Raw genomic sequence first — 56,156 nt, 5'->3', positions numbered from 1 at the left:
GCGCCCGTGCTGCTCACCGTCGCCTTCGCGGTGCTGGTGTCGGGAATGATCCGCACCTCCACGCCGGTCTACGCGACGAACCGGATCAACGCCGTGACCGCCGATCAGGTGCTCCTCCCGGACCGGGCTCCCGGCCTCTCCGACCAGGCGGTCGAGGCGGCCTCCGGCGCGGCCGTACTGCCGAGCACGGTCTTCGTCGACGGCGAGAGCGCCACGGAGCCGATCCGCCCGCTGACCGTGCTCGGCATCGATCCGGCGCCGTTCACCGCCGCGAACCGGATGCTCACCGTGCTCGCCGGCTCCCTCGCCGACCTGCACGGCACGGACACGGCGGTGGTCAAGGCCTCGCTGGCCGGTACGAAATCGCTGCCCGACCGGCCCTACCCGGTGGTCTTCGCCGACGGGGAACGGGTGCCGCTGCGGGTCGTCGCCGTGGTGAGCGACGACTCGTTCCCCGGCGATCTGCTCCTGCCCCGGGCCGCGGTCCGGGGGCACGATCAGTCCGCGCTGACCGAGGCGGTGTACCTGAGCTCCCCGATCGCCCCGCCGGCCGGGGCCCGGGTGGTCGACGTCGCCACCTGGGCCGCCGAGGTGGATCGGGCCGAGGACCGGCTGGTCTGGCTGGCCACCCTGCTGCTGATCGCGGTGACGGCCGGCTACGGCGGGATCGCCGTGGTCAACACGTTGCTGATGGCGGCCGCCGGCCGGGCGCGGGACCTGCGGCTCATCCGGCTGGCCGGGGCGACGCGGCGGCAGGTCGTACGGCTGGTGGCCGCCGAGTCGGCGCTGGTGGTGGCGGTCGGCGCGGCGCTCGGCGGGGCGGTCGCGCTGGTCGGGCTGCTGAGCATCCGGGCCGGCCTCGTCGCGCAGGTCGGCGCCCCGGTCGATCTCGTCGTCCCGTGGTCGGTGGTCGGCGGCGTCGTCGGCCTCTGCCTCCTGCTCGCGCTGGCGTCGAGCGGAGTGCCGGCCTGGCGGCTGCTGCGTCGAGGATCCACAGCGGACGCCGAGTGACGGTTTCCGCGCCGGATGCCGCGCCGCGGGCGGGATCCCGCCCGCGGCGCGGACGGGCTACGGTGCCGGGATGCGATTCGCGCGCCCGGCCGGGCTGCTCCTCGCCGCCGTCGCCGCCGCGCTGTGGGCGGTCAACATGACAGTCCTGCAGCCCCTGACCGAGCCGATCGGGCCGTGGCCGGAGGCGCTCCCCGGCAACAACGCCTACTGGGCCCGCGACCTGCGGTTCGCCACCATCGTCGCGGTCGTCCTCGGGCTGCTGCTCGCCGGACGCGGCGACAGCTGGTGGGCGCGACCGGCAGTGGTGCTGGGCGGCGTGTGGATCGCGGTGGACGTGGCCGTCGACCGGGCCGACCCGACCGGCACCGGGCCGACGGTGCTGCTCGCCGCCGCCGGCTGCGCGGTGGTCGCCGCGTTCGCCTGCTCCGCCGCGTTCGCCGAACGCCGCAGGCGCGACGCGGCCCAGCCCGGCGGGCACCGGCGGACGCTGACCGGCGCGGCCTGCGTGGCCGCGGCGGTGACCCTGGTGGCCGCCGGCATCGAATCGCCGACCGATCGGGAGCCCGAGCTGCACCCCGCCACGTTCGGCACCGCCACGCTGCTGCTCGTGCTGGCCGTGAGCTGCGCCCTGGCGGCGGCGCCGGCGCCGAGTCGGGCCCGGGGCTGGCTGGCCGTGGCGGTGGGGGCCGCGAGCGTGCTCGGTGTGCTCTTCGTCCGCGCCACCTCACCGGGCGGTGGGCTGCTGCCGTACTCCCTGCTCGGCGGGGTCCTGCTCACCGGGGTGACGCTGCTTGCCTGGGACTGGCCGGGTGGCCGCCCGGCCTGGTCACGGCACGGCCTGGCCGCGCTCGCCGCGCTGATCGTCCAGCCCGTACTGCTGCTCTGCGCGGTCCTCGTGATGATGATGCTCCCCATCGCCCCGCCGCTGACGGAGCTGGCCGGCAACCTCGCCATCAACGCCGCGGACTCCGACCTCCTGCTCTCGTTCGCCGGGGTGCTCTCCGGCCTCGGGATGTCGCTCCTGCTCGCTCGGCCGCCGCTGCTGGGGAAGCACCCCGCCCCGGTCGCGGTCGGATCGCCCGGCAGCTGACAGTCGCAGGCCGCCGCCCGGTCCCGGCGGCCGTCGGGACCGGGCGGCGGACACCTCACCGGCGGTCGCGCTCCGGCTCGGTCGGCGCGGGCTGGCCGGCGGTGGGCAGGACGGCCCGCCCGGTCGACCGCCAGTACTGCCGGTGCTCCTCATCCCGCACCACCACCCCGAGCCGGCCCAGCTCCCGGCGCAGCTCCCGGGCGTCGTCGCGGCGATTCCCCTCGACGGCGCGTTCCCGGGCCCGCAGCAGCGCGTCCGCGCCGGCCGGCAGGCCGGGCAGCTCGGGCACCCACAGTCGGTACGCGGCCCGGTGCGGATCCTCCTCCGCCCACGGCCAGCCGTGCGCGCGGAACGCCGTCCGCAGCCGGTCCCGGTTCAGCTCCGAACGCTCCCGGAGCAGCTCGCCGTCGTCGCCGTCGAGGAGCACCAGGTCGCTGCCGTCGACGAGGACGACCCTGACCTGGTGTCGGAGCGCCTCCTGGTGCTTGCCGTCCCGGCGCAGGGTCGTTCGCTCACGGTCGACGGTCACGGTGAGTCGTTCGGCGGTGCCGGCCCCGGCCAGCAGCAGGCCGGCCACCGCCCCGATCGCCGCCGCCCCGATGCCCACCTGCGGCTGCGGCAGCCGGGACACCGCCTCGAAGAGACCTTTCCACGGCACCCAGGGCAGGTCGGCGATCCACCCCGCCGCGGCCGCGAGCAGCCAGCCGGCCCCGGCGCCGAGCGCCGGAAAGCCGACCCACATCAGCACCAGCTCGCCGGCCCCACCGCCGACTCTGCTGCGGGAGTCGCCGGACATGGTCAGGCCACCTCGCGACGCAGCGTCCGGACCAGGCCGACGGCGAGCGGTACGACCACCCAGAGCAGCAGCGACACCCCCAGCCGAGCCCACTGGTCGGCGGTCACGGAGTCGCTCAGCAGCGGCTCCATGGTGCGGCTGGTGTCCAGCCAGCCGGCCGGTTCGCCCAGCGCCGGCACCAGCCCACCGATGATCGACCACACGGTGGGCAGCAGCAGGTAGGTGACGATGGCGAGCGGGGTGTTGAGCAGCAGCAGCCCGAACCCGACACCCATCAGCACGTTGACGAGTTGGAAGACCACCGAGTGGAGCAGCAGCGCCCCGCCGAACTCCCACCGGCCGGATCCGCCGGTCGCCCCGGCGATCAGCGTGCCGGCCGCGGCGACCGCCAGGCTGGTGACCAGGGACGCCAGGGTGGCCACCACCACCGCGGCCAGCTTCGCGGCGACCACCCGCTCCCGGCGGGGCACCAGGGCGTACGTGACGAGCGCCGTGCGCTGTGACCACTCGGACGTGATCGAGAGGATGCCCAGCACGGGCAGGAGCACGCCCACCGGCAGCAGCGACGGCACGAAGAAGTTCACGAACGTCTGGTCGGCGTCGGTGGCGTAGCCGAGCTGAAGGGTGACGATGACGGCGGTGGTCAGCCCGATGATGATCAGCAGCCAGAGCCCGGCCCGGGTGTCGGCGAGCTTACGCAGCTCCACCGCGGTGAGCCGCAGCAGCGACGGTCGCCGTACGCCGGTACGCGGCACGGGCTCGACGTGGCTCGCGTGGGGTGCGGTCGTGGTGGTCACTTCCCGGCCTCCTTGGTCGATTCGGCAGTGAGGGTGAGGAAGAGCTGCTCCAGCCCGCCGCCGGCCGGGCGCAGCTCGGTCAGCACGACCCCGGCGTCCGCCGCGGCCTGCCCCACGGCCTCGGTCTCGGTGGGCACCAGCAGCCCGTCGGGCGCGTCCCGCGTGGTGAGGCCGGCGGCGGCGAGGGCGCGGCGCAGCGCCTCGACGTCGCGGGCGCGCACCAGCGTGCCGTTTCCGGCGAGCAGCTCCGTCTTGTCTCCCTGGGCCACGATCCGGCCGCCCCCGATCACCACCAGCCGGTCCGCGACCGCCTCCACCTCGCGCAGCAGGTGCGAGGAGAGCAGCACGGTGCCGCCCCGGTCCGCGAAGTCACGCAGCAGGCCACGCATCCAGAAGATGCCCTCCGGGTCGAGCCCGTTGGCCGGCTCGTCGAGGATCAGCACCCGCGGGTCGCCGAGCAGCGCCAGCGCCAGGCCGAGCCGCTGCCGCATGCCGAGCGAGTACGCCCGGACCCGCCGCTTCGCCGCCGCCCCGTCGAGCCCGACCAGCTCCAGCTTCGCGGCGACCTCCCGCCGGTCCAGGCCCATGGTCTGTGCGGCGACGCCCAGGGCCTCCCGGCCGGTCCGCCCGGCGTGCTGGGCCGAGGCGTCCAGCAGTACCCCGATCTCCCGTCCCGGGTTCTCCAGCTCCCGGTACGGGCGCCCGCCCACCGTCGCGCGACCGGCGGTCGGCAGGGTCAGCCCACAGATCATCCGCAGGGTGGTGGACTTGCCCGCCCCGTTCGGTCCGAGGAATCCGGTCACCGTGCCCGGTTCACAGCGGAACGACACGTCGTCGACGGCCTGGTGCCGGCCGTACCGCTTGCTCAGGTTCTCCACACCGATCATGCGCCGAGCCTGCGCGAGCCACCCGGCCGCCCGCAGCGGCCGGCGGTCGCCGATCGCCGCGACCTTGGTCTATCCGAGGGTCTCGACTTTGGTAGCTGGCTGGCCGGTCCCGAAGCTGCCTAGCATTGACGGGTGACCAGCGCCGTCGTGCCGGACCACCCCTGGCTGCTGCCGGGGGCGCTCGCCGTGCCGACCGAGCGGGGCCGGTCCCGCCCCCGGCGCACCACCCGGGACTGGATCGTCGACGGTCTCTGCTTCCTGGTCTCCCTGTTCTGGGTCCTGGTCGTGACGTTCGACGCGGCCGCGCCGAACCCCGAGATGACCGCCCCGCCGCCGTACGACTGGATGATCGCCGCGGACGGGCTGGTCGGCCTGGTCTGCTGCGCGCTGCTCTGGTTCCGCCGACGCTGGCCGGTCGGGCTGGCCGTCGCCACCCTGCCCTTCACCGCCTTCTCGATGGCCGGGGCGATCCCACTGCTGATCATCTTCTTCACCGTGATCGTGCACCGGCGCACGGCGGTGGCGCTGGCCCTGACCGGCGCCGGCATCGGTACCAACTTCCTCCTCGCCTACCTGCGGCCCGAGCCGGGCATGCCGTACTGGGCCTCGATGGCGTGGGGCGTGGTGCTCAGCGGGATGGTGCTGGCCTGGGGGATGTTCGTACGAGCCCGCCGGCAGCTGGTGGTGTCGCTGCGCGAGCGCGCCGAGCGGGCCGAGGCGGAGCAGCAGTTGCGGGTGGCGCAGGCCCGCCAGGCGGAGCGCACCCAGATCGCCCGGGAGATGCACGACGTGCTGGCGCACCGGATCTCCCTGCTCAGCCTGCACGCCGGGGCGCTGGAGTTCCGCCCGGACGCGCCGCCCGACGAGGTGGCGCGGGCCGCCGCCGTGATCCGGGGCAGCGCGCACGCCGCGTTGCAGGATCTGCGCGAGGTGATCGGGGTGCTGCGCGCGGAGACCGCAGTCGAGGCGGATCCGGAGCGTCCGCAACCCACCCTGGCGGACCTGCCCGCGCTGATCGAGGAGTCCCGGGCGGCCGGCGTACGGGTCAACGCCAGCCACGGGGTCGCGGAGGCGCACACCGTTCCGGCCGCTGTCGGGCGCAGCGCGTACCGGATCACGCAGGAGGGGCTGACCAATGCGCGCAAGCACGCTCCCGGCGCTGTGGTGACCGTCGGCGTGGCCGGCGGGCCGGGCGCGGGGCTCAGCGTCGACATCCGCAACCGGTGGCCGGTCGGTGGGGCGACCGACGCGGGGATTCCCGGCACGGGCACCGGGTTGGTCGGCATCGCCGAGCGGGTCACCCTGGCCGGCGGCCGCCTCGAGTACGGGCGGGACGAGACCGGCGACTTCCGTCTGGCGGCGTGGCTGCCGTGGCCGGCGTGACCGGACCGGGTCGGCCCGCGATGGACCCCGCTGGCCCGATCGGGTCGGACGCAGGCGCCGAGGTGCCGGGTGGCCCGGTGCGAGTGCTGATCGTCGACGACGATCCGCTGGTCCGCGCCGGGTTGTCGATGATCCTCGGCGGTGTGCCGGACCTACGGGTGGTGGGGGAGGCCGCCGACGGGGGTGAGGTGCCCGCCGCGGTCGCCGCCGGCCGGCCCGACGTGGTGCTCATGGACATCCGGATGCCCCGGCTGGACGGGCTGGCCGCGACCGAGGCGCTGCGCGCGCTGCCGGATCCGCCGGAGGTGCTGGTGCTCACCACCTTCCACGCCGACGAGCAGGTGCTCCGGGCACTGCGCGCCGGGGCGGCCGGTTTCCTGCTGAAGGACACCCCGCCCGCGGAGATCGTGCAGGCGGTGCGTCGGGTGGCGGCGGGGGAGGCGACTCTCTCCCCGGCGATCACCCGCGCGTTGATCGCGCACGTCACCGGCGCCGCGCCCGCGCCGGTCGGGGCCGACCCGCGTCGCGAGCGCGCGCTGCGGCTGCTCGCCGCGCTCAGCGAGCGGGAGCGGGAGGTCGCCGTCGCGCTCGGCCGGGGGCGGACCAACGCGGAGATCGCCGGTGAGCTCTACATGAGTGTGGCGACCGTCAAGGCGTACGTCTCCCGGCTGCTGACCCGCCTCGAACTGAACAACCGGGTGCAGGTGGCCCTGCTCGTGCACGACGCCGGCCTGGTCTGACCAGGGATCGCCGCAACTCATCCGGAACGACCCGGATGAGTTCACACTCATTCGTGAGTGTTCCATCTTTGAGTGTTCCGTCTTTGAGTGTTCCCTCTTTGAGGGTTCCGGCGGTGGTGGTCTGGACACCTGCTCGCCGCCTACTCGGATTGAACTTCTGCTCGGCGCTGGCCGTACCACTGGCCGAGGATGCGGGTGCGGCGGTCCGCCGCGCCCCTGCCGAGCTGCGGGAGGCCTGCCGTGCGTGTTGGTGAGCAGTCGACGGACCCCATCGATCTGGTGCTGGGAGAGGTGCCGGTACCGGCACCACTGACCCCGGAGGACATCCGGCTCGCGGTGCGGGCGGTGGTGGTGCACGGCGCGGAGGAGTGGCCGGCCGGACCGAAGTGCCGCAACGACGGGTCGGCCTACCCGTGCCGCCTGCACCGCTGGGGCCGCCGGGTGCTGCTCGCGCACGGCCTCAACGACCGCCAGGTCGACGCGGTGATCCGGCACGGCAACCCGTTCGTCCGGGTGCCCTTCCCGTTCACCGCCACCGGCCCGGCCCGGGACGAACGGTCCGCCCCCCGTCCGGCGCGGACCGCCTCCGCCGCCGCGCCGAACTGGCCCCGAGCGAGCTGAGCAGCACTCCAGCCTGCCCCCGGGGCGGGCCGAGCGGCGCTGCCCAACCGTCCCCGGGCTGCGCCACCTCCCGGGTGGCAAGACGCCGGCCCGGCGCGGGGTCCCCCCATCCCCCGCACCGGGCCGGCGTCGCTCCGGCGTGACTCAGCCGATCCCGCAGTCCGGCGCGGACCAGCTCGTGCTGTTGCTGGCGCCGTCGTCGTTGTTCTCGCGGCGCGAGTCGACGTGTACGTGGTCGTCGTGGTCCGGGTAGCCGGGCCCGAAGATCCCGCTGAAGCCTCTGTTGCGGGCGTCCCGGGCGACCTCGCAGAGCGACGAGGTGCGCGACACCACGTCGGCGGAGGTGCCGTAGAGGTGCTGGCTGTCCGACGCGCCGCCGACCTGGTTGTTGCAGGCATGGCTGCGGAATCCGCTGGTCACGTAGAGCGGCTCGTCCCCCAGGCTGCGCCGCATCGCCTCCAGCTTCCACATCGTGTGCAGGGCGTTCTCGCGGGTCTCGCTCGCCGACAGCGGGCCCCCGCTCCACCCGCCCCGGCCGCAGCCGTCGTCCAACTCGCTGTAGCTGAAGTGGCGGGGTGTGCAGTCGTTGTCCTGGAGTTCGTAGAGCTTGGCGTACGTCTCGGGGCCGGCGATGCCGTCCACTCGCAGCCCGTACGCCTGCTGGAACCGCCGGACCGCAGCGTGGGTCTTGGGTCCGAAGATGCCGTCGAGCTCGACGATGTCCCGGTTGCCGGCCCAGCCGGCCACCCGGATCTGCAACTCGCGGACGTCGGAGCCGGACCGCCCCTGGTAGAGGTTGCGGTTCCACGTGTAGCAGCCGTCGGCATGGGCCGCTGGCGCGGCGACCACCGCGGCGATCGCAGCACCTGGCAGCGCCAGGGCGATAGCGACGGCAGCCCGCTTCAGGGTGTTTACGCGCACAGAAGTCCTCCCGATAGGAGCGTGAATGGGGTGGGCTTCGGGACATTGACCGGAGCGTCCCGCGATTTCCACCCTGGCAGCTATCCGGCCGGTTGGGGGCGATTAACGAGAATCGTCCTCATGATTTGCGGTTGCTGAGCAGTCGCTGTAAATGTCATGGATCCACGAATCAGCCATTTACGGCGTGAGATGCCGAGTGAAGCGGAAACGCGGCGAACCTCACGGAACGCCCCAGCGAGGGTGATGTTCTCCGGGGTTGGGTGAGCGGTAACGTCAGGCCCCGGGGGGCGACGCGCGGGGGAGGTGGACGTGGCGCGGGGAGGCATCTTCTGCGTCGAAGGTCAGTGGCACCGGGACCTCAACGAACGAGGATCGGTGCTGCCCACACTCGAACTGCTCGAGCGGCTGGGCAAGATCAGATTCATCCACAAGGACGCGGCGACCCGCGACGAGCTCTTCTACTTCCTCGACCGGTGGCTGCTCAAGCAGTACGCCGACCACCGGGTGGGATTCTTCGCCATGCACGGAGAACCGAGCCGGCTGCGCCTGACCGACTGGAACTCCGTCGAACTGGCCGACGTCGCCGAACTGATGGCCGGGCGCTGCGAGGGGCGGCGGCTCTACTTCGGCAGCTGCTCGGTGCTGCGCGCCTCGGACGCTGCGCTGCGCGAATTCCTCGAGATCACCGGAGCCGCCCTGATCTGCGGTTTCACTCGCGACGTCGACTGGGTCGAATCGGCGGCCTTCGAAACGGTACTGCTCGACGTGCTGGCCAACGGCCAACGGCACAACGCCGCGGAGCTGCGGATGGGTTCGGCGCACTGGGCGCCCCTCGCCTCGTACCTGGGATTCCGGGTGATCTACGCCAACGGGCGCGCCTGGCGGCCCCCGGTACGGCCCCGCGTGCCGGCGCAGCAGGTCGCGGAGCGCACCGCCGCCCGCCCGCACTAGGGTCTGCCCGGACGCGCCCCGGGGCGGGCCTGGTAGAAACGACCCGTGGCACGCAGCATCGCGACGAACACCAAGGTCGACCGCGACGGCCTGATCGAGTTCCTCCGCCCCCGGCACCGCGTGGTGCTGATGACGACCCGGGCGGACGGGCGACCCCAGTCCTCACCGGTCACCGCGGGCGTCGACACCGCCGGCCGGCTGGTGGTCTCCACCTACCCGGAACGGGTCAAGGCGGCCAACGTACGCCGCGACCCGCGGGTCTCGGCCTGCGTGCTCTCCGACGACTGGAACGGGCCCTGGGTGCAGCTCGACGGCACGGCCGAGGTGCTGGACCTGCCGGAGGCGCTCGAACCGCTGGTGGAGTACTTCCGCTGCATCTCCGGCGAACACCCCGACTGGGACGAGTACCGCGCCGCCATGGTGCAGCAGGGCAAGTCCCTGATCCGGGTGACCATCGAGCGCTGGAGCCCCATCGCCACCGGCGGGTTCCCCGCCCGCCTCGCCGACTGACGCTCGCCGCCCCCGGCGCCCGTCGAGCTCAGTACGCGACGCTGAAGCGGGCGTTCACGTGCCGTGGGTCCTCGATCTCGTCGACGATCGCCACCGCGAGGTCCTCGTAGGTGAGCACCGAGCGGCCCTGATCGTCGGTGACCGGCTCGTCGGTGCCCGTGCGGTAGTGCCCGGTCCGCTCCCCGGGGTGGAACTCCAGCGGCGGCGGTGAGACGTACGTCCAGGTCACCCCGTCGGCCTGGGCGCGGTAGTAGGCGAGGGCGTCGGCCTGGCCCTGCGCCGAGTCGCGGTACTCCTCGGGGAAGTCCGGCTCGTCCAGGTACGACGTCCCCCTCGGGGTGAGCAGCGTCGACCCGCCGCCGAGGTGGATGATCCGCGGCGCGTCCGGCATCCCCCGCAGCGTGCTGACCAGCGCCCGCGCCGCGTCGAGCCACAGCTCCCGCTCGCCCCCGCCGATCGCGACCACCAGGACGTCCGCCTCCGGGGCCAGCTCCCGTACGCTGCGCTCGCTGGTGGCGTCCCCGGTGACCACCTGCACGCCCGCGGGCAGGTAGGAGGTGGCCTCCGGACGGCGCACCGCAGCGGTGACCCGGTGCCCGCGTGAGACCGCCTCGGCGCTGACCCGGGAGCCGGCGGTGCCACCCGCGCCGAACACCACGATGCTGCTCATGACCGCCTCCCGCCGGACGTGACCTCCGGCCCTCAAGGCTATTGACCGGCTCGCCCGCCGGTGGCGTTACCGCGAGAACCCCCGGCGGGGTTACCGCGAGAACCCGAAGCCTGTCACTCCACGAGCGCGGAGTAGACCAGCTGGCGCAGCTGCGACCGGATCGGGTACGTGCTGGAGGGCAGCAGCTGGGTGAAGAAGAGCGCCGTGATCTCCTCGGCCGGATCGACCCAGAACGCGGTGCTCGCCACACCACCCCAGTAGTACTCGCCGACGCTGCTCGGCACCCGGCTCGGGATCGGGTCGTCGACCACCGCGAAGCCGAGCCCGAAACCGACCCCGTCGAGCAGGCTTTCGGCGAAGCCGCCGGTGGAGAGGGTGCCCAGGTCCTGACCGTCGGGCAGGTGGTTGCGGGTCATGAAGCGCACCGTGCGCGGGCCGAGCAGGCGTACGCCGTCCAGCTCGCCGCCGCGCACCAGCATCTGGGTGAACCGGTGGTAGTCCGCGGCGGAGCAGATCAGGCCACCGCCGCCGGAGTGCAGGATCGGCTTCCGGTACGCGAGCGCGCCGATCTGGTCGTAGCGCATGGCGTGTCCGGTGCTCGGGTCCGGCGCGTAGAGCGCGGCGAGGCGGTCGGCCTCGTCACTCTCGACGTACCAGCGGGCGTCGGTCATCCCGAGCGGCCGGAGGATCCGGTCGGTGAAGAACGCGTCGAGGCTCTGCCCGGAGACCACCTCGACCAGCCGGCCGAGCACGTCGGTGGCGACCGAGTAGCCCCAGGCCGTGCCGGGCTGGAAGAGCAGCGGAAGCCGGCCGAAGGCCGCGCAGGCGCCGGCCAGGTCGACGCCCGACGGTGGGTAGAGGTCGTAACCGGCGGCCCGGTAGAGGCCGTCGACCACCGAGGTCTGCATGAAGCCGTAGGTCAAACCGGCGGTGTGGGTGAGCAGGTGCCACACCCGGATCGGCTCCACCGCCGGCACCGTGTACGGCTTGAGCGTCGAACCCTTCGAGTAGACCCGAGGGTCGGCGAATTCGGGCAGCCAACGGCTGATCTCGTCGGTCAGCTCGAAACGCCCCTCCTCCCAGAGGATCATCGCGGCGACCGAGGTGATCGGCTTGGTCATCGAGTAGATCCGCCACAGGGTGTCCGCCTCGACCGGGAGCCCCGCCTCGCGGTCGCGCTGCCCGTACGTGGCCGAGTGGACCACCTCGCCGCGCCGGGTCACGATCGCCTGCCAGCCGGCGAGCCGGCCGTCGTCGACGTACCTGCCGAAGTGCTCGTCGATGCGCGCCAGGCGCGCCGGGTCGAAGCCGATCTGGTCCGGGTCGATGCTCCGCGCCACACTCACCTCGCCGAACCTACTCGGCGGTACTCCGGCCGGGAAGAGGCTCCGACCACACATGTCGGTGCCCGTGGGTAGCCTGGCCCGATGCCCGAGGTGACCGAGGACGAGACCTTCCGCAACGAGGACTGGTACGCCGAGGAGCTGGCGGACCGGCGCTTCGTCCGCTGCTCGTTCTTCGACGTCGACCTCACCGAGGCGGTCAGCCGGGGCGCGGTCTTCGACGGCTGCACCTTCGGCAACGTGAAGTTCAACGCCTCCCGGCACACCGACTCGGCCTTCACCCGGTGCGCCTTCCGGCGGTGCAACCTCTTCGAGGTCGAGTTCATCGGCTGCAAGCTGGTCGGCAGCACCTTCACCGAGTGTGACCTGCGGCCGTTGACGATCGCCGGGGGCGACTGGTCGTTCGTCGCGCTGCCCGGGGCTGACCTGCGCGGCGTGCGGATCACCGACGTACGGATGCGGGAGGTCGACCTCACCAAGGCCGACCTGACCGGCGCCACGGTCACCGGCGTCGACCTCTCCGCCGCGCAGCTGCACGGCTCGCGGCTCGCGGGCGCCGACCTGCGGGGCAGCGATCTGACCGCGCTCGACCCGACAGCCGTGGAGCGCGCGGGGGCGATCGTCGACGTCGGGCAGGCGGTGATGATCGCCCAGGCGCTCGGCTTCGAGGTCCGCTGACCGAGGCCGCCGGCGCCCGCTCCGGCGAAAGTCCCTCGGCGGATCCGCCGAGGGCGGTCCGAGATTCCGATCCGGATCGATCTCCGCTACCTTCCTTCCCGTACCAGCCGGGCGCGCGACCGTCCGGTGTGGAAGAGACGAACCGTCCGGAGCGCCCGCGTGGGTGGTGCGCGCCGGGTCGATGACGGCTGGCGGGACCGGGAGGGTCGGGGTGGCCGAGGAGGACGTGCCGCAGGCGGACGCGAGTTCGTCGGGTCGGGGGGCTGCCCACCGTGCGGCCCGCCCGCGCCGGCACCGCTCGACCGTCGGCTCCGAAGGCCGCGAGGTGCTGCGGCGGTGGCTCACCTCGATCCGCCGGCCCGGCCGGACGCCCGCCGGACCCGCCGCACGCCCCGGCCGCCGGTGGACGATCGCCGGGCTCGCCCTGCTGGCCTGCCTCGCGGCACTGGTCGGGTACGTCGGCAACCGCTCGGATCCGGAGCCGGCGCCACCGGGCGGGGTCACCGCGGAGGCGGTCCGACCGAGCGGCTTCCCCGCGGCGGAGGCGAACCGGACGGACACCGGCCCGGCCGTTCCGGGGCTGCGCCCCCGCCAGCGACCGACGGGCTCGCCCAGCCCGTCCGCCACCAGCCTCGCCGCGCCCGGGCCTCCGGTGCTCACGGTCAGCCAGGGCGAGATCCCGGCCGAGGTCGACCTGACCGCCGCCGGGCCGCGCGACTGGGTGCACTGGGGGCTGCGGGGCGGCGGGTCGACGGTCCGCAAGCAGAACGGCTCCGGCGAGATCGTCGATGCCGGTGGCGCCGGTACCCGTGGCGGCTGGGACGGTAACCAGGAGCTCTTCGGTTGGCGGGACGGGGGCTCGGTGCGCACGGTCGGCGCCACCGCGAACGGGGTCTACACCTGCGGCATCGGCAACGGCTTCAAGCTGGCCGTCGCGGGTAGCGGCGAGCTGCGCACCGTACGGCTCTACGCAGGGCTCTGGATGGCCCGTGGCCGGCTGGAGGCCCGGCTCTCCGTGGGTGGCCCCACGACGACCCTGCGGATGGAGGATCCGCACACCAGCCGCAGCGCGGAGTTCACCCTTCGCTTCCGCGCGCCGAAGGGGGCCCAGCTCCTGATCTCGTGGACCACCGAGGCGACCTTCTCGTACGACTGCGGCAACGTCGGCCTCCAGGCGGTCGCGCTGCGCTGAGCGGCGCGTACGTGGCCGACCGCCGGTGGTCGCCTCCGCAGCCAATCGCCTCCTTGGCCGGTCGCGAGCCGGAGGCCCGCGCCGGCGGTAGCGTGGGCCTCGGCCGTGAAAGATGCGAAGGGAGTCGCCCATGACCGCGAGCGAGGGCGTGCTGGACAGCCCCACGAGTTGGGTGGCCAGCCACATCCGTCAGTACCTGGAGACCGACGGGGCGGAGGGGCACGAGTGGCGGCCGGGGGTGTTCACGCTGCTGCTGACGACCCGGGGCCGACACAGCGGCAAGCTGCGCCGCACCGCGCTCATCTACGGGCGCGACGGCGAGAACTATCTGATCGTCGCCTCGCAGGGCGGCGCTCCGCAGCACCCGGCCTGGTACTTCAACCTGCTCTCCGAACCGCAGGTCGAGGTGCAGGTCGGCGCCGAGCGGTTCACCGCTCGGGCGCGGACCGCCACCGCCGAGGAGAGGCCCCGCGTGTGGGCGACGATGTCGAAGATCTGGCCCGCGTACGACGAGTACCAGACCAAGACCGAGCGGGAGATCCCGGTGGTGGTGCTGGAGCGCGTCTGATCCGCCGGACCTCCACCCGGGATGCGGGACAGTTTGTCCGTCGCCCTCGGTCGATGGCGTCGTAACTTTCTGCTGTCCCCGTCCGACCATCCTGTGTGGAGGATGCGCAGATGAGTACGAGCACCGCCCACCGTGTCCGTCCGACCGCCCCGGCCGGTGTCGCCGAGCCGCCCGACGAGACGCTCCGGGAGATTCCGCTGCCCCCGTACGTGACGGGCGAGGACGCGCAGTTCGCGGTCCGGGCGGTGGTGGTGCACGCACCTCGGCACTGGTCCGGCGGAACCATCTGCCGCAACGACGCGAATCCCCACCCCTGCCGCCTGCACCGGTGGGGCACCCGGGTGCTGGAGCTGCGCGGGCTGCGCGACGCCGACATCGCCGCGCTCATCGAGCGTGGCGACCCGACCGCGTCGCTCCCGCCCCGCCCGAGCGCCTGACGTGCCGGGCCCGCACCCGGGCCCGGCACGTCAGGCCGGCGGTCAACGGCTGCCGGAGTGCCGGCGGCCGGGGAGACCGGACGCCGGTCAGCAGGCGATCGGCTTGACCCAGGAACACTCCCAGCCCTCGGGCAACTGCGGCGCCTCGGGCGTCGCGGGCGGTGCGACCCGCGTCGGGCTCACCGTCTTCTCGCTGGGCCTGGCGAGCTTCTCGCTGTGCCCGGCGAGCGCGACCGCGATCTGGTCCTCCAGTCCCTTCACGGAGGAGGCCAGGTAGTTGTTCAGCAGGATCGAGAAGACCAGCACCCGGCCGTCCGCGTCGGTGACGTAGCCGGAGAGGCCGGACGCGCCCGTGAGGCTGCCCGTCTTGGCGTGCACGTTCCCCGCCGCCGCAGTGCCCTGCATGCGGCTGCGCAGGGTGCCGCCGACGAACCGTTCCGGCTCCCCGGCGATGGGCAGTGCCGCGTACCAGGCGTCGAACCAGGGTTCGGTGCGGACGGCGGCGAGCAGGTCGACGAACTCGTCGGCCGGGATCATGTTGCGCCGGGACAGGCCGGAGCCGTCCCGTTGCCGCAGCGCGCCGGTGTCCACGCCGGTGCCGGCCACCCAGCCGTCGATCGCGGCGATCCCCGCCGGCCAGCTGCCCGAGCCGGAGACGACCCGACCGATCTCCTTGGTGAGCACCTCGGCGTGCCCGTTGTTGGAGAGCTTGAGGAACGGCACCATCAGCTCGGCGAGCGTCATCGAGTCGTGGCGCGCCACGGTGGTCGCCCCGGCCGGCGTGGGCCGACCGGGCACCGTCGGGCCGAGCACCCGTACGCCGTGCCGCCGCAGCGCCTCGCGGAAGACGTCGGCCGCGTAGCCGGTCGGCTCCCAGACCGTCACCCAGTCGCTGGCCGGCTCGGCGCCCGCCGCGATCTGGCCGGTGACCACGATCGTGTTGCTGCCGTGCTCGCGCTCGAACGAGATCGACGTCTCGCCGTCGGCCACCGTCTTCGTCCGGTTGTCGAAGCGGAGGTAGCCCGTCTGCGGGGTGGTGGTGAGCACCGCGGCCGCGCCGGCCCGCTTGCCGGGTGCGGCGTGGACGATCACGGTGCCCGCGTCGTAGTCGGTGTCCGGTGCGACGGTCAGCGCGGAGACCTGCGCGGCGTAGTACCAGGGTTCGTCGTCCCAGGTCCAGTCCGGCCCGAGCCGGGTGTGGTCGAAGCGGGTGTCGTCGGCGATCAGGTCGCCGGTCACCACGCGTACGCCGGCCGCCGCGACCTGCGCCGCGAGCGCGTCGTAGTCGGCGGCGAGCAGGGTGGGGTCGCCGCCACCGCGCAGGTAGAGGTTGCCGGTGAGCACCGAGCCCCGGTGCTTGCCGCTGGTGCGTACCTCGGTGTTGAACCGGTGCTCGGGTCCGAGCAGCGCCAGCGCGGCCGTGGAGGTGAGCAGTTTGGTGTTGGAGGCGGGCACCAGTCGGCGGTCGCCGTTGCGGTTGTAGAGGGTCTCGCCGGTCTCCGCGTCCGCCACGACCACCGACGCCTGGGCTCCGTTCAGCCGGGGGTCGGCGAGGATCGTGTCGAGGGTCGCGTTGAGGCGGGTCAGGGCGGGGGCGGGGGCTTCGGCGGTGGCGCCGGGGGCGCCGGCGGTCGCGGCGGCGGCGACCAGCGCGACCAGGGCGAGCGTCCGGGGGAAGAGACGACGTTGCATGCGTCGATGCTGCCATGGAGATAATCGCCGGGAAAGTTCCAGCAGCGAAGGTTTTTGCCGAACGGGTTCAGTCGGCGAGCCGGGCGGCGGAGACCGTGGTCGCGTCCGCCTCCGGTGTCAGTACGGCCACGGCCCGGTCGACCAGGCCGTCGTCGACCAGCACCAGACGCTCGCAGCGGGGGTCGCCGGTGCGTTCCGGCAACCGGCCGGCCAGCGCGCGGACCTTGTCGGCGGAGGCGTCGTCGAGCACGAAGCTCTGCTCCCGCCACCGCCCGTCGACCGCGAAGAACGCCTTGCTGTCGCGCTCCAGGTCGCCGTTGAGCACCACCGTCGGGTCGTCGCCGCCGAGCTCGCTGGAGGACTCGTTCAACCCCCAGACCTGGTACGACGCGGTGCCCTCGCCCGGCGGGTCAGCCACCCCGACGCCCTCGCACCCGGTCAGCAGCAGCGCCAGCGCCACTCCCGGAATCAGCAACCGCCAGCCCTGCCGTCGCGCCATCACGCCTCCCCAGCCGCCACCCGGTACCGCCGGATCAGACTCCCCGGCGGGCCGGACGGTTCCGCGGCCGGCGTCAGGCCGGTTGGGTTCCGGGGCCCGGCTGTTCGGTGCCCCCGAGTGCGGACGGTGGTGCGTACGGCTGGGTGAGCAGTGGCGCCACGAGCGCCGCCAGCACTCCACCGAGCAGTGGGAAGACGATGAACACCCACAACTGGCGCAGGGCGATCCCGCCCTCGAAGACGGCCGGGCCGAACGACCGGGCGGGGTTGACCGAGGTGCCGTCCAGCGCGACGCCGACCAGGTGTGCCACGGCGAGCGCCAGCCCGATGGCGACCCCGGCGACGGCGGTCTGCTCGGCGCGGCTCGTCACCACGAGCACCACCAGCACGAACAGGAAGGTCAGCACCGTCTCCAGCAGCGCCGCGCCGAAGCGGTTGATGTGCGCGCCGTAGCCGTTGGTGCCCAGCGCGCCGGTCTGGTCGGCGACGTCACCCCAGCGGGTGAGCACCCACAGCAGGAAGGCGGCGACGGTGGCGCCCGCGAACTGGGCGATCCAGTAGGCGACCGCGCCGAGGGGTGAGATCCTGCCGGACAGCAGCATCCCGAGGGTGACGGCCGGGTTCACGTGGCTGCCCGAGAGCGGTCCGATCGTGTAGACGAGGACCAGCATGACGAATCCGAAGGCGAGCGCGACAACCACGACGCCACCCTGGATCCGGGCGGCCACCGCGCTGCCCACGCCGACGAAGACCAGCAGCAGGGTGCCCAGGAACTCCGCAGCGCCGCGCTGCATGTCCGTCATGTCGGCATTTTATGGGCCCAGGCTCTCCGTCATCGTGAGGTTCCTGGGCGAGTCCGGCCCGCAAATGTGAGCGAAACGACGGCGTCGCGGGGCAGAGCGGACCGCCGCTCCCCGTTGCACGGTACGTGGACGCGCGCTCGGTCGACGTGATGGTGATCGGTGCCGGTCAGGCCGGCCTCTCCGCCGGGTACCACCTGCACCGGACCGGCTTCACCCCCGGAACCGGCTTCGTGATCCTGGACGCCGACGACGGCCCGGGTGGGGCATGGCGACACCGGTGGCCGACGTTGACGGTGGACCGGGTGCACGGCTTCCACGACCTGCCCGCCATGCCGTTCCCCGCCGCCGCACCGCAGCGACGGGCCTCCGAGGTGGTCAGCGGCTACTTCTCCGCCTACGAGCAGGAGTTCGACCTGCCGGTGGTGCGTCCGGTCCGGGTCGAGGCGGTCACTTCCCTGCCCGACGGACGGCTCGAGGTGCGTACGGATCGTGGCCGCTGGACCGCGCGGGCCCTGATCAACGCCACGGGCACCTGGAGTAGACCGTTCTGGCCGCACTACCCGGGTCGCGCCGAGTTCCGGGGCCGGCAGTTGCACACCGCCGACTACCGGGGGCCGGAGGAGTTCACCGATCAGCGGGTGGTGGTGGTCGGCGCGGGCACCTCGGCGGTCCAACTCCTCGGCGAGATCTCGCCGGTCGCGGCGAACACGACGTGGGTCACCCGCCGCCCACCGGACTTCCGCGACATCGACTTCACCCCCGAGCACGGCCGAGCCGCGGTCGCCCTGGTCGATGCCCGGGTGCGGGCCGGTCGGCCGCCGAGCAGCGTGGTCGGGGTGACCGGGCTCCCCGTGACCCCCGAGGTCCGCCGGCTACGCGCGCAGGGCGTACTCGACCGGCTACCCATGTTCGAGCGGATCACGCCCGACGGGGTCGCCTGGTCCGACGGCCGATTCGTCGGCGCCGACATGATCCTCTGGTGCACCGGCTTCCGGGCCGCTCTGGACCATCTCGCCCCCCTGCACCTGCGGGCGGCGGGCGGTGGAATCGAGATGGACGGCACCCGGGTGATCGCCGACGAGCGGATTCACCTGATCGGGTACGGCCCCTCGGCGAGCACCGTCGGGGCCAACCGGGCGGGCCGCGCCGCCGTCACCGAAATCCGTGCGCTGCTCGCCCGCGCCGCCGTTCTCGACTGATCCGGGTCTATTTGACGGATCGCCCGACGGCGTGCAACGTAGGGGGTGACGGGGCTTTCACCTGCCCCGACGCGGTAGCGGCGATGGGAACGCCGCATGTGCTGGCGGCGACGAATCGTCGCGCGATCACCTCCCACGTGCCCCGGACGCGGGCCAATCACCGGTCTGCGCCGTTTCGACCGCGATCCGAGAGAATCCACGAGGAGTTCCACCATGCTCACCATGACCGACAACGCCGTCCTGGTCATCCGTGATCTCGCGAACCAGCAGGACGTCGGGGAGGACGGCGGGGTGCGCATCGCCGCCGACGCCACGGCGGGCTCGCTCACCGTCGAGCTGGTCGCCGGGCCGACGCAGGGCGACCACGTGGTCGACAACGAGGGGGCGCGGATCTTCCTCGACTCCGACGCCGCCTCGATCCTCGGCGACGCCTCGGTCGACGCGACCGTCGACGACCAGGGCATCGTTCAGTTCGGCTTCACCGAGAAGCCGTAACCCGCACGTCGCACCCCGCGGGCCTCGCGGCCGCGCGGGGTGTCGTCTGCGCTCCCACCTGGCCGGTCCCGCATGTCGTGGCACCCGTACGGTGTCACGACGTGGGGGAACCCGCCCGGCGGAACCGGGTCGGGTCAGTCGTCGTCGTCGCCGTCGTCATCGTCGTCGTCCTGCTCCTGCTCCGCCCGGAGCACCGCGCCGTTCTCGCGGTCGACGTCGATGTCGTGCTCGACACCGCCCGACACGATCTCGACGCTCCACACCGGTCGGCCGTGCTCCTGCTCGGCCTCGATCTCCTCGATCCGACCGCCGCCCGCCTTCGCCAGCGCGATCTCCCCGGCCCGTTGCGGACCGATGCGGTCACCGCCCGACGTGCCGGTGCTGCCCGACGGGGCGCTGCTGCTGGAGGGAGCGCCGCTCGGCGTACCGGCGGTGCTGCCCGGCGTACCGGCGGTGTTGCTCGGCGTGGCGCTGTCGTCCGGCGTGCCGCTGGTGGCGCTCTCGTCGGGCGCGGTCGGTGCGGCGGTGACCGCGGCCAGCGTGGTGCCCCGGTCGCGCCGCTCGTCGGCCACGGCGGCGCCGATCGCCACGCCGGCCACCGCGAGTACGGCCGCCCCACCGGCCGACGCCAGGAGCATTGAACTGCGCTTCATCGTCTCCACCTCTCTCGCTTCCTGCCATCGAGAATGGGCCCGAGGCGGATAGGGCGGCGCTGTCGGAGGACTAAGGCCGGGTTAAGCCCGCCGGAGGTCGAGGTCGAGCGAGCCTCGGTGCAAGCGCATGCTCGTCGAGCCGCGCGACCGCCGCCGAATCTGGCGCTTGTGGGCTCGCCGTCGGCCGTTCAGGCGCCCCGAACGGTGGCGGCCGGGAGCGCCGGTGGGCCGAGCCGGAGCAGCACCTCGGCACCGCCGCCCGCCGCCGTACGCAGCTCCAACCGTCCGCCCGCGGCCTGCGCCGCGCGGCGGGCGATGTCCAGACCGAGTCCCGTCGAACCGGCGGCGCTCGCGCCCCGGCGAGCCGCGTCGGCCGGCAGGCCCGGGCCCTCGTCGGCCACCGTCAGCACCGCCTGGCCGCCCGCATCGGCCAGCCGCACCGCGAAGGGTGTGCCGTCCGGGGTGTGCGCGAAGACGTTGCCGAGCAGCGCGTCCACCGCGGCCGCCAGCTCGTCGGCCGGCACGCCGACCGGCAGCGGACCGGAGGCGAGGTCCAGCGTCACCGGCCGGCCGGTGTCCTCGGCGAGCACCGACCAGAACGCCACCCGCTCGGCGACGATCGCCGCCGCGTCCGAGCCGGTCGGACCGGCCGCCGGGGTACGCCGCCAACGAGCCTGCCGGATCAGGCCGGTCACGGCCCGTTCGAGGCCGTCCACCGCGGCCGTGATCCGGGACGCGTCGTCCGGGTCGCGCAGGGACTCCGCCTCCAGCCGAAGCGCGGTCAGCGGCGTACGCAGCCGGTGGGACAGGTCGGCGACCTGCTCGCGTTCCTGCAACAGCAGCACCTGGATCCGTCCGGCCAGGTGGTTGAGCGCGCCGGCGACCTCCCGCAACTCCGGTGGCCCGGACGGGGTGACCCGGGCGTCGAGCTCGGCGTTGGCGAGGCGGTGCGAGACCGCCGACAGGTCCCCGATCGGCCGCACGAGGGTGCGGGCCAGCCGATCCGCCACCACCAGCCCGATGAGCACCAGAAGCAGCCCCAGCAGGGCGAGCACGAGCCAGGCGAAGGTCACTCCGTCGGTCAGCTCGCCGCGCGGCACCGCGACCCGGATCACCCCCGTGCCGTCCGTCCGGCCCTGCACGGCGATCACGATCTCGCGGCCGGACGCGGACTCCCCGGTCAGGCTCTGGCCGCGGGCGGCCAGCGCGACCGCCGGCGTACGCGGCACGGGCGTGCCGAGCACGCTGCCGTCGGGCAGGTAGACGCTCACCGGCCGGCCGGAATCGGCGGCCAGCTGCTCGACGGTCAGTCGGATGGTGGCCGTGTCGGCGGTGCCCACCACCGGAACCAGGCTCTGCGCGTCGGCGGTGGCCCGTACGGTCGCCCGGTCCTCGGCGACGGTACGCACCAGCAGCGCGAGCGGCACCAGGAAGGCGACCAGGATGAGCACGCTCACCGCGGCGACCATGAGCACCAGTCGGCGCCTCATCCGGTCGCCCGCGGCGATTCCAGCCGCACCCCGACCCCCCGCACGGTGTGCAGGTAGCGCGGCTCCTGAGCACTCTCGCCCAGCTTGCGGCGCAGCCACGACAGGTGCACGTCGACGGTCTTGTCGGCGCCCCCGTACGGGATCTGCCACACCTCGCTGAGCAGCTCACGTTTGGTGACCACCTGCCCGGGCCGGGCGGCGAGGTGGTGCAGCAGGTCGAACTCGCGTGGGGTCAGCTCGACCTGGGCCCCGTCCAGGGTGACCTGTCGGGACCGGGGATCGACCCGCAGTCCACCGACGACGAGCGTCGGGTCCGGGGTGCCGCCACCGGGCGCCCGGCGCAGCACCGCCCGGGCGCGGGCATCCAACTGCGCGGCGGTGAAGGGCTTCACCACGTAGTCGTCGGCGCCGGCGTCCAACACCCGGACGATCTCCGTCTCGTCGTCCCGGGCGGTGGCCACGATCACCGGGACCGCGCTGACCGCGCGCAGCATCCGCAGCAGCTCACGACCGTCCAGATCGGGCAGCCCGAGGTCGAGCACGACGAGGTCGGGCCGGTCCTCGAGCGCGTCCCGCAACCCGGCCATCGCCGTCGAGGCGGCGGCCACCGCGTGCCCGCGTTCCCGCAACGCCCGGATCAGCGGGGTGCGGATGCCGAGGTCGTCCTCGATGAGCAGCAGGCGGGCCACGCTGGCAGGCTAACCGGTGCCACCGAGTTCGGCCGGATCGTTAACCGTCTCTTAGCGTCGTGCCATGCCGCGGCCAACCTCCGGTCGGGCAGACTCGCAGCATGCGCCGCCGTTGGCTCCTCATCGTCGTCGGGTGGTTGGCCACCGCTGCCCTCGCCACCCTGATCGGCCTCGGCGCGATCCGGCTTGTCGGCGAGAGCCTGACCGGAACCCCGGGCGGCGTGCGGGGCGAGGACGAGATCGCCCGGGCGCTCTCCGCGGACCCGCCTCCGCTCACGCCGTCCGGCGCCCCCTCCGCCTCGTCGCCGTCCGGCGTCCCCGCGTCGCCGTCGAGCAGCTCGTCGGCGCGGCGCAGCTTCGCCACCGCGGGCGGCACCGCAGTGGCCGAGTGCACCCCGGAGGGGGTCCGGCTGGTCTCCTGGGCGCCGGCGCAGGGCTTCCGGGTGCGGGACGTCGACCGGGGCCCGGACGACGACGTCGAGGTCAAATTCGAGGGGACCGGCGGAGAGTACGAGCTGAAGCTGCGCTGCCTCGGCCGGGAGCCGGTCGCCGTCGAGGACGACTAGGGCGTGTGTCGAAGTCCTCGGTCGAGCCGAGGCGGAGTCCAGGCGGCGGTCCGGCAAGGCGGGGATTCGTTCGGATACCGGTGTTGTATCCGGACGAAGCGCCGACGCCGCCGGTCGTCGTCTGGGCCCGCCGCAGGCCGGCCAGGGACTTTGACACATGCCCTAAGCCCGTCGACCGGTACGCCACGCGAGACCGGGCGGGGACGAGCGCACGGCGCCGCCCGACCGAAAGTCGGAACGTCGCCGCGCTCTGGCCGTCTCCCACCGTCGCAGCCGTTCGGCGGTACGCCAGCGGGGACCTGGCTCAACCGACTGATCGCCGGTCTGAAACCTCAATCCCCGGCCGGTACGGCTCCAAACCTCGGCGAAGTGGGAAATTCCACCATCCGCCAGTCCCGGCGTGGCGCGGCCACGGAACGGGTATGGCGCTCGCCATGGAGCATTTCACGATCGCGACGGTCGCCGAGAAGAGTCCCGACTTCCGGCGGGTGCTGTGGACCGGACAGAACACGCAACTGGTCATCATGACGATCCCGCCGGGCGGTGAGATCGGCGAAGAGGTGCACGAGGGCATCGACCAGATCCTCACCTTCGTCAGCGGCACCGGTGAGGCGCGGGTGGCCGGTGAGAAGCGGGAGGTCGTACAGGGCGACCTGGTGGTCGTACCGGCGGGCACGAAGCACAACTTCGTCAACACCGGACCCAACCCGCTCGTGCTGTACACCGTCTACGGCCCGCCGGAGCACGCCGACCAGGCGGTGCACCACACCAAGGAGGAGGCGGACGCCGCGGAGGCCGCGGGCGACGACGAGCCACCGAACTGAAGGAGGCGGGACCGGCTCGTTGGATCCCGGTCGATCGGGGTACCCGGGGCGGGTGGAGCAGCCGGCGATCTCCGACTACGGATTCCTCTCCGACTGCCGCTCCGGCGCGCTGGTGAGCCGGGACGGCTCGATCGACTGGTGGTGCCCGGACCGCTTCGACGGCTCCGCCATCTTCGCCCGGGTGCTCGGGCCGCAGGCCGGCCACTTCCGGCTGGCGCCCGTCGGCGCGGGCGGGCCCGGGCACCGGGTCGAGCGGTCGTACCACCGCGACACCCTGGTCCTGCGCACCGTGCACCACACCCCCGACGGGAGCGTCGCGGTCACCGACGCGCTCGCCGCCGAGATCGGGGCGCGGGCGCACCAGCTCGGAATGGACTCCCCGGGTGTGCTGATCCGGGTGGTCGAAGGGCTGCGCGGCCGGGTCCGGATGGCGCTGGACTACGTGCCCCGCCCCGCACACGGCCTGCTCACGCCCTACCTGCACGAACAGCCGGACGGCAGCGTCCTCGCCACCGCCGGCCCGGTGGTGCTGGTGCTGGGCTGCAACGGGCCGCCGCTGAAGGCCGGACGGGACCGGGTGTACCAGGAGTTCGAGGTCTCCGGCGGGCAGGTCGTCGGCTTCGACCTCGCGTACGGCGAGGCCTACGGCAAGCCGCCGGTCCGGCTCGACCCGCTGACCACGCTCGCCGAGACCATCCAGGCGTGGGAGGCGTACCGGGAGACGCACAAGTACCCCGGCCGGTTCCCGGAACTGGTCCGCCCCAGCGCCACCGTGCTGACCGGCCTGACGTACGCGCGCAGCGGCGCCATCGCGGCGGCGGCGACGACCTCGCTCCCCGAGCAGCTCGGCGGTGAACGTAACTACGACTACCGCTACTCCTGGCTGCGCGACTTCTCGATGACCCTGCGCGCGCTCTGGGTGGCGGCCTGCCCGCACGAGGCGTCCCGCCTCTTCGCCTGGGTCACCCGCTCGATCGGACGCATCGGCGACAGGCCGGTGCCGGTGGTCTTCGGGCTGGAGGGGGAGCGGGACCTCACCGAGCACGAATGCCCACACCTGGCGGGCTACGCCGGCACCGGGCCGGTCCGCATCGGTAACGACGCCTGGTGCCAGCGGCAGCTCGACGTGCCGGGCGAGATCATGACCTCGGTCTGGCGGCTGCGCGACTACCTCGGGAACACGTTCGACGAGGAGCTGCGCGAGATGGTGCTGGGGTTGACCGAACAGGTGGCGTCGACCTGGCAGTTGCCGGACCGGGGGATGTGGGAGACGCGCGACGAGGAACGCCACTACCTGTCGTCGAAGGTGAACTGCTGGGTCGCCCTGGACCGGGCGGTCAAGCTGGCCGACCGGCTCGGCGAGCGGGCCGATCCGCGACGCTGGGCCGCGATCCGCGACGAGATCCGCGAAACCGTGCTGCGCGAAGGCTGGAACGACCGGATCGGCGCGTTCACCGGCGCGTTCGGCTCCACCGAGCTGGACGCCTCGGCGCTCTTCCTGCCGGTGGTGCACTTCCTGCCGGCCGGCGAACCGCGGATGCGCGCGACCATCGCCGTCATCGAGCGCGACCTGAGCACGGAGGACGGCCTGATCCGGCGCTGGAACACCGACCCGGCCGGCTTCCTGCTCTGCTCGTTCTGGCTGGTCGAGTGCCTGGTGATGACCGGTGAGCAGCAGCGGGCCGAGGCGCTCTTCCAGCGGATGGCCGGGTACGCCAACGACGTCGGGCTGTTCAGCGAGCAGATCGACCTGACGACGGGGGCGCAGCTCGGCAACACCCCGCAGGCGTTGTCGCACATCGGGCTGATCAACGCGGCGTGGCGGTTGACCGACCCACGAGCGTTCTGACCGTTCCCGCCGCGTTGGCCCGCCTCAGGAGAGCACCGGCACGTCGGACACGTCCACCGTCTCCGGGTACTTCAGGCCCGCCCCGGTGTTGAGCACCACCACCCGCTCGCCGGCCCGGATCCAGCCGCCGGCCCGCAGCTGCCGGGCGGCGGTCAGGCAGGCCGCCCCCTCCGGACAGAGCAGCAGCCCCTCCTGCGCGGCGAAGGCCCGCAGGTCGGTCAGGATCTCCTCGTCGGGAACCGCCACCGCGGTGCCGGCGCTGTCCCGCAGCGCGGTCAGGATCAGTTCGTCGCCGAGCGGCGCCGGCACGGTGATGCCGAAGGCGATGGTGTGCGCGTCCGCCCACGGCTGGGCGCGCTCCTCACCGGCCGCGAAGGCCCGCACGATCGGCGCGCAGCCCGTGGACTGCACCGCCACCAGCCGGGGCAACCGGTCGGAGATCCAGCCCAACTCGCGCATCTCGTGCAACGCCTTGTGAATGCCGATCAGCCCGACGCCACCGCCGGTCGGGTAGATGATCACGTCGGGTACCTGCCAGCCGAGCTGCTCGACGATCTCGTACCCCATGGTCTTCTTGCCCTCGAGCCGATACGGCTCGCGCAGCGTGCCCGCGTCGAAGATCGCGCCGTCGGAGTCGCCGACGAGCTGCGCCACCCGGCGGCCGGCGTCGCTGATCAGCCCGTCGATCAGGCTCAGGTCGGCGCCGGCGGCCACGCACTCGCGTCGACAGATGGTCGGGGCGTCGAGCGGCATCACGATGGTCGCGCCCATCCCCGCCCGGGCCGCGTAGGTGGCCCAGGCTGCGCCGGCGTTGCCGTTGGTGGGCATGGCGATCCGCTGCACGCCCAGCTCACGGGCCCGGCTGATGCCCACCGCCGCGCCGCGGGCCTTGAACGAGCCGGTGGGGATGAGGCCCTCATCCTTGATCAGGAGGTCGTCGACGCCGATCTCGGCGCCGTAGCCGGGAGCACGCAGCAGCGGCGTCCAGCCCTCACCGAGGCTGGTCACGTGGCGCAGGTCGGCGACCGGCAGCAGTTCGCGGTAACGCCACAGGTCCGCCGGGCGCAGCGGGAACTGTTCGGGGGTGACCGCCGCGGCCACGGCGGCGAGGTCGTAGCGGGCCAGCAGCGGCGAGCCACAGACGCAGAGGTTCTGCGGCCGGTCCGCCGGATGCTCCTTGCCGCAGCGCGGGCACTCCAGGTGGGTCAGGTACACGTCGCTCCTCGCCGTCAGCTCGCGTCGATGCTCAACCAGCGTCGGCTGCGTCGCCCCGGCTCGTAACCCGAGTCGAGGCGCTTCGCCACCACCCCCGGGAGCCCCTGCTCTCGGCTGGTTCGCAGGGCCTCGGCGCCGGTACCGGGGAACCACGGCGGAGTCTGCCAGTGCGCGCCCGCGAGCGCCAGACCGTCGAGCAGTTCGCGGCGCTGGGCGTACGGCAGGTCGACGCAGGTCGTGCCCTCCAGCCAGAGCAGGTCGATCAGGAGGTACTGCGCTCCGGCGGGCACCCGGGCGCCGGAGGTCGGCGCGGCGGGACGCACCCGGCCGCCGCCGTCGATGCGGACCAGCAGCCCATCGAGCACCGCCTCGGTCGGCGCCATCGCCTCGGCGAGGTCACGCAGCCACGAGTAGCCCCCGGTGATCTCCTCGTCGGTCCCGGAGAGCAGCCGCAGCCGCCCGCCCGACACGTAGGCCGTCGCGCGGGTCCCGTCCCACCGCAGCTCGTACCCCCAGTCGGCCTGGTCGCGGGGGAGGCGGGCGGCGGGGGTGGGACGCATCGGACGGACCAGCTCGGGCATGCTCGTCCAACCCTCCGGCGGCGGATCCATCCGCCGGACCATCCAGTCCCGGCCACCCTTGCCGCCGGTGGCGAAGAGGGCGTACCGCCCGGACGTCCGCTCCCCGTCGAGCACCACGATGACCTCGTCGTCGCGCCACTTCTCCCGCCGGTAGGTCCCGCGGTCGTGGATGGTCATCGTCCCGCCGCCGTACTCGCCGGCCGGGATCTCCCCGTGGAAGTCGAGGTACTCCATGGGGTGGTCCTCGGTGTGCACGGCGAGGTGGTTGCGGCCGGTGTCCCGGGGCAGGCCGCGCGGCACCGCCCAGGAGGCGAGCACGCCTTCGTGCTCCAGCCGCAGATCCCAGTGCAGGCTGCGCGCATGGTGCTGCTGGATGACGAACCGGCCGGTATCGTCGTCGCCGCGCCGCCGGTGGCGCCGCTTCTTCTCCGGCACCGGCTCGGGGGTGCGAGCCGCATCCCTCCGACGTCGGTACTCGTCAAGCCGGTCCGCCACATCCGCATTCTCCGGCAATCCGGGCGTCCCCGCTGGGCGGCTCGGTGCCGGGTTTCGCTCGCATGCCGGGGGTCAGTACGGGTAGAACGGTCGTCATGGACCATGACGATCAGCCCACCGTCCTCCTGCCGGGTGAGGTGCGGATGCCCCTGCTCGGCTTCGGCACCTGGCGGGCCACCGGGAAGGCCGGCTACGACGCCGTACTGGCCGCGCTCGACGCCGGCTACCGGCACCTCGACACCGCCACGGTGTACGGCAACGAGAAGGAGGTCGGCCGGGCGGTGCGGGAGAGCGACCTGCGCCGGGAGGACCTCTTCATCACCACGAAGCTGCCGCCGGATCGGGTGGGCCGGGAGCGGGAGACGCTGGAGGCGAGCCTGCGGGCGCTCGACACCGAGTACCTCGACCTGTGGCTGATCCACTGGACGCCGTCCGCGCCCGCGGACAGCATCCCGCTCTGGCGGGAGCTGCTCGCCGCGCGGGACGAGAACCTGGTCCGGGCGGTCGGGGTGAGCAACTACAGCACGCCGCAGATCGACGAGCTGATCCAGGCGACCGAGGAGAACCCGGCGGTCAACCAGATCCGGTGGAGCCCGTTCCTGTACGACCGGCAGCGGCACGCCGAGCACCGGGACCGTGGCGTCGTGCTCGAGGGGTACAGCCCGCTCGACACCAGCGACCTCTCGCATCCGGTGCTGGCCCGGATCGCGGCGGCGCACGACGTGTCGCCGGCTCAGGTGGTGCTCCGGTGGCACATCGACCACGAGATCGTGGTGATCCCGAAGAGCGTCACGCCGGAGCGGATCCAGGCCAACGCCGACGTCTTCCGCTTCTCGCTCACCGCGGAGGAGATGCGCGACCTCGACGCGCTCGGCTCGGCCTGACCGTTTGGCAACTTCCTTCAGCCGGACGGCTGGCATTGAAGGGTATCGACATCGACGTACGTGGGGCGGTAGCGTGCCGCCATCACGTACGTCGATACGTCGTGACCCTCTCCGCCTGCCGGACCTGCTGAAGGAGCCTCATGGTCACGTCCCGATCCCTCCGTCTTCGCCGCCGGAGCCTGCTCGGCGTCCCAGCCCTGATGGTCGCCGCGATCGCCACCGTCGTCGCCCGGCCGGGCGCGGCGGCGGCCGCGCCGCCCGCCGCACCGAAGCCCGAGTGCCTCGCCGACCTGCTCGGCGGTGCCTGATGGCCACCATTCCCTGGCTCGTGGACGTGCTCCGGGGCGCCGGCGTCCAGGTCGTCGTCGAAGGGGACTGGCTCAACCGGATGCGCCCCGGCAGCTTCGACCCGATCGGCGTGCTCTGGCACCACACCGCTGCCACCTCCAGCGCCACCAACCCGCATCCGGCGTTGAACATCTGCATCAACGGCCGACCCGACCTGGCAGGCCCGCTCTGCCAGGCCCTCGTCGACTACCACGGCGTCTTCCACGTCATCTCCGCCGGCCGCTGCAACCACGCCGGCGCCAGCCGAGGCAGCGGACCGATCCCGGCCGGCGACGGCAACACGCTGATGATCGGGTGGGAGATCGACTACAACGGCGTCGACCAGGAGATGACCGCGGCGCAGTACAACGCCTCGATCGCCGCGACCGCCGCCGTGCTCACCCGCCTGGGCAGGGACGCCAGCCACGCCCGCGGTCACCGCGAGACCAGCACCACCGGCAAGATCGATCCTTCGTTCATCGACCTGAACGTGATGCGCAGCGACGTCGCCGCGAAGATGGCCGGCGGCACCGCCTGGAGCTCCATCGTGGACAACTCGACCGCCGGGCGCTTCACCGCCAGCGCGAACTGGGGGATCTCCTCGTACTCCGGGCAGCGCTACGGCGCCGACTACCGCTACGCCGACCCGGTCGCCGCGAGCGACCCGGCCTGGTACCGGTTCAACGTCCCGGCCGCCGGCAACTACCGGGTCGACGCCTGGTGGCCGGCGAACTCCGGCTACAACAGCGCCGCGCCGTACATCGTCGCCACCACCACCGGGAACCGTACGGTCACCGTCGACCAGCGGGTCACCGGCGGCCAGTGGCGCACCCTCGGGACCTTCGCGCTGCCCGCCGGGGACGCCAACCGGGTGGCGGTGAGCCGCTGGACCACGGGCACCGGCCTGGTCATCGCCGACGCCGTGCGACTCACCCGGGTCTGACCTGACCTGACCGGCCGGTCCGCAGCCTGAACACCGGGGGCGCGGGCCGGCCGCCGCCGAGAACCGGCCGAGGTGTCGCCCTGCCCGCTTCGTCCTCTCTGCTTTACCCTAGGGATACCACGATCCTTGTCTAGAAATAGCGGAGGCGGGAGCCTTGGCGCGTTATTTCCTGCGCGGCTTTCGTCGGGTGCCATCTCGCCTTGGCTGGCCAGTCCCGTTGTCCGTCAAGGCGGTGTCGGCCGACCGCCTGCAGCAGCTCATTGATTTGGCTTCTTCTTCAGGGTTCAGCAGGAAAGGGGCTGGGATGCGGGTTTCACGCGAACTCCGATACATCCTCGTTCCCTATCATCCCGAGCCATCGCCGCAGCAATCATGGATGTGTGTGGTGGTCGGCTTCTCGAGAGCTGGCAGCCTTCGGGATGGACAGCGACCCACTGTGGAATACGCGACACTCGATGTAAGGGTGGAGGATTTTGCTGCCTTGCGACGAGTCAGCAGAAGCACGCGTGACGAGGTGCTTCATTGGATTGCGTTCGACGCTGCCCGCAGTCGTCGATCAGAGGCGACTGGGCAACCGTCCGAGTGAGTAGATGAAGGGCGTAGGCCTCGTGCTCACGCCCCTTCATTGGTTGGCCTCGTGGTCAGCAGAGGCGAGCCTCATGGATGGCCCAGCGGAACAGGCCGACGAGATTGAACGGGAAGTTGGCGCCCGACCGCGGTGGGGTGTCGGGGGCAGCAGAGGAGCTTGGCGAGGAATCTCCATCCCTTGACGGTGGCGACGGCACGTTCGCCGAAGGCCCGGATCGTGGCCCAGTGACGGTTGACGGCCAGTCGGTCCCTCGTTCATGAGCTGAGTCGGGCTGTTAGAGGTGCTCATGGCGACCGCCGCGCGCCGACTGTACGGTCGCGCGGTCCACGAACTCCAATGGCTGAGTCGGCGGTTGGTGAGCGTGGGATGCAAGACGTGCGCGTCGACGTAGCCCGGGGCTCAACCGAGCTGGGCTTCGTCACGCCCGATTAGGGTCGGCCTCTGCCGGCCACTGCCGTAGTACCTCGGTCTGTGCCGGTGCTGCCGGCCATACCTGTAGTCGGACTCGCTCGGTGGTGGCCTCGTCCTCGTCCGAGTACTCGCCCGCGTCCTTCGCGGCCTGAAGGTTGCTCTTCGAGACCCGTACCCGGACCGATCCTGGAGCCAGGTCGAATCTTGGGGCGTCGGGCGCGTAGTCGGAGCAGCCCACGACCACCAGACGGCCTGATGGCACATCCAGGCTGCCTTCCACGACGTGGTCGTACCGCCCCAGGTCGATCTGCGGCGGGTGCTCCAGCACCTCGACATCCACCAGCACGTCCGCGCTGCTCATCGTGACGACAACTGCGGCATCCCCGACGGCGGAGAACTGAGTGTGCTCGACCGTGTCGGTCCAGGCCTCCTCGATGTTCGCCGCTGATGCCTCGTCGAAGAGATGAAGCTGGCGGTAGTCGGCATAAAGCCTCAGCGTCCCGGTCATTGCGAAAGGGTGTCAGGTTCGGCTCGTGCCGCCGTTGAGCCTCCTGTTCCGCGTTCCTTGCCGTTAGTGGGTTGAACGGCCACCGACCCGACGGGGTCTCCCCCCAGCCGGATCGCGCGGCTGAGAGGCCAGACGGGCGGGCGGGCGGTCCTCCGGGTTGCTCGACAGCAGCGGAGAAGGGTGCCTGCGGGACCGATCAGCCCTGGTGTGCGCTGGTTGCAGCGAGTAGTGTCCTGTATCCGACGCGTGCCGAATCCCCTCCCGGAGGCGTACCGCACCATGCGTGGCTCCCCCCTGCGCATCCTCATCGTCGGCGCGGGCATCGCCGGCCTCGCCGTGGCCCGGGCGCTGCGGATGGCGGGCTTCCGCCCCGACGTCACCGACAAGCTGCCGCCGGGGGAGTCCCACGAGACCGGTCTCTACCTTCCCGGTAATGCCGCCCGCGCGCTGCACCGGCTCGACCTGCACGACCCGGTGCGGCCGCTCGGTCACGTCGTCCACCGGCAGCGCTTCCTGGACGCCGCCGGCGAGCCGCTCTGCGAGGTCGACCTGGACTCGCTCTGGGCCGGGGTCGGCGAGTGCCGGGCGCTGCCCCGGGCCGAACTGCACCGGGTGCTGCTCACCGGCGCCGGGGGAGCGGTGCGGCACGGCGCCGAGGTGCGCAGCCTCGACCTGCTGCCCGCCGGGGTCGGCGTGACCTTCGTCGACGGCACCAGCGCCGAGTACGACCTCGTCATCGGCGCCGACGGGCCGCGCTCCTCGGTGCGTACGCTGGCGGCGCTCGGCGGCCCGCCCCGCCCCGCCGGCCAGGTGGTCTACCGCACGGTGCTGCGGGACGCCCCACCCGTCACCGAGTGGACCGCGCTGCTCGGTCAACGCTCCGGTTTCCTGATGGTGCCGATCGGTGCCGGGCGGCTGCACTGCTACGCCGACGAGGCCGGCACCGAGAAGCCGGCCGACCCGGTGGCCCGGTTACGGGAGGTCTTCGGCTCCTACGGCAGTCCGGTGCCGGAGGTGCTCGACGCGGTGCAGTGGGTGCATGTGGGCGTCACCGACGAGGTGGAGCTCGGGCGCTGGCACCGGGGGCGGGTACTGCTGGTCGGCGACGCCGCGCACGCCACCGCGCCGACGCTCTCCCAGGGCGCCGCGATGGCGCTGGAGGACGCCGTCGTGCTCGCCGAGTCGCTGACCGCCGCCGGCAGCGTCGAGGCGGCCCTGACGGCGTACGAGAGTCGTCGTCGCCCGCGTACCCGGTGGGTGAGCGACCGCACCCGCGACCGCAACCGGACCCGGGACGTCTCGCCGGCGCTGCGCGATCCCCTGCTACGCGGCCGGGGCGGCCGGATCTTCGGTGAGCACTACCGATTGCTGCTGGGTCCGCTCTGAGCCGGCCGGCGCGGCCGATGATCGTAGCTGGCCACCCCACGCGGCGCTGCCACCTGCCGGGGACTATCCTCCTTGCGGATGACGGCTCGCCAGTTCAGCGCGTGCCGAGCGGGACAACCGAGAACCGGAGGCCACTCGTGACCACCGTCGCACCCAAGCCGGTCGTGACCCGGCCCTGGCCGGTCCGAGAACCGGTCAAGGGGTCGGCCATCGCGCGGCTGTTGCGGACCACGGACGCGAAGCAGATCGGGATCATGTACATGGTCACCGCGTTCGCGTTCTTCATGATCGGTGGCCTGATGGCCCTGATCATGCGGGCCGAGCTGGCCCGTCCCGGGCTGCAGTTCCTGTCGCCGGAGCAGTACAACCAGCTCTTCACCATGCACGGCACGATCATGCTGTTGTTCTTCGCGACGCCGATCGTGTTCGCCTTCGCCAACTACATCGTGCCGATCCAGATCGGTGCGCCCGACGTCTCCTTCCCGCGGCTGAACAGCTTCGCCTACTGGCTGTACCTGTTCGGCGGCACGATGGCGACCGCCGGCTTCATCACCCCGGGTGGTGCCGCCGACTTCGGCTGGTTCGCGTACGCCCCGCTGAGCAGCGTCGAGCACTCCCCGGGCGTCGGCGCCAACATGTGGATCATGGGTCTGGCCATCTCCGGTCTGGGCACCATCCTCGGCGCGGTCAACATGATCACCACGGTGCTGACCCTGCGGGCGCCCGGCATGACCATGTTCCGGATGCCGATCTTCACGTGGAACATCCTGGTCACCAGCCTCCTGGTGATCCTGGTCTTCCCGCTGCTCGCCGCCGCGCTCTTCGCGCTCGCCGCGGACCGGCTGCTCGGCGCCCACGTGTACGACCCCGCAACCGGCGGGCCGATGCTGTGGCAACACCTCTTCTGGTTCTTCGGCCACCCCGAGGTGTACATCGTCGCGCTGCCGTTCTTCGGCATCATCAGCGAGATCATCCCGGTCTTCTCCCGTAAGCCGATCTTCGGCTACAAGGGCCTGGTGGCCGCGACCCTCGCGATCGCCGCGCTGTCGATGAGCGTGTGGGCGCACCACATGTTCGCCACCGGTCAGGTGCTGCTGCCGTTCTTCAGCTTCCTGAGCTTCCTGATCGCGGTGCCCACCGGTATGAAGTTCTTCAACTGGATCGGCACCATGTGGCGCGGCCAGGTGAGCTTCGAGACGCCGATGCTCTGGGCGGTCGGCTTCCTGGTGACGTTCCTCTTCGGCGGTCTCACCGGTGTGCTGCTGGCCAGCCCGCCGCTGGACTTCCACGTCTCCGACTCGTACTTCGTGGTGGCGCACTTCCACTACGTGCTCTTCGGCACCATCGTGTTCGCGGTCTTCGCCGGCATCTACTTCTGGTTCCCGAAGATGTTCGGCCGGATGCTCGACGAGCGGCTCGGCAAGGTGCACTTCTGGCTCACCATGATCGGCTTCCACACCACGTTCCTGGTGCAGCACTGGCTGGGCGCCGAGGGCTTCCCCCGCCGGTACGCCGACTACCAGCCCGACGACGGCTTCACGACGCTGAACACGGTCTCCACGATCGGCGCCTTCATCACCGGCATCTCGACGCTTCCGTTCATCTACAACTGCTGGAAGTCGTACCGGACCGGTCCAGTCGTCGAGGTCAACGACCCGTGGGGTCACGGCAACTCGCTGGAGTGGGCGACCAGCTCCCCGCCGCCGCTGCGGAACTTCGACAAGATGCCGCGGATCCGCTCCGAGCGGCCCGCGTTCGACATGAAGTTCCCCGAGCTGGCCGCCGGTGGCCAGAGCCTGGCCGGGCCGCCGGAGGGCGGTGCCAAGCCGCTGACCAGCGAGTCGGACGGCGGGGCCCGCTACACCGAGGACACCGCCAGCAACATCGACCGGGCCTGACCGCTCGGATCCCCGGCACCCGCGACGGGCGCCGCTCCCCGGACCACCCGGGAGCGGCGCCCGTCGCCTTTCCGGTGTGTTTGGGCAGCCTCTCAACTGCCGGGCGGACGTGATCAACTCGACTTCACGGAAGTCGGGGCATCCCGGGTGCCGGGACAGGCCGACTTCCGTGAAGGCGAGTGGGTCACCTCGGTGGGCTGCTCATCGCGCGGGTTGAGCACCCGGAGAGTCGATCCGGCGACCCGGTGAGGCCGGGTCCGGCCTCGCGCGTTCGGTTCCGGCCGCATCAGGCCTACTGAGGCCCGTCCCGCCTTGGCCTGTTCCGGTCCGCCTTGCCTTGGTCCCCGCTCGGCCCGGCTCGGCCCGGCCCAACCCGGCCCAACCCGGCCGACCCGGGCCGGGCCCGGCCCAACCCGGCCCAACCCGGCCGACCCGGGCCGGGCCCGACCCAACCCGGCCCAACCCGGCCCGACCCGGGCCGGGCCCGACCCGATCCGTACCTGACCCGCCTCGGCCCGGTCCCGGCTCGGCCCGACCCGACCCGGCCCGTACCTGACCCGCCTCGGCCCGACCCGACCCGACCCGACCCGGCCCGACCCGATCCGGGCCCCACCCGACCCGCCTCAGCCCAACCCGAGCCGGCTCGGGTCACTTCGCGCAGGTTCGTCCCCCATGGTCCGGCCGAGGCCGGGTTCTCGGCCGGTCGCGGCAGCCCTCGACGGCCGGGCGGACGTGATCCACTCGATTTCATGGAAGTCGGGGCATCCCGGCACCGGGACAGCCCGACTTCCTTGAGCGCGAGTGGATCATCGGACGGATCGGGTCAACCCAGGCCGGTGGGGCCGGCCGCAAGGTGGGCGAGGGTCTCAGTGGTTGGCGGCGGCGTACGCCGGTTCGGCCTGGGCAGCGGCGGCGGCTCGGCGGTGCCGCAGCTGGATCGGGAGCACCGCGAGCGCCACGAGCGCGCCGATCACGCCGGTGACGGCGAAGCCCCACCACGGCGCCCGAGCGTCGATGACCGCGCCGGCGAGCGGGGCGCCGACGGCGAGTCCGATGGTGACCGCCGAGCCGTGCACGCCCATCGCCTCGCCGCGGACCTCGGCGGGTGCGAGTTTGCTGACCGCGTCGGCGGTCGCCGCGAGGGTGGGGGCGCAGAGCGCTCCGGCCGGGATCATCGCGAGGCAGAGCAGCCACCAGTGTGATCCACCCAGCCCGACCGGGATGGTGCAGAGGCTGAGCCCGGCCAGGAGGGCCAGCGGCGAGACCGCGCGGTGCGTCGCCCCGTAGGCGAAGCCGCCGACGAGGGACGCGACCGCCCACATGGCGAGGACGGCACCGGTCCAGCCGGCCTCCCCGCTCTCCCGCAGCACGGCCACCACGGCCACGTCGGTGCCGCCGAGCACCAGGGTGGCGGCGAGGCTGATCGCCAGCACGGCGAGCAGTCGGGGGGTGACCCACTCGCGTCGGCGTACCTGCCGCCGGGGCGTGTCGGGCTCCTGGCGGCCGTCGGCGGTCGGCGGGTTGAGCAGCCAGAACGCCACCCCGGCGGCGACGATGCCGGCTCCGACGAGGTAGAGGGTGTGTCGCGCCGAGATCGTCGTGGCCAGGGCCACCGCCAGCGCCGGTCCGATCATGAACGACAGCTCCACCGACATCGAGTCGAGGGCGTACGCGGGGCGGCGGCGGTCCTCGGGCACCAGCGCGGCGACGGACTGCCGGACCACCGAGAAGATCGGCAGGGCGAGTGAGCCGGCGATGAAGGCGGCCGGCAGCAGCAGGAGGTAGGGCAGCGAGGGCGCGGTGGACCAGAAGATCGCCTCGACGATCCCGGTCAGTACGAGCACCGGCCGCAGCCCCCGGCGGTCGATCAGCCGGCCGAGCAGCGGACCACCGATCGCCGCACCGACGGTGACCGCGGCGCCGACCAGCCCGGCCGCGCCGTAGCCCCGGCCCAGGTCCTGCACGACGTAGAAGGTCAGCGTCACCCCGGTCGCGGTGAGCGGAATGCGGGCCAGCACCGCCACGAGCAGCAACGACCGGAGACCGGGCAGGGCGAGCGCCTCCCGGTAAGGTTTCAAATTCACGACGGTCCGTACCTCCGGCGTCATCCTCGCCGGAGATACGGCGGTCGCCAACCGATTACCGGGTCATGCGGTCCTGATCACAGGTTCGCCGCGGAGGGTGACCCCGGCGCCGTCCAGGGCCCGCAGCGCCACGTCGGTGGTCGCCGGGGCGACGGCCGCGGTGAGGTCCAGCAGCACGGTGGTGGCGAAGCCCTCCCGCGCGGCGTCGAGCGCGGTGGCCCGTACGCAGTGGTCGGTGGCGATGCCGACCAGCTCCACCGAGTCCACGTCGTGCCGGCGCAGCCAGTCGGCCAGGCACTCGCCGTCGGCGGCGTGCCCCTCGAAGCCGGAGTACGCGGCCGCGTGCTCGCCCTTGTGGAAGATCTCCTCGATCCGCCCGGTCTCCAGCGCCGGGTGGAACTCCGAGCCGGGGGTGCCGACCACGCAGTGCCGGGGCCAGGTGTCCACGAAGTCCGGGGGATTGCCGAAGTGCGCCCCCGGGTCGACGTGGTAGTCCTTCGTCGCCACCACGTGGGCCCAGCGGCCCGGCTCGGCGGCGAGCAGCCGGGTGATGCCGGCCGCCACGTCCGCGCCGCCGTTGACGGCGAGCGAGCCGCCTTCGCAGAAGTCGTTCTGCACGTCCACGATGATCAGAGCGTTGCTCACCGGTGCCCCCTCCTGACGACTGCGGCCCTCCACCGGACCATGTCTACTCCGCGGGTACGACGGTGACCGGAATGGCCGGGTCGCCGCCGGAGAGCTTGAGCCCCTCCCAGGGGATGGAGATCAGGCACTCGCGCAGGTGCTCACGGGACTCCGGCAGGGTGGGCAGTTCGACCGGCTCGCCGGCGACCACGTACCGGCGCTGCAGCAGCCGGTCGTTGGCCTGCCGCTCCGGTACCCCCTGCGGGACGATCACCTCTTCGGTGGCCGTACCTGTCGGCTTGTGCCGCCGTACCGCCGTCTTCCGGCCGCCGATGGTGGCCTTCTGCTCCGAGCGTTTCACCACCGGCCGCCCCTCGACCTCGACCAGCTTGTAGACGAGCCCGACGGTCGGCGCCCCGGATCCGGTGACGACGGCGGTGCCGGCACCGTACATGTCGACCGGCTCGGCGGCGAGCGCGGCGATCGCGTACTCGTCCAGGTCACCCGAGACGATGATCTTCGTCTCCGTGGCGCCGAGCGAGTCGAGCAGCTCCCGGGACTGCTGGGCGATCACCGCGAGGTCGCCGGAGTCGATCCGGATCGCCCGCAGGTCCGGCCCGGCCACCGCGATGGCGTTGCGGATGCCCTGGCTGATGTCGTAAGTGTCGACGAGCAGCGTGGTGTTCTTGCCCAGCTTGGCGACCTGAGAGGCGAACGCCGCCCGCTCGTCGTCGTGCAGCAGCGTGAAGGCGTGCGCCGCGGTGCCCGCGGTCGGGATGCCGTAGCGGCGGCCCGCCTCCAGGTTGGAGGTGAAGCTGAAGCCGGCCAGGTAGGCGGCGCGGGCGGCGGCCACCGCGGCGGCCTCGTGCGCCCGACGGCCGCCCATCTCGATGAGGGTGCGGCCCCGGGCGGCGGTCACCATCCGGGCGGCGGCGGCCGCGACCGCGCTGTCGTGGTTGAGTACGGAGAGCACGAGCGTCTCCAGCACCACGCACTCGGCGAACCCGCCGGAGACGGTGAGGACCGGGGAGTTCGGGAAGAAGAGCTCGCCCTCGGCGTACCCGTCGATGTCGCCGGTGAAGCGGTAGTCCCGCAGCCAGGCGGCGGCCTGCTCGTCGACCACCCCGGTGCGCAGCAGGAACTCCACCTCGGCCTCGTCGAAGCGGAACTCGCGGATCAGCTCGATCAGCCGTCCGGTGCCGGCGACCACCCCGTAGCGGCGCCCGGCCGGCAGGCGGCGGCTGAACACCTCGAAGACGCAGCGGCGGTCGGCGGTGCCGTCGCGCAGCGCCGCGCTGACCATGGTCAGCTCGTAGTGGTCGGTCAGCAGTGCGGTGCGAAGGGTGCTCACCGGCTCAGCCTAAGAGTTCAGTCGGCGTCGCCGCCCTCGTGCCCCGGGATCGCCCGCAGCGCCGCGTCCAGCTCGGTCCGGCTGGTCACGCCGAGCTTCGCGTAGATGCGCTGAAGGTGGTTCTCCACGGTGCGGGCGGAGAGGTAGAGCCGCTCGGCGATGGCCTTGCTGGTGGCCGACTGCGCGGCGAGGCGGGCCACCTCCCACTCCCGGTCGGTAAGCGTCGGTGTGCCGGCACGCAGTGCCGGGGTGTGGATCAGGTCACAACGGTGCAGCAGCGCGGCGAGGCGTTCCCGGGCCTCGCCGGCGGCGGCGGGCCGCTCCCGGCGCAGCCGGTGCAGGACGGCGGCGGTCGCCTCGGCGGCGAAGACGTTCAGGTCGCGCGCCGCGAACTCCTCGGCGACGGCCAGCAGCTCGGCGGGGGAGCCGGCGACCGCGGCGCGGGCGTGCCGGGCCAGCAGCGGCGGCAGGTCTCCGTCGACGCGTTCGGAGAGCTCGGTGAGGCGCTGCGCGACGGTGCGGCGGCCGCCGTCGGAGCAGGTCGGCCCGACCAGGCCGGCCGCGTGGTCCAGCCGGACCAGGTCGTAGAGGACGTGCACCTCGTGGCCGGCGAAGCCGTCCGCGCGCAGCCGGTCGGCCAGGTCGGTCAGCTGTTTCACCGCCCCGGGCAGGTCGCCCGCCGCGGCCAGCGTCGCTCCGCGCGCCTGCTCCAACCACGGGTAGAGCACCGCCATTCCGGGCGCCTGGGTGCGGTCCGCCTCGGCCATCGCCTCGGCGGCCTGCGTCGCGTCGCCACGCAGGGCGGCCGCCTGGGCCCGTTCGGCCTGCGCCAGCCCCGCGTAGACCCGGCTGGTGGCCAGCACCGCGCAGGCGCCGAGGCTGGTCCGCAGCGCCGCGTCGCTCTGACCGCGCAGCCGGGCCGCGTACGCCTGGAGGATGGCGAGGTAGCCGGTGCCGAGTCGGAAGTCTCCGGCCCCGGCGAGGTCGGCGAACTCGTCGGCCACGATCGCGTCGATGCCGGCCAGGTCGCCGGCGAGGGTGAGGCGGGTGCCGCGGGCCAGCTCCAGGGCGAGTTGCAGGTACGGCATGTCGGCACGCCAGCGGGCCGCCTCGGAGTGCACCTGGGCGATGGCCGTGCCGCTGCGCTTCAGCTGACCCTGCGCGGCCTGCAGGTAGGCGATGGTGGAGCGGGCCAGCTCGCGGGCGGCGACGCTGGCGGCGGGGCGGTCCAGCACGCCCTGGCTGAGTCGCAGGGCGGTGTCGGTGTCGAGCCGGTGCAGGCGCATGATCGCCTCGAAGGCGCGTATCCGGGCCTGGTCCGCCGAGTCGGTGAGGTTCATCGCCCGCGACGCGATCTCCTCCACCGTGGACTCCCGGCTGAGCCCCCAGTAGGTGACCATCCCGCGGACGGTGAGCCAGCGGGCGAACCGCTGGCTGTCGCCCGGGTCGGGGGAGACGGCGTCGAGCACCTCGATCGCCTCCTCGGGCCGGTCGGCGAACATCAGGATCGTGGCGAGCAGCTCGGCCGCGTCGAACCCGCCGCCGGTGTCGAGGGCCGCGCGGGCCAGCCGCGTCGCCAGCGGTACGTCGTACCGGCTGAACGCCTGCCCGGCCGCCTCGAGCAGCAGCTCCGCGTTCTGCGCGGTGCCGGAGTCGAGCCGCCAGACCGCCACCCGGAGCAGGTCGTCGCGGCGTCGCTTGCCGACCCGCTCGAGAAGTTCGGCGAGGCTGGCCTGCAGTCGCCGGGTACGGCTGACCGGGCAGCGCCGGCGCATCACCTCGCCGTAGAGGGGGTGTGCCAGCCGGACGTTGGTGCGCCGGTCGTGCTGGATGACCGTGATCAGTCCCCGCTCCTCGGCGATCTCCACGTCCTGCCGTTCGACCGCCTGGTCGAGCAGGTGCAGGCCGAGCGGTTCGCCGAACGCGACGAGCTCCACCACCGCCCGGACGCCGGGAGTGAGCTGGCCGATCCGGGTGTCGATCAGGTCGGTGAGGTTCGGCGCCAGCTCCAGGCGGCCGGTCCACTTCCAGATCCCGTAGGTGCGGGTCAGCTCCTCGCTGCCGTTGGCGGCGTGCACCAGTTCGCGCAGGAGCAGCGGGTTGCCGGAGGAGAGGCGCCCCAGCCGGGCGGCGGAGCCGGCGTCGACCGGGCCGCCCAGGATCGCGGCGAGCAGCCCGGCGGTCTCCGCCGGCGCCATCGGGCTCAGCTCGGCCTTGTCGACCAGGTCGTCCGTCCAGAGTGCCCGGATCGGCAGGGGGATCTCCTCGCCGTCGCGCAGCGTGCCGATCACCGTGGCGTTCTCGGCGCGGGCGACGAGGTGCACCAGCGCGGCCGACGGCTGGTCGAGCAGGTGGGCGTCGTCGATGGCGAGCACGATGCGACGCCCGGCCGCCTGCTGCTGGAGCACGTCCAGGGCCCAGCGCAGGATGCCGGCCGGGGAGAGGCCCTGCGGCTGTTCGGCGGGCAGCACCTGCACCAGCCCACCGAAGGGCAGGCTGGCGGTGGTGGCGCTGGCCGCGATCGACCAGATGGCGTAGCGGTCGTTGGGCAGGGCCGCCACGCCTTCCCGGAGCAGCCGGCTCTTCCCGATGCCCGCGCTGCCGCTGTAGAAGAGCCCCCGCCCCTCCGTGCCGGTCACTGCCGACAGCAGACGGTCGAGCTCATCCGTTCGGCCGACGAAACTCCACCGACTCATCCCGGCAGCATATCCATCGAAATCGGTCCGCAGGCACAGCGTCACGCAGCGAAGTTGAGTAATCTCGTGATTACTGCTGAGTATTCGAACTGTTCCGCGAGGACCCCGGGTCGCTCGTAGTCTTCCGGCATCCGGTTCGGTTCACCGGAGTTTCCACGCTGGCCGGCTGTCGCCGGTCCGCCCGCCATGGGAGGTCGCCCTGATGAAGCCGGGTCCTCTCCCCTCGGTCGACGTGCCCGGCGACCTCTCCGGACCGGGCGACATGCCCCGCTGCGCACCGCTGCCCACCCGGGTCGGGGTCACCAAGCCCGATCCGGAGGAGCCGCTCGGTGTGCTCGCGGTGGGCCCGGGCGGCGCCGGCCGCCGCGCCGTGCTCGCCGATCTGCTCGAACTCGACCCCACGCTGCTCGGCGTGCCCGACGGCAGTTGGCTGGTGCTGCGCCACGGCACCACCGCCACCCGGGTGGCCTACGTGCCGGGCTACCGCCAGCCGCACGCCTACGGCGCGGACCGTACGGCCGCCGGCCCGGCGTTGGCACGTCCGCCGCGCCGCGTCGAGCTGCACCTGTCCGACCCGCTGCTGCGCCACTTCAGCCTGGTCGACACGGCCGACACCGGCACGCTCGGCGTCGCCGGAGTGCCGGTGCTGCTGGACGCGGTCGGCCGAGCCGGCGCCCTGCTCTTCGTGGTCGCCGCCGATCAGGCGTTCACCGCCACGGAACTCACCCTGCTCGCCGAGACGGCCCGCGCCGACGTGCCGGTCTTCTTCGTGGTCACCCCGGGCTCGACCGGCTGGTCCGGGTCCGAGAGCACGGCGCCGACGGAGGACGCGGGGGCGTCCGTCCCGCCGCCGGGGGCCGGGCTCCCCTCGCCCGGCCCCGCGGTCGATCCCGTCGCCGTGACGGTGGAAGCCCACCGTGCCGCCCTGCTCTCCGCTGTCCCCGGCCTCGTCGAGGCGCGCTGGTTCGCGCTGCACGGCGACGCCGCGGCCGACCTGCGCCGGGCCCTGGTCGGCTGGGCGGTCGACGAGGGGCTACGGCGGGCCAGCTCCGATCCGCCCATGCTGCCCGGCGAGCACGTGCGGGTGAACGTGGTGGCCGACCCGGGTGACTGGCCCGAGCAGCTGGAGCGGCAGACCCGCACCTGCGCCCAGCGGATCCGGCAGCACCTGGCGCTCGAACTGGCCAACATCCACCTGCGGGTCGTCCAGGAGATCGTCTTCGGTGTCGGCTGCGCCGGTCTGCCGCAGCTGCTCGACCGCGAGATGGAGGCGCTGTCGCTGCTCGCCACCGCGCAGTGCGACCGGGCGGTGCGCGGCATCCTCGACGACGCCCTCGGGCGGGTCTTCGGGGCGTCGCTGCCCGACGGCGTACGCCAGCGGGTCGTCAAGGCGGTCCGCTTCGGTCTCACCGAGGACCGGCTGGCCCGGGAGCTCGACCGGGTTCTGCTGGTGACCAGCACCGCCGGGGTGGCCGGTCTGGCCGGCGACGGGGCGATCCACGCCCTCGCCGGTTATCCCGGTGCCCCTCGGACCGAAATCCTCCCACCGGTGGCCGTCGCCCTCTCCGGCGGCTGCTGGCAGCACTGGCGCAGCCCCGGCAACAACGACGTCAACGAGGCCCGGGCCTGGGCGCAGCGGGCGCTGCGCGAGGTCGAGCTGGAGTTGGCCCGGGACGTCTCTCGACGCTTCGAGGTCGTCCGACTCGCTCTGGGTGCGGTGCTTTCCGATGCGGTCGACCACGGCATCCTGCTCGCCTGACGGCGACCCCGGCACCCGACCCGCCGGGCCCGCCCGCCCACCCCTCGGGCGCGGCACCGGCGGGTCGGGGCTGCCCGTGGAGGGCGATCCGGGCCGGTCCGGCGTTCCGGTTCCTCGCTTCCCGGAATCCGGTGGCACGATGGGGGGCATGGCGGCTCCGCAGGTTGCACCGGTCGAGACGCCGGCCACCGAAGAGGTGCCGGTCTCCGACCGGCCATGGGTGACGATCGTGTGGGACGATCCGGTCAATCTCATGACGTACGTGACCTGGGTCTTTCAGAAGCTCTTCGGCTACAGCCGGGAGAAGGCCGAGGAGTTGATGCTCGACGTGCACCACAAGGGTCGCGCCGTCGTCTCCTCCGGCGCCCGGGAACGGATGGAGCATGACGCGTCGCAGCTGCACGCGTACGGGCTCTGGGCGACGGTGGACCGCTCGTGAGCGCGCTGAGTGGGCCGGTGTCGCAAGCGCCACGATCGCGAACGGAGATGGCGCTGTGAGCATGTTCCGCCGCCAGAGCGGCCGCTACGTCGCCACGTTCGCCACCGACGAGGTGCGCGTGCTGCGCAAGGTCGCCTCCGAGGTGGTCGGCCTGCTCACCGACGGCTTCGACCACACCGACCCGGTGGTGGGCCGGCTCTTCCCCGACGCGTACCCGGACGACCGCCGCAGCACCGCCGAGTTCCGCCGTTACACCGAGGGCGACCTCAAGACCGGCAAGATCGACCAGGCGGGCGCCATCCTCGCCGCGCTGCCCGGTGAGACCGGCGGCGAGGTGCGGTTGGACGGCGAGGCGGCCGAGGCCTGGCTACGCGCGTTGAACGACGCGCGGCTCGCGATGGGCGTCCGGCTGGAGATCAAGGACGGCACCGACCTCGGCGAGGAGCTGGACGACGCGGTCGCCGAGGACCCCACCTCCAGCCGCGTGTTCCAACTGTCGGTCTACGCATACCTCGGCTATCTCCAGGAATCCCTGCTCAACGCCTTGATCGACGAGGCGTGACCGCGGCCACCCTCGCGGCTCACATCCGGCAGGCGTTACGCTGGTTCGCGTGCTGAGCATCGACCGGTCGATCATCGACGCGATCGTGGCCCACGCGCGCCGGGACCACCCCGACGAGGCGTGCGGCGTGGTCGCCGGCCCCGCCGGCAGCGACACCCCGACCCGGCACATCCCGCTGGAGAATGCCGCCCGCTCCACGACCTTCTATCTGATCGACTCGATGGAGCATCTGCGGGTGTGGCGCGAGATGGACGACCGCGACGAGGAGGCGGTCGTCATCTACCACTCGCACACGGCGACCGAGGCCTACCCGTCCCGTACGGACATCACCCTCGCCGGGGAGCCGGGAGCGCACTACCTGCTGGTCTCGACCCGCGAGCCCGACACCGAGGAGATCCGCTCCTTCCGGATCGTGGACGGTGTGGTGACCGAGGAACCGGTGCGGATCGTGGACGCCGCGGTGGACCCGCACGCCGTGCAGTCCTACAAGTTCGGGCAGAGCCCGACGGCGGTCGACTACGAGTGTTCCGGCGCCTGAACCCGACGCCCTAGCACCCGTTCACGTCCCGTCACCGAGGCACACCCGAGAAGGAGCACGACATCATGGCCATCGAGGTTCGCATCCCCACCATCCTGCGCAGCTACACCGGCGGCGCGAAGGTCGTCGAAGGTTCCGGCGACAACCTGGGCGAGCTGCTCGCCGACCTGGACTCCCGGCACGGCGGCCTGAAGGGCCGTCTGGTCACCGAGGCCGGCGCACTGCACCGCTTCGTCAACGTCTACGTCAACGACGAGGACGTCCGCTTCCTCGGCGCGCTGGACGCCAAGCTCAACGACGGTGACAGCGTCACCATCCTGCCGGCGGTCGCCGGCGGCGCGTTCGGCTTCGCGGCGGCCGCGGCGATCGGCACCCACAAGCTGGCGGCGGCCGCCGCGGAGTCCGGGCAGCCCGCCCCCGACGCCGCTCGCTGAGGCGAGCGCCATGGCACGGTACGAGAGCCTGCTCGACGCGTGCGGTGGCACGCCCCTGGTGGGGCTGCCCCGGCTGTCACCGACGGCGCCCGAGGGGGCGCCGCCGGTGCGGCTCTGGGCGAAGCTGGAGGACCGGAACCCGACGGGGAGTGTCAAGGACCGGGCCGCCCTGTTCATGGTCCGCGCGGCCGAGGAGGCCGGTCAGCTCCGACCGGGCGACACCATCCTCGAACCGACCAGCGGCAACACCGGGATCTCGCTGGCCATGGCCGCGAAGCTGCGCGGCTACCGGCTGGTCTGCGTGATGCCGGAGAACGTCTCGACCGAGCGGATCCAGCTCCTCCGGATGTACGGCGCGGAGATCATCTTCTCGCCGGCGGCCGGCGGGTCGAACCAGGCGGTCGCCACCGCGAAGCAGATCGCCGCCGAGCACCCCGACTGGGTGATGCTCTACCAGTACGGCAACGAGGCGAACGCCCGCGCGCACTACGAGACGACCGGGCCGGAGCTGCTGCACGACCTGCCGACCATCACCCACTTCGTGGCCGGCCTGGGCACCACGGGCACCCTCATGGGCACCGGACGCTACCTGCGGGAGAAGGTCGACGGCGTGCAGATCGTCGCCGCCGAGCCCCGTTACGGGGAGCTGGTCTACGGCCTGCGCAACATCGACGAGGGGTACGTCCCGGAGCTCTACGACGCGACGGTGCTGTCCCGGCGGTTCTCCGTGGGCACCCGGGACGCGGTCCTGCGTACCCGGCAGCTCGTCGAGGTGGAGGGGATCTTCGCGGGCTTCTCCACCGGCGCGATCCTGCACGCCGCGCTCGCGGTCGCGCACGAGGCGGTGCGCGCGGGTCGCCGCGCCGACGTGGCCTTCGTGGTCGCCGACGGCGGCTGGAAGTACCTCTCCACCGGGGCGTACGGCGGCACGTTGGCCGACGCCGAAGCGGCCCTGGAAGGGCAGCTCTGGGCCTGACCCGACGGGTGCCGCGCCCTCACGTAGCGCGACGGCCGGTGTCGCGAAGCTGTCCGAATTCGGTCACGCGATGCCGGCCGTTCCGGCGGTGGGTGTCACCTTGACGACAACTTTCAACGGATGATTCTTGCGCCCCCGCGTGCAAGCGTAGGCTGCGCTGCGTGGCGTACGCGTCGGTCGAGATCATGAGCCGAGCGATGACCGGCGTAGCGACTACGGAACGTGACAGCGAGACGACTCGATGCGACTGACCGTCCTGGGCTGCGCGGGAAGTTTCCCCGGACCGGAGTCCCCCTGCTCCGCCTACCTGGTCGAAGCCGACGGCTTCCGGCTGCTCATCGACTTCGGCTCCGGGTCGCTCTCCACCCTCCAGCGCTATGCGGGCCTGCACGCCCCGGACGCGATCCTCCTCACCCACCTGCACTGCGACCACGTCCTCGACGCGGTGACGTATGTCGTGGTCCGGCGGTACGCGCCCGACGGCCCGTACCCGCCCCTGCCGGTCTACGCGCCCTCCGGCGCCCCCGACCGGCTGATGGCCGCGTACGGCGACGACACCGGCATGGACGACGTCTACCAGTTCTACGGCCTGCAGCCCGGCACCTTCCCGATCGGCCCGTTCACCGTCACCGTCGACCGGGTCAACCACCCCGTCGAGACGTACGGGGTGCGGCTGGAACACGACGGCCGGGTGCTCTGCTACTCCTCCGACACGGCCCCCTGCGAGGCGCTGCTGCGCCTGGCCCAGGACGCCGACGTGTTCCTCTGCGAAGCGAGCTACCTCGACGGCGTGGAGAACCCTCCGGACCTGCACCTGACCGGCCGGGAGGCCGGCGAGGCAGCCACCAAGGCGGGCGCCGGGCGGCTGCTCCTCACCCACCTGGTGGCCGCCTGGGGCAGCGAGGCGCACACCGTCGAGTCGGCCGCCGCCGCGTACGCCGGCCCGCTCGAGGTGGTACGCCCCGGCGCGAGCTACGACATCTGACCCGCCGGACGGCGACCGCTCTTGCCGTACTGTTCGCCGGGCCGTCAGCGTCCGGTCGCCTCACGCACCCGTGACACCCGCACGGTGTGCACATGCGGATCGCCATCGTGACCGAGTCGTTCCCCCCGGACGTGAACGGCGTCGCCCACTCCGTCGTCCGGACGGCGGAACACCTGGTCGCCCGTGGCCACGAACCGTTGGTCATCGCGCCCGCCCCGCCCGGCGCCACGCGCCACGACACCACCGACTTCCCCTACCCGGTGGTGCGGATCCCCAGCGTGCCGATGCCGCGGTACCAGGGCTTCCGGCTGGGCGTGCCCACCACTCCCCGGCTGACCGGGGTGCTGCTGGATCACCGGCCCGACGTGGTCCACCTGGCCAGCCCGTTCGTACTCGGTGCCCGGGCCGCCACGCTGGCCGTTCGGCACGACCTGCCGACGGTGGCCGTCTACCAGACCGACGTCGCGTCGTATGCCCGCGCGTACCGGCTCAGCTGGGGGGAGACGGCCGCCTGGCGGCGACTTCGCGAGATCCACAACTCGGTCGGTCGCACCCTGGCCCCCTCCACGCGGGCCGCCGCGGACCTCATCGCGAACGGCGTGCAACGGATCTGGCTGTGGCGCCGTGGCGTGGACGCGGAGCGGTTCCAGCCGTCCAAGCGGTCCGCGGAGCTGCGCGCCCGCCTCGCCCCGAACGGTGAGCTGCTGGTCGGGTACGTCGGCCGGCTCGCCCCGGAGAAGCGGGTCGACCTGCTGGCGGCGACCGCCAAGCTCCCCGGCGTGCGGGTGGTGGTGGCCGGCGACGGCCCGGTCCGCCGGCAGCTGGTCCGGGCCCTGCCGGAGGTCGACTTCCTCGGCGTGCAGCAGGGCGAGGACCTGGCCCGGCTCTACGCCAGCCTGGACATCTTCGTGCACACCGGCCCGCACGAGACGTTCGGGCAGACCGTGCAGGAGGCGCTGGCCAGCGGGGTGCCCGTGGTGGCCCCCGCCGCCGGGGGTCCCGTGGACCTCGTGGAGTCCGGCGTCACCGGGCTGCTGGTGCCCCCCAACGACGCGGGCGCACTCGCCGCGGCGGTCGCCGTGCTCGGCGCGGACCCGGCACGCCGGGCCGCGTACGGGGAGGCCGCCCGGCGCGCAGTCCGTCGGCGGAGCTGGGCGACGGTGGGTGACGAGCTGATCGGGCACTACGAGGCGGTACGCGCCGGCTCGACGTCCGCCGCGCAGCTGCCCGCCGCCTCATGACCGCTGCTGCCACCGGCCCGCTGCGGATCGTCCGGCTGGCCAATTTCGTCACCGCCCGCTCCGGCGGGCTACGAACCGCGCTGTACCACCTCGGGGAGGGCTACCGCGCCGCCGGACACGAGCCGGTGCTGGTGGTGCCCGGCCGGCGCGACGCCGACGAGCAGCACCCCTGGGGACGGGTGATCACGCTGGCCGGCCCGCAGCTGCCGGGCACCGGAGGCTACCGGCTGCTCGTCGGGCGGCACCGGCTCACCCGGCTGCTCGCCGCGCTGGCACCGGACCGGCTGGAGGTCTCCGACCGGTTCACGCTGCGCTGGACCGGCCGCTGGGCGCGGGCGAACGGTGTGCCGGCCGTGATGGTCTCGCACGAGTCGCTGACCGGCCTGCTCGGACAGTGGGGGGTGGTGCCGGGCCGGCTGCGCCGCGGCGTCGCCGACCGGCTCAACCGGCGCAGCGCCGAGACGTACGACCGGATCGTCTGCACCACCCGGTGGGCGGCGGAGGAGTTCACCCGGATCGGCGTACCCAACCTGGACCTGGCCCCGCTCGGCGTGGACCTGGAGACCTTCCACCCCGACCGCTTCGACCCCGCCGTACGCGGGCGGTACGCCGAACGCGACGAGGTGCTGCTCGTGCACTGTGCCCGGTTGTCCCCGGAGAAACGGCCACAGTTGGCCGTCGACGCGGTCGCCGTGCTGCGTCGGGCGGGCGTACCGGCGGTGCTGGTGATGGCCGGGGACGGCCCGATGCGGGCCGCGCTGCGCCGCCGCGCGGCCGGACTGCCGGTGCACTTCACCGGTTTCCTGCCCGACCGGGCCGCCGTCGCCGCCCTGCTGGCCAGCGCCGACGTGGTGCTCGCTCCGGGACCGGTGGAGACCTTCGGCCTGGCCGGGCTGGAGGCGCTGGCCAGCGGCACGCCGGTGGTGGTCAACGCCGCGAGCGCGCTGCCGGAGGTCGTCGGCTCCGCCGGGCAGGCCGCGTACGGCCGACCGGAGGCCATCGCCGAGGCGGTGACCCGGCTGCTCGCCCGCCCCGACGTGCAGCGGCGTCGGGCGGCCCGGTCACGCGCCGAGGAGTACAGCTGGCCGGCGGCGGTGGCCGGCTTCCTGCGGGTGCAGGACGCCGAGCCGGTCGCCCGGTCCGTACCGGTCTGACCCTCGATCCGAGGTCTGCCCGGACGAGGCCGGGACGGGCCGACGCGGCCCCGGCCGGTGGCCCGCGCCGCAGGTGAGCGGGTCGGGGAGACCGCGGCGCGGACGGATCGGGGAACCGCATAGGGTGCAGGCATGGCGCGACCCGACGGGCGACGGCCCGACCAACTCCGACCGGTGACGCTGACCCGGGGGTGGAGCACTCATCCGGAGGGCTCCGTGCTCGTCGAGTTCGGCGCGACCCGGGTGCTCTGCACGGCGAGCGTGACCGAGGGGGTGCCCCGCTGGCGCAAGGGATCCGGCCTCGGCTGGGTCACCGCCGAGTACGCGATGCTGCCCCGGGCCACCAACACCCGATCCGACCGGGAGAGCGTGCGGGGGAAGGTCGGCGGGCGTACCCACGAGATCTCCCGGCTGATCGGCCGGAGCCTGCGCGCCAGCGTCGACCTCAAGGCGCTCGGTGAGAACTCGATCGTGCTCGACTGCGACGTGCTGCAGGCCGACGGCGGCACCCGGACGGCAGCCATCACCGGCGCCTACGTGGCGTTGTACGACGCGGTGAGCTGGCTCGCCGACCGCAAGGCGCTGGCCGGCAAGCCGGAGACGGTGATGCACCGCTCGGTGGCCGCGGTGAGCGTCGGCGTCATCGGCGGTGAGCCGCGCCTCGACCTCTGCTACGCCGAGGATGTGGCGGCCGACGTCGACATGAACGTGGTCTGCACCGGCACCGGCGACTTCGTCGAGGTGCAGGGCACCGGCGAGGCGGGGGTGTTCCCCCGCAGCCAGCTCGACGCCCTGCTCGACCTCGGGGTGGCGGGCTGCGCGGAGCTGGCCGAGATCCAGCGCAAGGCCCTCTCGTGAGCGCGAGGAGCGAGCTTGCGGCCCTCGCGGCCGCGAACAACGACCATCTCGTGAGCGCGTGCGGTGAGCTTGCGAGCCCGGTAGCCGCGAGCGAAGGCGGAGCGCTATGAACAAGGTCCTGCTGGCCACCCGTAACCAGAAGAAGCTGGTGGAGCTGCAGCGGATTCTCGACGGCGCGCTCGGCGCGCACCGGGTCGCGCTGCTCGGCCTCGACGACGTCGAGGAGTATCCGGAGCTGCCGGAGTCGGGTCTGACCTTCGGCGAGAACGCGCTGATCAAGGCGCGGGAGGGGTTCCGGCGTACCGGCCTGCCCACCGTCGCCGACGACTCGGGCCTGGCGGTCGACGCGATGGGCGGAATGCCCGGTGTCTTCAGCGCCCGCTGGTCCGGCCGGCACGGCGACGACCAGGCGAACCTCCAGCTGCTGCTCGACCAGGTCGCCGACCTGCCGGACGAGCACCGCACCGCCTCGTTCGTCTGCACCGTCGCCCTGGTGCTGCCGGGTGGCAAGGAGCACCTGGTCGACGGCCGGCAGCCCGGCCGGCTGCTGCGCGCCCCGCGGGGCGACGGCGGCTTCGGCTACGACCCGATCTTCGTGGGCGACGGGCAGACCCGGACCAACGCCGAGCTGACGCCGGAGGAGAAGGACGCGATCAGCCACCGCGGCAAGGCGCTGCGCGAGCTGGCCAAGCTGGTAGCGAAGCTCCTCCCCCCAGCGAGCTGACCCCGCACCCACCCCACTCCCCGCCCCTGCCGGGGGCGCACTTTCACCGAAAGCGTGGCTATCCGACGAAGAATAGCCACGCTTTCCGTGAAAGAGGCCGCAGACGGGGCGGGGGGTGGGGGGAGCGGGGTTAGTGGAGGGGGCCCAGGTGGCGTTCGATGGCGGTGCGCAGGTCGGGGCCGCGGAGCACGTCGCGCGCGGCCTCCATGAGCGGGGCGAGGAACACGTCCGGGCCGGGCTCACCGGCCATGCCCCCGAGCGCCTCGACTGCGGCCCGACCGGCGGGCGACGGGGTGAGCGGGGCCCGCAGCTGCAGGCCACGCACCGCGGCGAGCAACTCCACCGCGAGCACGCTGGTCAGGTTGTCCAGGACCGTGCGCAGCTTCTTGGCCGCCGCCCAGCCCATCGAGACGTGGTCCTCCTGCATGCCGCTGGTGGGCAGCGAGTCCACCGAGGCGGGCGCGGCGAGCCGCCGGTTCTCCGCGACGATCCCGGCCGCCGTGTACTGGGCGATCATCAGGCCGGAGTTCACCCCGGCGTCGGGGGAGAGGAACGCCGGCAGGTCCCGGGAGCGGGTGACGTCCAGCAGCCGGTCGACCCGCCGTTCGGCGATCGCCCCGACCTCGACCGCCGCGATGGCGAGGAAGTCCGCGGCGAAGCCGAGCGGCGCGCCGTGGAAGTTCCCGGTCGACTCGACCCGGCCGTCCGGCAGCACCACCGGGTTGTCCACCACCGAGATCAGCTCCCGGTCGGCCACCGTACGGGCGAAGTCCAGGGTGTCCCGGGCCGCGCCGGCGACCTGCGGCGCGCAGCGCATCGAGTACGCGTCCTGGACCGCGTGCGCCAGGTCGTCGCGGTGCGAGTCCATCACCGCCGAGTTCTGCAGCAGCCGGTAGATGTTCGCCGCCGACGTCGTCTGGCCGGGGTGCGGACGGATGCTGTGCAGCTCGGGCAGGAACGGCCGCTCCGAACCGAGCATCGCCTCGATGGCGAGCGCGGCGGTCACGTCTGCCATGGTGAAGAGGTGGGCGGCGTCGTGCAGGGCGAGCAGCAGCATGCCCAGCATGCCGTCGGTGCCGTTGATCAGCGCCAGCCCCTCCTTGGCGGCCAGCTCGATCGGCGCCAGACCGGCCTGGCGCAGCGCGTCGGCCGCGTCGACCCGTTCGCCGGCCGGGCCGAGCACCCACCCCTCGCCGAGCAGCACCAGCGCGCAGTGCGCCAGCGGGGCGAGGTCACCGGAGGCGCCGAGCGAGCCGTGCTCCGGCACCCACGGGGTGATGTCGTGGTTGAGCAGGTCGACCAGCGCCTCGGCGACCAGCGGCCGGACCCCGGAGCGGCCCAGCGCGAGTGAGCGGACCCGCAGCAGCATCATCGCCCGGACCACCTCCCGCGGCATGGGCGCGCCCACCCCGGCGGCGTGCGAGCGGATCAACGCGTGCTGGAGCTCGGCGCGACGCTCCGGGGCGACGAACGTGTTCGCCAGCGCCCCGAAGCCGGTGGAGACGCCGTAGACGGGTCGGCCGGCGGCCTCGATGCCGTCCACGATCGCCCGGCTGGTCGCCATCGCCTCCGTGGCGGCCGGGTCGAGCACGACCTTGGCGCCGCCGCGCGCCACGGCGAGGACGTCGGCGGGGGTGATCCCGGTGGGCTGGATGGTCACGGTCATGCCGTCGCCTCGCTTCGCTCACCGACGGCACGAGCCCCAGCCGGGCGGTGCCTGACGGTTCGTTCGAATTGCTCACTCACTGTGGTACTCCGTTGTGCAGGACCTGGCGGATCAGGGGCACACCCGGCCGGTAGGCCAGGTGCAGGTGGGAGGGGGCGTCGAGGACGATCAGGTCGGCCCGGGCACCGCGGCGCAGCACACCGACGTCGTCGCGGCGCAGCGCCCGCGCGCCACCGGCGGTCGCGGCCCAGACCGCCTCCGCCGGGGTCATCCGCATCTCGCGTACGGCGAGGGCGATGCAGAACGGCATCGACGAGGTGTACGACGAGCCGGGGTTGCAGTCGGTCGCCAGCGCCACGGTCACGCCCGCGTCGAGCAGCCGCCGCGCGTCCGGGTAGGGCGATCGGGTGGAGAACTCCGCCCCGGGCAGCAGGGTCGCGACGGTAGTGGTGTGCCGGCCGTCCGGGCACATGCAGCCGATCCGGTGCGACGCGAGCGCGTCGATGTCGGCGTCGGTCAGGTGGGTGCAGTGGTCCACGCTGGCCGCGCCCAGTTCGACACCGAGCTGCACGCCGGGGCCGGGACCGAGCTGGTTGGCGTGCACCCGTACGCCCAGCCCGACGGCCTGCCCGCAGGCGAGGATCGCGCGGGCGTGGTCCACGTCGAAGGCACCCCGCTCGCAGAACACGTCGATCCAGCGGGCGTACGGGGCGGCGGCGGCGAGCATCGGCCCGCACACCATCCCCACGTAGTCGTCGGGGCGGTCGGCGTACTCGGCCGGGACGACGTGCGCGCCGAGGAACGTGGTGTCCTCGCTGAACTCGGCGGCGATCCGCAGCGAGCGGGCCTCGTCGGCGACGGTGAGGCCGTACCCGCTCTTGATCTCGATGGTGGTGGTGCCCTGCCGCAGCGCCTCGTCGCGCAGCCGCCGCACGGTGCCGCGCAGCTCGCTGTCGGGGGCGGCGCGGGTGGCGCCGACGGTGGTGCGGATACCGCCGCCCGTGTACGGCTGGCCGGCCATCCGGGCGGCGAACTCGGCCGCCCGGTCCCCGGCGAAGACCAGGTGCGCGTGGCTGTCCACGAAGCCGGGCAGCACCGCGGCGCCGCCGGCGTCGATGCGCCGGTCGGCGGCCGGCGCGCTCCGGGCCGATCCCACCCAGGCGACCAGCCCGTCCTCGACGAGCAGGGCGGCGTTGCGGTGGATGCCCAGCGGCCCGCCCTCGCCGTTGCCGAAGGCGTTGGTGACCAGCTCCCCGATGTTGTCGACGAGCAGACTGCCGCTGTTGCGGACGGTCGGCCGCGCCGGGTCGCCCGGGCGTACCGGCCGGGTCGGCCAGAGGTCCGTGCTCACGAGGTCACCTCCGCGATGGCCGTACGCAACTCGGTGGGCACGTCGACGCTGCGGTGCCGGCCGCCGGCGACGATTGTCCGCCCGTCCACCACCACGGTGTCGACGTCGGCGGCGGTGGCCGCGAAGAACGCGCCGACCGCCGGCACGCCGGCGGTCCGGGCGCTGTCCAACCGCACGGTGACCAGGTCGGCGCGGGCCCCGACCGCGATCCGGCCGGCGTCGGTCCAGCCCAGCGCGGTGTGCCCGGCGACGGTCGCCGAGGTCAGCAGTTCGGCCGCCACGAAGTGGCCGCGCCGCTGGGTGCGCAGCCGCTCGTCCAACTCCACGGCACGCGCCTCCTCGAAGATGTCGATCACCGCGTGGCTGTCGCTGCCCAGGCTGAGCGGGATGCCGACGTCGGCCATCCGCCGAGCCGGTCCGATGCCGTCCGCCAGGTCCCGCTCGGTGGTGGGGCAGAGGCAAACGCCGACCCGGTGCTCGCCGAGCAGACCCAGGTCGGCGCGCGTCGGGTGGGTGGCGTGCACGGCGGTGGTGGCCGGGCCCAGCACCCCCCGGTCGGCGAGCAGCCCGGTCGGGGTGCGGCCGTGCACCGCCCGGCACGCGTCGTTCTCGGCCGGCTGCTCCGACAGGTGCACGTGCAGCGGGGCGTCCCGCTCGCGGGCCCACCGGGCGACCGTGTCGAGCTGCTCGGCCGGCACGGCCCGCACCGAGTGCACGGCCGCGCCGACCCGGGCGTGCCCGCCGGTCGGGGTGAACCCGGCCGCCCGCTCGCCCCACCGGGCCGCGTCGCCGTCGCCGAAGCGCAGCTGCGGCCCGGTCAGCGGCGCACCGTCCACCGACGCGGTCAGGTAGCAGGTGTCCAGCAGGCTGATCCGGATGCCGGCCTGGGCGGCCGCCTCGACCAGCGCCGCGCTCATCGCGTTCGGGTCGTCGTAGCGGCTGCCGCCCGGACCGTGGTGCAGGTAGTGGAACTCGCCCACGCAGGTGATCCCGGCCAGCGCCATCTCGGCGAACGTGGCCCGGGCCAGCGCCAGGTACGAGTCCGGATCGAGGCGGACGGTGAGCGCGTACATCTGGTCCCGCCAGGTCCAGAAGTCGCCCCGTCCGCCCTGGGTACGCCCGCGCAGCGCCCGGTGGAAGGCGTGCGAGTGCGCGTTGGCCAGCCCCGGCAGGGTCAGCCCGGGCAGCCGTACCACGTCGGTGAGGACGTCGACCCCGGCGGTCGGCACACCCGCGCGGGTCAACGGCGTGACGGTCGTGAAGCGGCCGTCCACCGCCTCGATCAGTACCTCGGGGACCGGCTCGGCGTGCTCGGGCAGCCAGGCGTACTCGGCCAGCCAGCGGGTGGCGGTCAGCACGTCAGCTCCCCCAGCACCCGGGCCAGGGCGGCCACGCCCGCGGCGCAGTCGACGTCGGTGGCGGACTCGGCGGGGGAGTGGGACACACCGGTCGGGTTGCGGACGAAGAGCATTGCCGTGGGCAGGTGCCCGGCGAGCACCCCGGCGTCGTGACCGGCCCCGGTCGGCAGCACCGGCGCGTCCAGCAGCGCGGCCAGCCGGTCGGCCAGCCCACCGTCGAAGGCGACCAGCGGCGTCGCCGACTCCTCCGTCAGCGTGACCCCGGTGCCGTCGCGTCGGGCCCGCTCGATCGCCTTGTCGTGCACCGCCTCCACCAGGCCGGTCAGGGTGTCCGGCTCGGCCGCCCGGGCGTCCAGCCACCCGGTCACCCGGGACGGGATCGCGTTGGTGGCGTTCGGCTCCACGGAGACCCGACCGACCGTGGCGTGTGCGCCCCGCAGCCGGGCCTCCTTGTTCGCGGCGAGCACCGTGAACGCGTACGTCAGCATCGGGTCGCGGCGGTCGGCCATCCGGGTCGTGCCGGCGTGGTTGCCCTCGCCGGCGAAGTCGAAGCGCCAGCGGCCGTGCGGCCAGATCGCACTGGCCACCGCCACCGCATCAGGGGTGTCGGCCAGCGCGCGGCCCTGCTCGACGTGCAGCTCCACGAAGGACCGGAACCGGCCCAGCAGCTCCGGGCGGGCGCCGGCCGGCGCGCCGCCGAGCGCCTCGGCGAAGCTCACCCCGTCGGCGTCGCGCAGCACCGCCGCGCGCTCCGCCGGCAGCGCGC

General features: G+C 73.1%; 55 protein-coding genes (2 of these 55 cut by a window edge). 32 read left to right on the top strand and 23 right to left on the bottom strand.

Annotation, left to right across the window (positions count from 1 at the left end):
- Both D7147_RS14460 and D7147_RS14455 read left to right on the top strand, forming a co-directional pair.
- Positions 1-1,011, top strand: partial view of an FtsX-like permease family protein gene (locus tag D7147_RS14460; RefSeq protein ID WP_120677672.1) — the final stretch only. It extends 1,416 nt beyond the left edge of the window; the window shows 1,011 of its 2,427 coding nt (coding positions 1,417-2,427); its start codon lies off the left edge, out of view; its stop codon occupies positions 1,009-1,011.
- A gap of 70 nt (positions 1,012-1,081) precedes the next feature.
- Positions 1,082-2,101: a hypothetical protein gene (locus D7147_RS14455; RefSeq protein ID WP_120677670.1), complete on the top strand. Its 1,020-nt coding sequence runs from the start codon at positions 1,082-1,084 to the stop codon at positions 2,099-2,101.
- 55 nt (positions 2,102-2,156) lie between these two features.
- Here the strand turns inward: D7147_RS14455 and D7147_RS14450 are convergent, their stop codons facing one another.
- The 3 genes from D7147_RS14450 to D7147_RS14440 are packed head-to-tail and all read right to left on the bottom strand — an operon-like array spanning position 2,157 to position 4,581.
- Positions 2,157-2,897, bottom strand: a complete 741-nt coding sequence (locus D7147_RS14450) for a YqeB family protein (RefSeq protein WP_233563135.1) — start codon at positions 2,895-2,897, stop codon at positions 2,157-2,159.
- Between the two features lie 2 nt (positions 2,898-2,899).
- A complete protein-coding gene (locus D7147_RS14445; protein ID WP_407663343.1) occupies positions 2,900-3,694 on the bottom strand; it encodes an ABC transporter permease in 795 nt (264 codons plus the stop codon).
- Positions 3,691-4,581 (bottom strand): ABC transporter ATP-binding protein, encoded by an 891-nt coding sequence (locus D7147_RS14440; RefSeq protein ID WP_120677668.1) that lies wholly within the window; start codon positions 4,579-4,581, stop codon positions 3,691-3,693. Before D7147_RS14440 ends, D7147_RS14445 begins: the two co-directional genes overlap by 4 nt.
- Before the next feature lie 132 nt (positions 4,582-4,713).
- Here D7147_RS14440 and D7147_RS14435 point away from each other — a divergent pair, with 132 nt between their 5' ends.
- From D7147_RS14435 to D7147_RS14425, 3 genes are all read left to right on the top strand, one after another.
- Entirely contained in the window at positions 4,714-5,964 is a 1,251-nt protein-coding gene (locus tag D7147_RS14435) for a sensor histidine kinase (protein ID WP_120677666.1), read from the top strand.
- Complete coding sequence (locus D7147_RS14430) at positions 5,943-6,704, top strand: response regulator (RefSeq protein ID WP_120677664.1); 762 nt, start codon at positions 5,943-5,945, stop codon at positions 6,702-6,704. Before D7147_RS14435 ends, D7147_RS14430 begins: the two co-directional genes overlap by 22 nt.
- A 240-nt stretch (positions 6,705-6,944) precedes the next feature.
- Entirely contained in the window at positions 6,945-7,325 is a 381-nt protein-coding gene (locus D7147_RS14425; protein WP_233563134.1) for a hypothetical protein, read from the top strand.
- Between the two features lie 144 nt (positions 7,326-7,469).
- Here D7147_RS14425 and D7147_RS14420 read toward each other — a convergent pair whose 3' ends face one another.
- On the bottom strand, positions 7,470-8,246 hold the full coding sequence (locus D7147_RS14420; protein ID WP_120677662.1) for a M15 family metallopeptidase: 777 nt from the start codon (positions 8,244-8,246) through the stop codon (positions 7,470-7,472).
- Positions 8,247-8,555: 309 nt separating this feature from the next.
- On the opposite strand from D7147_RS14420, the gene D7147_RS14415 reads away from it, so the two are divergent.
- Together D7147_RS14415 and D7147_RS14410 are read left to right on the top strand one after the other, a co-directional pair.
- Positions 8,556-9,197 (top strand): DUF6642 family protein, encoded by a 642-nt coding sequence (locus D7147_RS14415; RefSeq protein WP_120677874.1) that lies wholly within the window; start codon positions 8,556-8,558, stop codon positions 9,195-9,197.
- A 45-nt stretch (positions 9,198-9,242) separates the two neighbouring features.
- Complete coding sequence (locus D7147_RS14410) at positions 9,243-9,707, top strand: PPOX class F420-dependent oxidoreductase (RefSeq protein ID WP_120677660.1); 465 nt, start codon at positions 9,243-9,245, stop codon at positions 9,705-9,707.
- A 28-nt stretch (positions 9,708-9,735) separates the two neighbouring features.
- Here D7147_RS14410 and D7147_RS14405 read toward each other — a convergent pair whose 3' ends face one another.
- Together D7147_RS14405 and D7147_RS14400 are read right to left on the bottom strand one after the other, a co-directional pair.
- The gene (locus D7147_RS14405) at positions 9,736-10,377 is read right to left on the bottom strand and encodes an NAD(P)-dependent oxidoreductase (protein WP_120677658.1); all 642 of its coding nucleotides are present in this window, start codon (positions 10,375-10,377) and stop codon (positions 9,736-9,738) included.
- A gap of 113 nt (positions 10,378-10,490) precedes the next feature.
- Positions 10,491-11,723, bottom strand: coding sequence for a serine hydrolase domain-containing protein (locus D7147_RS14400; RefSeq protein ID WP_120677656.1), 1,233 nt, complete (start codon positions 11,721-11,723; stop codon positions 10,491-10,493).
- Positions 11,724-11,804: 81 nt separating this feature from the next.
- On the opposite strand from D7147_RS14400, the gene D7147_RS14395 reads away from it, so the two are divergent.
- From D7147_RS14395 to D7147_RS14380, 4 genes are all read left to right on the top strand, one after another.
- Positions 11,805-12,398 (top strand): pentapeptide repeat-containing protein, encoded by a 594-nt coding sequence (locus D7147_RS14395; RefSeq protein ID WP_120677655.1) that lies wholly within the window; start codon positions 11,805-11,807, stop codon positions 12,396-12,398.
- 211 nt (positions 12,399-12,609) lie between these two features.
- Complete coding sequence (locus tag D7147_RS14390) at positions 12,610-13,590, top strand: hypothetical protein (RefSeq protein WP_233563133.1); 981 nt, start codon at positions 12,610-12,612, stop codon at positions 13,588-13,590.
- Positions 13,591-13,720: 130 nt separating this feature from the next.
- The gene (locus D7147_RS14385) at positions 13,721-14,158 is read left to right on the top strand and encodes a nitroreductase family deazaflavin-dependent oxidoreductase (RefSeq protein WP_120677653.1); all 438 of its coding nucleotides are present in this window, start codon (positions 13,721-13,723) and stop codon (positions 14,156-14,158) included.
- 110 nt (positions 14,159-14,268) lie between these two features.
- The gene (locus D7147_RS14380; RefSeq protein ID WP_120677652.1) at positions 14,269-14,595 is read left to right on the top strand and encodes a hypothetical protein; all 327 of its coding nucleotides are present in this window, start codon (positions 14,269-14,271) and stop codon (positions 14,593-14,595) included.
- An 87-nt stretch (positions 14,596-14,682) separates the two neighbouring features.
- Here the strand turns inward: D7147_RS14380 and dacB are convergent, their stop codons facing one another.
- The 3 genes from dacB to D7147_RS14365 form a co-directional block, all read right to left on the bottom strand.
- On the bottom strand, positions 14,683-16,287 hold the full coding sequence (gene dacB, locus D7147_RS14375) for a D-alanyl-D-alanine carboxypeptidase/D-alanyl-D-alanine endopeptidase (protein WP_120677650.1): 1,605 nt from the start codon (positions 16,285-16,287) through the stop codon (positions 14,683-14,685).
- Positions 16,288-16,354: 67 nt separating this feature from the next.
- Positions 16,355-16,786: a hypothetical protein gene (locus tag D7147_RS14370; RefSeq protein WP_147434700.1), complete on the bottom strand. Its 432-nt coding sequence runs from the start codon at positions 16,784-16,786 to the stop codon at positions 16,355-16,357.
- Between the two features lie 73 nt (positions 16,787-16,859).
- A complete protein-coding gene (locus D7147_RS14365; RefSeq protein WP_120677646.1) occupies positions 16,860-17,588 on the bottom strand; it encodes an MIP/aquaporin family protein in 729 nt (242 codons plus the stop codon).
- Positions 17,589-17,713: 125 nt separating this feature from the next.
- On the opposite strand from D7147_RS14365, the gene D7147_RS14360 reads away from it, so the two are divergent.
- Entirely contained in the window at positions 17,714-18,787 is a 1,074-nt protein-coding gene (locus D7147_RS14360; protein ID WP_233563132.1) for an NAD(P)-binding domain-containing protein, read from the top strand.
- A 213-nt stretch (positions 18,788-19,000) separates the two neighbouring features.
- Complete coding sequence (locus tag D7147_RS14355) at positions 19,001-19,282, top strand: adhesin (RefSeq protein ID WP_120677644.1); 282 nt, start codon at positions 19,001-19,003, stop codon at positions 19,280-19,282.
- 134 nt (positions 19,283-19,416) lie between these two features.
- Here the strand turns inward: D7147_RS14355 and D7147_RS14350 are convergent, their stop codons facing one another.
- From D7147_RS14350 to D7147_RS14340, 3 genes are all read right to left on the bottom strand, one after another.
- The gene (locus D7147_RS14350) at positions 19,417-19,935 is read right to left on the bottom strand and encodes a PepSY domain-containing protein (protein ID WP_120677869.1); all 519 of its coding nucleotides are present in this window, start codon (positions 19,933-19,935) and stop codon (positions 19,417-19,419) included.
- 188 nt (positions 19,936-20,123) lie between these two features.
- Positions 20,124-21,425: a HAMP domain-containing sensor histidine kinase gene (locus tag D7147_RS14345; RefSeq protein ID WP_120677642.1), complete on the bottom strand. Its 1,302-nt coding sequence runs from the start codon at positions 21,423-21,425 to the stop codon at positions 20,124-20,126.
- Positions 21,422-22,114: a response regulator transcription factor gene (locus D7147_RS14340; protein WP_120677640.1), complete on the bottom strand. Its 693-nt coding sequence runs from the start codon at positions 22,112-22,114 to the stop codon at positions 21,422-21,424. The genes D7147_RS14345 and D7147_RS14340 overlap by 4 nt, the downstream gene beginning before the upstream one ends.
- A gap of 101 nt (positions 22,115-22,215) precedes the next feature.
- On the opposite strand from D7147_RS14340, the gene D7147_RS14335 reads away from it, so the two are divergent.
- The 3 genes from D7147_RS14335 to D7147_RS14325 all read left to right on the top strand — a co-directional run bounded on the left by D7147_RS14335 (position 22,216) and on the right by D7147_RS14325 (position 25,353).
- Positions 22,216-22,680 carry a septum formation initiator gene (locus D7147_RS14335; RefSeq protein ID WP_120677638.1) on the top strand — a complete coding sequence of 155 codons (465 nt, stop codon included), beginning with the start codon at positions 22,216-22,218 and terminating at the stop codon, positions 22,678-22,680.
- A gap of 434 nt (positions 22,681-23,114) precedes the next feature.
- Positions 23,115-23,504 (top strand): cupin domain-containing protein, encoded by a 390-nt coding sequence (locus D7147_RS14330; protein ID WP_120677867.1) that lies wholly within the window; start codon positions 23,115-23,117, stop codon positions 23,502-23,504.
- 52 nt (positions 23,505-23,556) lie between these two features.
- Positions 23,557-25,353: a glycoside hydrolase family 15 protein gene (locus D7147_RS14325; RefSeq protein WP_120677636.1), complete on the top strand. Its 1,797-nt coding sequence runs from the start codon at positions 23,557-23,559 to the stop codon at positions 25,351-25,353.
- Between the two features lie 24 nt (positions 25,354-25,377).
- Here the strand turns inward: D7147_RS14325 and D7147_RS14320 are convergent, their stop codons facing one another.
- Positions 25,378-26,568 (bottom strand): threonine synthase, encoded by a 1,191-nt coding sequence (locus D7147_RS14320; RefSeq protein ID WP_120677634.1) that lies wholly within the window; start codon positions 26,566-26,568, stop codon positions 25,378-25,380.
- A 14-nt stretch (positions 26,569-26,582) separates the two neighbouring features.
- Positions 26,583-27,644: a DNA polymerase ligase N-terminal domain-containing protein gene (locus D7147_RS14315; protein WP_120677632.1), complete on the bottom strand. Its 1,062-nt coding sequence runs from the start codon at positions 27,642-27,644 to the stop codon at positions 26,583-26,585.
- 95 nt (positions 27,645-27,739) lie between these two features.
- Between D7147_RS14315 and D7147_RS14310 the strand changes: the two genes are divergently transcribed.
- The 3 genes from D7147_RS14310 to D7147_RS14305 all read left to right on the top strand — a co-directional run bounded on the left by D7147_RS14310 (position 27,740) and on the right by D7147_RS14305 (position 29,798).
- Complete coding sequence (locus tag D7147_RS14310; protein WP_120677630.1) at positions 27,740-28,528, top strand: aldo/keto reductase; 789 nt, start codon at positions 27,740-27,742, stop codon at positions 28,526-28,528.
- Between the two features lie 140 nt (positions 28,529-28,668).
- Positions 28,669-28,836 carry a hypothetical protein gene (locus D7147_RS32665; protein WP_187398604.1) on the top strand — a complete coding sequence of 56 codons (168 nt, stop codon included), beginning with the start codon at positions 28,669-28,671 and terminating at the stop codon, positions 28,834-28,836.
- On the top strand, positions 28,836-29,798 hold the full coding sequence (locus tag D7147_RS14305) for a golvesin C-terminal-like domain-containing protein (protein ID WP_120677628.1): 963 nt from the start codon (positions 28,836-28,838) through the stop codon (positions 29,796-29,798). The genes D7147_RS32665 and D7147_RS14305 overlap by 1 nt, the downstream gene beginning before the upstream one ends.
- Before the next feature lie 1,007 nt (positions 29,799-30,805).
- Here D7147_RS14305 and D7147_RS14300 read toward each other — a convergent pair.
- Entirely contained in the window at positions 30,806-31,306 is a 501-nt protein-coding gene (locus tag D7147_RS14300) for a hypothetical protein (protein ID WP_120677626.1), read from the bottom strand.
- Positions 31,307-31,585: 279 nt separating this feature from the next.
- Between D7147_RS14300 and D7147_RS14295 the strand changes: the two genes are divergently transcribed.
- Positions 31,586-32,692, top strand: a complete 1,107-nt coding sequence (locus tag D7147_RS14295; protein WP_120677865.1) for an FAD-dependent monooxygenase — start codon at positions 31,586-31,588, stop codon at positions 32,690-32,692.
- Positions 32,693-32,829: 137 nt separating this feature from the next.
- Positions 32,830-34,590 (top strand): aa3-type cytochrome oxidase subunit I, encoded by a 1,761-nt coding sequence (ctaD, locus tag D7147_RS14290; protein ID WP_120677624.1) that lies wholly within the window; start codon positions 32,830-32,832, stop codon positions 34,588-34,590.
- 866 nt (positions 34,591-35,456) lie between these two features.
- Here ctaD and D7147_RS14285 read toward each other — a convergent pair.
- Genes D7147_RS14285 through D7147_RS14270 form a run of 4 tightly spaced genes read right to left on the bottom strand, consistent with a single transcriptional unit; the run spans position 35,457 to position 41,345 of the window.
- Positions 35,457-36,698, bottom strand: a complete 1,242-nt coding sequence (locus tag D7147_RS14285) for an MFS transporter (protein ID WP_120677622.1) — start codon at positions 36,696-36,698, stop codon at positions 35,457-35,459.
- Between the two features lie 39 nt (positions 36,699-36,737).
- Positions 36,738-37,319, bottom strand: coding sequence for an isochorismatase family protein (locus D7147_RS14280; RefSeq protein ID WP_120677619.1), 582 nt, complete (start codon positions 37,317-37,319; stop codon positions 36,738-36,740).
- Between the two features lie 43 nt (positions 37,320-37,362).
- Complete coding sequence (locus D7147_RS14275) at positions 37,363-38,649, bottom strand: nicotinate phosphoribosyltransferase (protein WP_120677617.1); 1,287 nt, start codon at positions 38,647-38,649, stop codon at positions 37,363-37,365.
- Between the two features lie 17 nt (positions 38,650-38,666).
- Entirely contained in the window at positions 38,667-41,345 is a 2,679-nt protein-coding gene (locus tag D7147_RS14270) for a LuxR C-terminal-related transcriptional regulator (RefSeq protein WP_120677615.1), read from the bottom strand.
- A gap of 202 nt (positions 41,346-41,547) precedes the next feature.
- Here D7147_RS14270 and D7147_RS14265 point away from each other — a divergent pair, with 202 nt between their 5' ends.
- The 11 genes from D7147_RS14265 to rdgB all read left to right on the top strand — a co-directional run bounded on the left by D7147_RS14265 (position 41,548) and on the right by rdgB (position 51,015).
- Positions 41,548-43,104 carry a P-loop NTPase family protein gene (locus tag D7147_RS14265; RefSeq protein WP_120677614.1) on the top strand — a complete coding sequence of 519 codons (1,557 nt, stop codon included), beginning with the start codon at positions 41,548-41,550 and terminating at the stop codon, positions 43,102-43,104.
- A 148-nt stretch (positions 43,105-43,252) separates the two neighbouring features.
- Positions 43,253-43,543 carry an ATP-dependent Clp protease adapter ClpS gene (gene clpS / locus D7147_RS14260; protein WP_120677612.1) on the top strand — a complete coding sequence of 97 codons (291 nt, stop codon included), beginning with the start codon at positions 43,253-43,255 and terminating at the stop codon, positions 43,541-43,543.
- A gap of 61 nt (positions 43,544-43,604) precedes the next feature.
- On the top strand, positions 43,605-44,105 hold the full coding sequence (locus D7147_RS14255; RefSeq protein WP_187398612.1) for a DUF2017 domain-containing protein: 501 nt from the start codon (positions 43,605-43,607) through the stop codon (positions 44,103-44,105).
- 49 nt (positions 44,106-44,154) lie between these two features.
- Positions 44,155-44,643: a Mov34/MPN/PAD-1 family protein gene (locus D7147_RS14250; RefSeq protein WP_120677608.1), complete on the top strand. Its 489-nt coding sequence runs from the start codon at positions 44,155-44,157 to the stop codon at positions 44,641-44,643.
- A 65-nt stretch (positions 44,644-44,708) separates the two neighbouring features.
- Entirely contained in the window at positions 44,709-45,077 is a 369-nt protein-coding gene (locus D7147_RS14245) for a MoaD family protein (protein ID WP_120677606.1), read from the top strand.
- 10 nt (positions 45,078-45,087) lie between these two features.
- Entirely contained in the window at positions 45,088-46,053 is a 966-nt protein-coding gene (locus tag D7147_RS14240; protein ID WP_120677604.1) for a PLP-dependent cysteine synthase family protein, read from the top strand.
- A 241-nt stretch (positions 46,054-46,294) separates the two neighbouring features.
- Complete coding sequence (locus tag D7147_RS14235) at positions 46,295-47,038, top strand: MBL fold metallo-hydrolase (RefSeq protein WP_120677602.1); 744 nt, start codon at positions 46,295-46,297, stop codon at positions 47,036-47,038.
- A gap of 92 nt (positions 47,039-47,130) precedes the next feature.
- Complete coding sequence (locus D7147_RS14230) at positions 47,131-48,279, top strand: glycosyltransferase family 4 protein (protein ID WP_120677600.1); 1,149 nt, start codon at positions 47,131-47,133, stop codon at positions 48,277-48,279.
- A complete protein-coding gene (locus D7147_RS14225; protein WP_120677598.1) occupies positions 48,276-49,433 on the top strand; it encodes a glycosyltransferase in 1,158 nt (385 codons plus the stop codon). The genes D7147_RS14230 and D7147_RS14225 overlap by 4 nt, the downstream gene beginning before the upstream one ends.
- Positions 49,434-49,565: 132 nt before the next feature.
- Complete coding sequence (gene rph, locus D7147_RS14220; RefSeq protein ID WP_120677596.1) at positions 49,566-50,291, top strand: ribonuclease PH; 726 nt, start codon at positions 49,566-49,568, stop codon at positions 50,289-50,291.
- 106 nt (positions 50,292-50,397) lie between these two features.
- The gene (gene rdgB, locus D7147_RS14215; RefSeq protein WP_120677594.1) at positions 50,398-51,015 is read left to right on the top strand and encodes an RdgB/HAM1 family non-canonical purine NTP pyrophosphatase; all 618 of its coding nucleotides are present in this window, start codon (positions 50,398-50,400) and stop codon (positions 51,013-51,015) included.
- A 130-nt stretch (positions 51,016-51,145) separates the two neighbouring features.
- Here the strand turns inward: rdgB and hutH are convergent, their stop codons facing one another.
- The 4 genes from hutH to D7147_RS14195 all read right to left on the bottom strand — a co-directional run.
- Entirely contained in the window at positions 51,146-52,681 is a 1,536-nt protein-coding gene (gene hutH, locus D7147_RS14210; RefSeq protein WP_120677592.1) for a histidine ammonia-lyase, read from the bottom strand.
- 76 nt (positions 52,682-52,757) lie between these two features.
- Positions 52,758-53,954, bottom strand: coding sequence for an imidazolonepropionase (hutI, locus tag D7147_RS14205; RefSeq protein WP_120677863.1), 1,197 nt, complete (start codon positions 53,952-53,954; stop codon positions 52,758-52,760).
- Positions 53,955-54,028: 74 nt separating this feature from the next.
- Positions 54,029-55,387: a formimidoylglutamate deiminase gene (locus D7147_RS14200; protein ID WP_120677861.1), complete on the bottom strand. Its 1,359-nt coding sequence runs from the start codon at positions 55,385-55,387 to the stop codon at positions 54,029-54,031.
- Positions 55,384-56,156, bottom strand: partial view of an allantoate amidohydrolase gene (locus tag D7147_RS14195; protein ID WP_120677591.1) — the 3' portion only. It continues 424 nt past the right edge of the window; the window shows 773 of its 1,197 coding nt (coding positions 425-1,197); its start codon lies beyond the right edge, outside the window — the gene reads right to left on this strand; the stop codon is at positions 55,384-55,386. The genes D7147_RS14200 and D7147_RS14195 overlap by 4 nt, the downstream gene beginning before the upstream one ends.

This window comes from Micromonospora musae, from assembly GCF_003626545.1.
GTDB lineage: Bacteria > Actinomycetota > Actinomycetes > Mycobacteriales > Micromonosporaceae > Micromonospora > Micromonospora musae.
The sequence above is the reverse complement of the archived record's forward strand: the minus strand, read 5'-3'. Positions and strand labels throughout refer to the sequence as shown.

Excerpts from the sequence above, each read along its gene's own strand:
- D7147_RS14455 (WP_120677670.1), top strand. The coding sequence starts at position 1,082 with ATGCGATTCGCGCGCCCGGCCGGGCTGCTCCTCGCCGCCGTCGCCGCC.
- D7147_RS14450 (WP_233563135.1), bottom strand. The coding sequence starts at position 2,897 with ATGTCCGGCGACTCCCGCAGCAGAGTCGGCGGTGGGGCCGGCGAGCTG.
- D7147_RS14440 (WP_120677668.1), bottom strand. The coding sequence starts at position 4,581 with ATGATCGGTGTGGAGAACCTGAGCAAGCGGTACGGCCGGCACCAGGCC.
- D7147_RS14405 (WP_120677658.1), bottom strand. The coding sequence starts at position 10,377 with ATGAGCAGCATCGTGGTGTTCGGCGCGGGTGGCACCGCCGGCTCCCGG.
- D7147_RS14395 (WP_120677655.1), top strand. The coding sequence starts at position 11,805 with ATGCCCGAGGTGACCGAGGACGAGACCTTCCGCAACGAGGACTGGTAC.
- D7147_RS14385 (WP_120677653.1), top strand. The coding sequence starts at position 13,721 with ATGACCGCGAGCGAGGGCGTGCTGGACAGCCCCACGAGTTGGGTGGCC.
- D7147_RS14380 (WP_120677652.1), top strand. The coding sequence starts at position 14,269 with ATGAGTACGAGCACCGCCCACCGTGTCCGTCCGACCGCCCCGGCCGGT.
- dacB (WP_120677650.1), bottom strand. The coding sequence starts at position 16,287 with ATGCAACGTCGTCTCTTCCCCCGGACGCTCGCCCTGGTCGCGCTGGTC.
- D7147_RS14370 (WP_147434700.1), bottom strand. The coding sequence starts at position 16,786 with ATGGCGCGACGGCAGGGCTGGCGGTTGCTGATTCCGGGAGTGGCGCTG.
- D7147_RS14365 (WP_120677646.1), bottom strand. The coding sequence starts at position 17,588 with ATGACGGACATGCAGCGCGGCGCTGCGGAGTTCCTGGGCACCCTGCTG.
- D7147_RS14355 (WP_120677644.1), top strand. The coding sequence starts at position 19,001 with ATGCTCACCATGACCGACAACGCCGTCCTGGTCATCCGTGATCTCGCG.
- D7147_RS14350 (WP_120677869.1), bottom strand. The coding sequence starts at position 19,935 with ATGAAGCGCAGTTCAATGCTCCTGGCGTCGGCCGGTGGGGCGGCCGTA.
- D7147_RS14345 (WP_120677642.1), bottom strand. The coding sequence starts at position 21,425 with ATGAGGCGCCGACTGGTGCTCATGGTCGCCGCGGTGAGCGTGCTCATC.
- D7147_RS14335 (WP_120677638.1), top strand. The coding sequence starts at position 22,216 with ATGCGCCGCCGTTGGCTCCTCATCGTCGTCGGGTGGTTGGCCACCGCT.
- D7147_RS14330 (WP_120677867.1), top strand. The coding sequence starts at position 23,115 with ATGGAGCATTTCACGATCGCGACGGTCGCCGAGAAGAGTCCCGACTTC.
- D7147_RS14310 (WP_120677630.1), top strand. The coding sequence starts at position 27,740 with ATGGACCATGACGATCAGCCCACCGTCCTCCTGCCGGGTGAGGTGCGG.
- D7147_RS32665 (WP_187398604.1), top strand. The coding sequence starts at position 28,669 with ATGGTCACGTCCCGATCCCTCCGTCTTCGCCGCCGGAGCCTGCTCGGC.
- D7147_RS14305 (WP_120677628.1), top strand. The coding sequence starts at position 28,836 with ATGGCCACCATTCCCTGGCTCGTGGACGTGCTCCGGGGCGCCGGCGTC.
- D7147_RS14300 (WP_120677626.1), bottom strand. The coding sequence starts at position 31,306 with ATGACCGGGACGCTGAGGCTTTATGCCGACTACCGCCAGCTTCATCTC.
- D7147_RS14295 (WP_120677865.1), top strand. The coding sequence starts at position 31,586 with ATGCGTGGCTCCCCCCTGCGCATCCTCATCGTCGGCGCGGGCATCGCC.
- D7147_RS14285 (WP_120677622.1), bottom strand. The coding sequence starts at position 36,698 with ATGACGCCGGAGGTACGGACCGTCGTGAATTTGAAACCTTACCGGGAG.
- D7147_RS14270 (WP_120677615.1), bottom strand. The coding sequence starts at position 41,345 with ATGAGTCGGTGGAGTTTCGTCGGCCGAACGGATGAGCTCGACCGTCTG.
- D7147_RS14265 (WP_120677614.1), top strand. The coding sequence starts at position 41,548 with ATGAAGCCGGGTCCTCTCCCCTCGGTCGACGTGCCCGGCGACCTCTCC.
- clpS (WP_120677612.1), top strand. The coding sequence starts at position 43,253 with ATGGCGGCTCCGCAGGTTGCACCGGTCGAGACGCCGGCCACCGAAGAG.
- D7147_RS14255 (WP_187398612.1), top strand. The coding sequence starts at position 43,605 with ATGTTCCGCCGCCAGAGCGGCCGCTACGTCGCCACGTTCGCCACCGAC.
- D7147_RS14245 (WP_120677606.1), top strand. The coding sequence starts at position 44,709 with ATGGCCATCGAGGTTCGCATCCCCACCATCCTGCGCAGCTACACCGGC.
- D7147_RS14240 (WP_120677604.1), top strand. The coding sequence starts at position 45,088 with ATGGCACGGTACGAGAGCCTGCTCGACGCGTGCGGTGGCACGCCCCTG.
- D7147_RS14235 (WP_120677602.1), top strand. The coding sequence starts at position 46,295 with ATGCGACTGACCGTCCTGGGCTGCGCGGGAAGTTTCCCCGGACCGGAG.
- D7147_RS14230 (WP_120677600.1), top strand. The coding sequence starts at position 47,131 with ATGCGGATCGCCATCGTGACCGAGTCGTTCCCCCCGGACGTGAACGGC.
- D7147_RS14225 (WP_120677598.1), top strand. The coding sequence starts at position 48,276 with ATGACCGCTGCTGCCACCGGCCCGCTGCGGATCGTCCGGCTGGCCAAT.
- rph (WP_120677596.1), top strand. The coding sequence starts at position 49,566 with ATGGCGCGACCCGACGGGCGACGGCCCGACCAACTCCGACCGGTGACG.
- rdgB (WP_120677594.1), top strand. The coding sequence starts at position 50,398 with ATGAACAAGGTCCTGCTGGCCACCCGTAACCAGAAGAAGCTGGTGGAG.
- hutH (WP_120677592.1), bottom strand. The coding sequence starts at position 52,681 with ATGACCGTGACCATCCAGCCCACCGGGATCACCCCCGCCGACGTCCTC.